Origin of the sequence: Paenibacillus sp. YN15, assembly GCF_003285005.1 — a bacterium.
GTDB lineage: Bacteria > Bacillota > Bacilli > Paenibacillales > NBRC-103111 > Paenibacillus_AR.
In genome coordinates, this window is the sequence record NZ_QMFA01000014.1 from 1 (window position 1) to 56,826 (window position 56,826).

At 56.5% G+C, this 56,826-nt stretch carries 58 protein-coding genes (1 of these 58 only partly in view); 9 read left to right on the forward strand and 49 right to left on the reverse strand.

Annotated elements, in window-relative coordinates; all coding sequences use genetic code 11:
- The first annotated feature begins 562 nt into the window (after window positions 1–562).
- Window positions 563–868, forward strand: coding sequence for an alpha/beta-type small acid-soluble spore protein (locus DQG13_RS13050; RefSeq protein WP_113020213.1), 306 nt, complete (start codon window positions 563–565; stop codon window positions 866–868).
- Between the two features lie 94 nt (window positions 869–962).
- Here the strand turns inward: DQG13_RS13050 and lpdA (DQG13_RS13055) are convergent, their stop codons facing one another.
- From lpdA (DQG13_RS13055) to DQG13_RS13105, 11 genes are all read right to left on the reverse strand, one after another.
- A complete protein-coding gene (lpdA, locus tag DQG13_RS13055; protein ID WP_113020214.1) occupies window positions 963–2,375 on the reverse strand; it encodes a dihydrolipoyl dehydrogenase in 1,413 nt (470 codons plus the stop codon).
- Between the two features lie 5 nt (window positions 2,376–2,380).
- Window positions 2,381–3,718, reverse strand: a complete 1,338-nt coding sequence (locus DQG13_RS13060) for a dihydrolipoamide acetyltransferase family protein (protein WP_113020215.1) — start codon at window positions 3,716–3,718, stop codon at window positions 2,381–2,383.
- 16 nt (window positions 3,719–3,734) lie between these two features.
- A complete protein-coding gene (locus tag DQG13_RS13065; protein WP_113020216.1) occupies window positions 3,735–4,715 on the reverse strand; it encodes an alpha-ketoacid dehydrogenase subunit beta in 981 nt (326 codons plus the stop codon).
- A 46-nt stretch (window positions 4,716–4,761) separates the two neighbouring features.
- Window positions 4,762–5,838 (reverse strand): pyruvate dehydrogenase (acetyl-transferring) E1 component subunit alpha, encoded by a 1,077-nt coding sequence (pdhA, locus tag DQG13_RS13070; RefSeq protein WP_113020217.1) that lies wholly within the window; start codon window positions 5,836–5,838, stop codon window positions 4,762–4,764.
- Between the two features lie 143 nt (window positions 5,839–5,981).
- Window positions 5,982–6,785: a lipoate--protein ligase family protein gene (locus DQG13_RS13075; RefSeq protein WP_113020218.1), complete on the reverse strand. Its 804-nt coding sequence runs from the start codon at window positions 6,783–6,785 to the stop codon at window positions 5,982–5,984.
- Complete coding sequence (locus DQG13_RS13080; RefSeq protein WP_113020219.1) at window positions 6,782–8,116, reverse strand: pyrimidine-nucleoside phosphorylase; 1,335 nt, start codon at window positions 8,114–8,116, stop codon at window positions 6,782–6,784. The genes DQG13_RS13075 and DQG13_RS13080 overlap by 4 nt, the downstream gene beginning before the upstream one ends.
- A 99-nt stretch (window positions 8,117–8,215) precedes the next feature.
- Window positions 8,216–9,022, reverse strand: a complete 807-nt coding sequence (locus DQG13_RS13085) for a purine-nucleoside phosphorylase (RefSeq protein ID WP_397333968.1) — start codon at window positions 9,020–9,022, stop codon at window positions 8,216–8,218.
- 78 nt (window positions 9,023–9,100) lie between these two features.
- Window positions 9,101–9,928, reverse strand: a complete 828-nt coding sequence (locus DQG13_RS13090; protein ID WP_113020220.1) for a purine-nucleoside phosphorylase — start codon at window positions 9,926–9,928, stop codon at window positions 9,101–9,103.
- 27 nt (window positions 9,929–9,955) lie between these two features.
- Window positions 9,956–11,131, reverse strand: a complete 1,176-nt coding sequence (gene deoB, locus DQG13_RS13095; RefSeq protein ID WP_113020221.1) for a phosphopentomutase — start codon at window positions 11,129–11,131, stop codon at window positions 9,956–9,958.
- On the reverse strand, window positions 11,128–12,033 hold the full coding sequence (gene xerD, locus DQG13_RS13100) for a site-specific tyrosine recombinase XerD (protein ID WP_113020222.1): 906 nt from the start codon (window positions 12,031–12,033) through the stop codon (window positions 11,128–11,130). Before xerD ends, deoB begins: the two co-directional genes overlap by 4 nt.
- Before the next feature lie 83 nt (window positions 12,034–12,116).
- Window positions 12,117–12,350, reverse strand: coding sequence for a DUF4227 family protein (locus tag DQG13_RS13105; RefSeq protein ID WP_113020223.1), 234 nt, complete (start codon window positions 12,348–12,350; stop codon window positions 12,117–12,119).
- A 221-nt stretch (window positions 12,351–12,571) separates the two neighbouring features.
- On the opposite strand from DQG13_RS13105, the gene DQG13_RS13110 reads away from it, so the two are divergent.
- Window positions 12,572–13,741, forward strand: coding sequence for a S8 family peptidase (locus tag DQG13_RS13110; RefSeq protein ID WP_181592731.1), 1,170 nt, complete (start codon window positions 12,572–12,574; stop codon window positions 13,739–13,741).
- Between the two features lie 136 nt (window positions 13,742–13,877).
- On the opposite strand, the gene fur is transcribed toward DQG13_RS13110, so the two are convergent.
- The 5 genes from fur to DQG13_RS13135 all read right to left on the reverse strand — a co-directional run bounded on the left by fur (window position 13,878) and on the right by DQG13_RS13135 (window position 17,428).
- A complete protein-coding gene (gene fur, locus DQG13_RS13115; protein WP_113020225.1) occupies window positions 13,878–14,339 on the reverse strand; it encodes a ferric iron uptake transcriptional regulator in 462 nt (153 codons plus the stop codon).
- 125 nt (window positions 14,340–14,464) lie between these two features.
- Window positions 14,465–15,115: a stage II sporulation protein M gene (gene spoIIM / locus DQG13_RS13120; RefSeq protein ID WP_113020226.1), complete on the reverse strand. Its 651-nt coding sequence runs from the start codon at window positions 15,113–15,115 to the stop codon at window positions 14,465–14,467.
- Between the two features lie 70 nt (window positions 15,116–15,185).
- The gene (locus DQG13_RS13125; RefSeq protein WP_181592732.1) at window positions 15,186–15,698 is read right to left on the reverse strand and encodes a GNAT family N-acetyltransferase; all 513 of its coding nucleotides are present in this window, start codon (window positions 15,696–15,698) and stop codon (window positions 15,186–15,188) included.
- Entirely contained in the window at window positions 15,664–16,860 is a 1,197-nt protein-coding gene (locus DQG13_RS13130; protein ID WP_113020328.1) for an endonuclease Q family protein, read from the reverse strand. The genes DQG13_RS13125 and DQG13_RS13130 overlap by 35 nt, the downstream gene beginning before the upstream one ends.
- Window positions 16,861–16,867: 7 nt before the next feature.
- On the reverse strand, window positions 16,868–17,428 hold the full coding sequence (locus DQG13_RS13135; protein WP_113020228.1) for an NUDIX domain-containing protein: 561 nt from the start codon (window positions 17,426–17,428) through the stop codon (window positions 16,868–16,870).
- 145 nt (window positions 17,429–17,573) lie between these two features.
- On the opposite strand from DQG13_RS13135, the gene DQG13_RS13140 reads away from it, so the two are divergent.
- A complete protein-coding gene (locus tag DQG13_RS13140; protein ID WP_113020229.1) occupies window positions 17,574–17,789 on the forward strand; it encodes a hypothetical protein in 216 nt (71 codons plus the stop codon).
- 125 nt (window positions 17,790–17,914) lie between these two features.
- Window positions 17,915–19,006, forward strand: a complete 1,092-nt coding sequence (locus tag DQG13_RS13145) for a DNA alkylation repair protein (RefSeq protein ID WP_181592733.1) — start codon at window positions 17,915–17,917, stop codon at window positions 19,004–19,006.
- Between the two features lie 571 nt (window positions 19,007–19,577).
- Here the strand turns inward: DQG13_RS13145 and DQG13_RS13155 are convergent.
- Entirely contained in the window at window positions 19,578–21,887 is a 2,310-nt protein-coding gene (locus tag DQG13_RS13155; RefSeq protein WP_113020232.1) for a GH36-type glycosyl hydrolase domain-containing protein, read from the reverse strand.
- Window positions 21,888–21,950: 63 nt separating this feature from the next.
- Window positions 21,951–22,991, reverse strand: coding sequence for a LacI family DNA-binding transcriptional regulator (locus tag DQG13_RS13160; RefSeq protein WP_309472236.1), 1,041 nt, complete (start codon window positions 22,989–22,991; stop codon window positions 21,951–21,953).
- A gap of 238 nt (window positions 22,992–23,229) precedes the next feature.
- On the opposite strand from DQG13_RS13160, the gene DQG13_RS13165 reads away from it, so the two are divergent.
- Window positions 23,230–24,108, forward strand: a complete 879-nt coding sequence (locus tag DQG13_RS13165; RefSeq protein WP_113020234.1) for an RpnC/YadD family protein — start codon at window positions 23,230–23,232, stop codon at window positions 24,106–24,108.
- Between the two features lie 66 nt (window positions 24,109–24,174).
- On the opposite strand, the gene DQG13_RS13170 is transcribed toward DQG13_RS13165, so the two are convergent.
- Both DQG13_RS13170 and DQG13_RS13175 read right to left on the reverse strand, forming a co-directional pair.
- Window positions 24,175–24,777 (reverse strand): DUF2087 domain-containing protein, encoded by a 603-nt coding sequence (locus tag DQG13_RS13170; protein WP_113020235.1) that lies wholly within the window; start codon window positions 24,775–24,777, stop codon window positions 24,175–24,177.
- Window positions 24,778–25,115: 338 nt separating this feature from the next.
- Complete coding sequence (locus DQG13_RS13175; RefSeq protein WP_113020236.1) at window positions 25,116–26,249, reverse strand: M20/M25/M40 family metallo-hydrolase; 1,134 nt, start codon at window positions 26,247–26,249, stop codon at window positions 25,116–25,118.
- A 304-nt stretch (window positions 26,250–26,553) separates the two neighbouring features.
- On the opposite strand from DQG13_RS13175, the gene prli42 reads away from it, so the two are divergent.
- Entirely contained in the window at window positions 26,554–26,655 is a 102-nt protein-coding gene (gene prli42 / locus DQG13_RS30760; RefSeq protein WP_181592734.1) for a stressosome-associated protein Prli42, read from the forward strand.
- Between the two features lie 14 nt (window positions 26,656–26,669).
- On the opposite strand, the gene DQG13_RS13180 is transcribed toward prli42, so the two are convergent.
- The 4 genes from DQG13_RS13180 to lpdA (DQG13_RS13195) form a co-directional block, all read right to left on the reverse strand.
- Entirely contained in the window at window positions 26,670–28,028 is a 1,359-nt protein-coding gene (locus DQG13_RS13180; RefSeq protein WP_113020237.1) for a dihydrolipoamide acetyltransferase family protein, read from the reverse strand.
- A 119-nt stretch (window positions 28,029–28,147) separates the two neighbouring features.
- Window positions 28,148–29,128, reverse strand: coding sequence for an alpha-ketoacid dehydrogenase subunit beta (locus DQG13_RS13185; protein WP_113020238.1), 981 nt, complete (start codon window positions 29,126–29,128; stop codon window positions 28,148–28,150).
- The gene (locus tag DQG13_RS13190; protein ID WP_113020239.1) at window positions 29,119–30,147 is read right to left on the reverse strand and encodes a thiamine pyrophosphate-dependent dehydrogenase E1 component subunit alpha; all 1,029 of its coding nucleotides are present in this window, start codon (window positions 30,145–30,147) and stop codon (window positions 29,119–29,121) included. Before DQG13_RS13190 ends, DQG13_RS13185 begins: the two co-directional genes overlap by 10 nt.
- Window positions 30,148–30,271: 124 nt before the next feature.
- On the reverse strand, window positions 30,272–31,693 hold the full coding sequence (gene lpdA / locus DQG13_RS13195) for a dihydrolipoyl dehydrogenase (protein WP_113020240.1): 1,422 nt from the start codon (window positions 31,691–31,693) through the stop codon (window positions 30,272–30,274).
- A gap of 296 nt (window positions 31,694–31,989) precedes the next feature.
- On the opposite strand from lpdA (DQG13_RS13195), the gene DQG13_RS13200 reads away from it, so the two are divergent.
- From DQG13_RS13200 to DQG13_RS13210, 3 genes are all read left to right on the forward strand, one after another.
- Window positions 31,990–33,402 carry an aspartate ammonia-lyase gene (locus tag DQG13_RS13200; protein ID WP_113020241.1) on the forward strand — a complete coding sequence of 471 codons (1,413 nt, stop codon included), beginning with the start codon at window positions 31,990–31,992 and terminating at the stop codon, window positions 33,400–33,402.
- Window positions 33,403–33,418: 16 nt separating this feature from the next.
- The gene (hydF, locus tag DQG13_RS13205; RefSeq protein WP_113020242.1) at window positions 33,419–34,651 is read left to right on the forward strand and encodes a [FeFe] hydrogenase H-cluster maturation GTPase HydF; all 1,233 of its coding nucleotides are present in this window, start codon (window positions 33,419–33,421) and stop codon (window positions 34,649–34,651) included.
- 118 nt (window positions 34,652–34,769) lie between these two features.
- On the forward strand, window positions 34,770–35,054 hold the full coding sequence (locus DQG13_RS13210) for a hypothetical protein (RefSeq protein WP_113020243.1): 285 nt from the start codon (window positions 34,770–34,772) through the stop codon (window positions 35,052–35,054).
- Window positions 35,055–35,149: 95 nt separating this feature from the next.
- Here the strand turns inward: DQG13_RS13210 and DQG13_RS13215 are convergent, their stop codons facing one another.
- The 25 genes from DQG13_RS13215 to spoIIIAF all read right to left on the reverse strand — a co-directional run.
- Entirely contained in the window at window positions 35,150–35,803 is a 654-nt protein-coding gene (locus tag DQG13_RS13215) for a nitroreductase family protein (RefSeq protein ID WP_113020244.1), read from the reverse strand.
- 23 nt (window positions 35,804–35,826) lie between these two features.
- On the reverse strand, window positions 35,827–36,144 hold the full coding sequence (gene trxA, locus DQG13_RS13220; RefSeq protein ID WP_113020245.1) for a thioredoxin: 318 nt from the start codon (window positions 36,142–36,144) through the stop codon (window positions 35,827–35,829).
- Window positions 36,134–36,610, reverse strand: coding sequence for an RrF2 family transcriptional regulator (locus tag DQG13_RS13225; RefSeq protein WP_113020246.1), 477 nt, complete (start codon window positions 36,608–36,610; stop codon window positions 36,134–36,136). The genes trxA and DQG13_RS13225 overlap by 11 nt, the downstream gene beginning before the upstream one ends.
- A gap of 121 nt (window positions 36,611–36,731) precedes the next feature.
- Window positions 36,732–37,664 carry a methylenetetrahydrofolate reductase gene (locus tag DQG13_RS13230; RefSeq protein ID WP_258525663.1) on the reverse strand — a complete coding sequence of 311 codons (933 nt, stop codon included), beginning with the start codon at window positions 37,662–37,664 and terminating at the stop codon, window positions 36,732–36,734.
- Between the two features lie 222 nt (window positions 37,665–37,886).
- Entirely contained in the window at window positions 37,887–38,054 is a 168-nt protein-coding gene (locus DQG13_RS30765; RefSeq protein ID WP_181592735.1) for a hypothetical protein, read from the reverse strand.
- 219 nt (window positions 38,055–38,273) lie between these two features.
- Window positions 38,274–39,095: a sporulation transcription factor Spo0A gene (gene spo0A / locus DQG13_RS13235; protein WP_113020248.1), complete on the reverse strand. Its 822-nt coding sequence runs from the start codon at window positions 39,093–39,095 to the stop codon at window positions 38,274–38,276.
- Window positions 39,096–39,687: 592 nt separating this feature from the next.
- Window positions 39,688–41,013 (reverse strand): SpoIVB peptidase, encoded by a 1,326-nt coding sequence (spoIVB, locus tag DQG13_RS13240; RefSeq protein WP_113020249.1) that lies wholly within the window; start codon window positions 41,011–41,013, stop codon window positions 39,688–39,690.
- A gap of 119 nt (window positions 41,014–41,132) precedes the next feature.
- Window positions 41,133–42,878, reverse strand: coding sequence for a DNA repair protein RecN (gene recN, locus DQG13_RS13245; protein WP_113020250.1), 1,746 nt, complete (start codon window positions 42,876–42,878; stop codon window positions 41,133–41,135).
- A 127-nt stretch (window positions 42,879–43,005) separates the two neighbouring features.
- Complete coding sequence (gene ahrC / locus DQG13_RS13250; RefSeq protein ID WP_113020251.1) at window positions 43,006–43,455, reverse strand: transcriptional regulator AhrC/ArgR; 450 nt, start codon at window positions 43,453–43,455, stop codon at window positions 43,006–43,008.
- 45 nt (window positions 43,456–43,500) lie between these two features.
- Window positions 43,501–43,971 (reverse strand): hypothetical protein, encoded by a 471-nt coding sequence (locus tag DQG13_RS13255; RefSeq protein WP_113020252.1) that lies wholly within the window; start codon window positions 43,969–43,971, stop codon window positions 43,501–43,503.
- 101 nt (window positions 43,972–44,072) lie between these two features.
- Window positions 44,073–44,933: a TlyA family RNA methyltransferase gene (locus tag DQG13_RS13260; RefSeq protein WP_181592744.1), complete on the reverse strand. Its 861-nt coding sequence runs from the start codon at window positions 44,931–44,933 to the stop codon at window positions 44,073–44,075.
- Between the two features lie 156 nt (window positions 44,934–45,089).
- Window positions 45,090–46,973, reverse strand: coding sequence for a 1-deoxy-D-xylulose-5-phosphate synthase (gene dxs / locus DQG13_RS13265; RefSeq protein WP_113020254.1), 1,884 nt, complete (start codon window positions 46,971–46,973; stop codon window positions 45,090–45,092).
- Window positions 46,974–47,152: 179 nt separating this feature from the next.
- A complete protein-coding gene (locus DQG13_RS13270; protein ID WP_113020255.1) occupies window positions 47,153–48,073 on the reverse strand; it encodes a polyprenyl synthetase family protein in 921 nt (306 codons plus the stop codon).
- Window positions 48,074–48,078: 5 nt separating this feature from the next.
- Window positions 48,079–48,348: an exodeoxyribonuclease VII small subunit gene (gene xseB, locus DQG13_RS13275; RefSeq protein ID WP_113020256.1), complete on the reverse strand. Its 270-nt coding sequence runs from the start codon at window positions 48,346–48,348 to the stop codon at window positions 48,079–48,081.
- Window positions 48,341–49,705, reverse strand: coding sequence for an exodeoxyribonuclease VII large subunit (gene xseA / locus DQG13_RS13280; RefSeq protein WP_113020329.1), 1,365 nt, complete (start codon window positions 49,703–49,705; stop codon window positions 48,341–48,343). Before xseA ends, xseB begins: the two co-directional genes overlap by 8 nt.
- Window positions 49,706–49,713: 8 nt before the next feature.
- Complete coding sequence (gene folD / locus DQG13_RS13285) at window positions 49,714–50,571, reverse strand: bifunctional methylenetetrahydrofolate dehydrogenase/methenyltetrahydrofolate cyclohydrolase FolD (RefSeq protein ID WP_113020257.1); 858 nt, start codon at window positions 50,569–50,571, stop codon at window positions 49,714–49,716.
- A 351-nt stretch (window positions 50,572–50,922) separates the two neighbouring features.
- Window positions 50,923–51,372 carry a transcription antitermination factor NusB gene (gene nusB / locus DQG13_RS13290; RefSeq protein ID WP_113020258.1) on the reverse strand — a complete coding sequence of 150 codons (450 nt, stop codon included), beginning with the start codon at window positions 51,370–51,372 and terminating at the stop codon, window positions 50,923–50,925.
- 100 nt (window positions 51,373–51,472) lie between these two features.
- Entirely contained in the window at window positions 51,473–51,700 is a 228-nt protein-coding gene (locus DQG13_RS13295) for a DUF2273 domain-containing protein (RefSeq protein ID WP_113020259.1), read from the reverse strand.
- Window positions 51,701–51,714: 14 nt separating this feature from the next.
- On the reverse strand, window positions 51,715–52,275 hold the full coding sequence (gene amaP / locus DQG13_RS13300) for an alkaline shock response membrane anchor protein AmaP (protein WP_113020260.1): 561 nt from the start codon (window positions 52,273–52,275) through the stop codon (window positions 51,715–51,717).
- 93 nt (window positions 52,276–52,368) lie between these two features.
- On the reverse strand, window positions 52,369–52,782 hold the full coding sequence (locus tag DQG13_RS13305; protein ID WP_113020261.1) for an Asp23/Gls24 family envelope stress response protein: 414 nt from the start codon (window positions 52,780–52,782) through the stop codon (window positions 52,369–52,371).
- Window positions 52,783–52,861: 79 nt separating this feature from the next.
- Window positions 52,862–54,214: an acetyl-CoA carboxylase biotin carboxylase subunit gene (accC, locus tag DQG13_RS13310; RefSeq protein WP_113020262.1), complete on the reverse strand. Its 1,353-nt coding sequence runs from the start codon at window positions 54,212–54,214 to the stop codon at window positions 52,862–52,864.
- Between the two features lie 20 nt (window positions 54,215–54,234).
- Window positions 54,235–54,720 carry an acetyl-CoA carboxylase biotin carboxyl carrier protein gene (gene accB, locus DQG13_RS13315; protein WP_113020263.1) on the reverse strand — a complete coding sequence of 162 codons (486 nt, stop codon included), beginning with the start codon at window positions 54,718–54,720 and terminating at the stop codon, window positions 54,235–54,237.
- Window positions 54,721–55,099: 379 nt separating this feature from the next.
- Window positions 55,100–55,771 (reverse strand): SpoIIIAH-like family protein, encoded by a 672-nt coding sequence (locus DQG13_RS13320; protein ID WP_113020264.1) that lies wholly within the window; start codon window positions 55,769–55,771, stop codon window positions 55,100–55,102.
- 71 nt (window positions 55,772–55,842) lie between these two features.
- Entirely contained in the window at window positions 55,843–56,478 is a 636-nt protein-coding gene (gene spoIIIAG / locus DQG13_RS13325; protein WP_113020265.1) for a stage III sporulation protein AG, read from the reverse strand.
- A gap of 20 nt (window positions 56,479–56,498) precedes the next feature.
- A protein-coding gene (spoIIIAF, locus tag DQG13_RS13330; RefSeq protein ID WP_113020266.1) for a stage III sporulation protein AF crosses the window boundary here: on the reverse strand, window positions 56,499–56,826 show its 3' end. It continues 395 nt past the right edge of the window; the window shows 328 of its 723 coding nt (coding positions 396–723); its start codon lies beyond the right edge, outside the window; it ends in the stop codon at window positions 56,499–56,501.

Below are 56,826 nucleotides of genomic sequence, written 5' to 3' on the forward strand. Positions count from 1 at the left end.
TAGGCACGCCGCCAGCGTTCGTCCTGAGCCAGGATCAAACTCTCCATAAAAGTGGTCCCGAAAGACCCTTATGCTAGAGCTGACTAAAGCTCATAATCCCAATCTCTTGGGGTCCCCGTAAAGTACTTGACTAGGCTGCGAGAGCTTCGCTTCACTTTATGGGGCCGAAACGTTTGGCTTCATTGTTTTGCTGCTCGTTGTTCAGTTTTCAAGGAGCTAACTATTCGTTATCACCTTACTTCGTCGGCGTTTCAACCGCCGGAATAACAATATATCATGTTCGACATCTTTCGTCAAGTATCTTTTTTTATTGTTATTTTCACCGAAGAAGCGACAAGACATACCTTACCACATCCGGCTTATAAACCGCAACCCCTAAGCCGGAAGTTCCAATTTTCTAAATATTAAGTCCTGGAATTGCCGGGGATTGAGACCTATTGATATCAGGAATGTTCCAAGCCCTGCCTGCCGGTATGATCCGAAGCGGATAAACAAACACTAACGGCAACACCCATCACCCATCATCCCATTCCAGACTTCAATGAAAGCGGGGTAAACTGCCATGGGCAGACGCAAAAACAGACAATACGCATACCCTGTTCCACCAGCGGCCATCGATACCTTCAAGGCCGATGTGATGCAACGGGAGGGGTATAACGTCAATCGGCAGCAGCCGGATCAGGTGAAATTTGAGGTGGCCCAATCCATGGGCATCCCTCTCTCCCAAACCGACAACGGCCAGCTCAGGACAGAGGATGCCGGACGGATCGGGGGCAAAATCGGGGGCGCCATGGTCAAGGAAATGATCCGGATGGCTCAGGAGCATCTGGCCTCCCTGCCCTCCTCAGAGAAGCAAAGAACACCCTAATGACAAGGCGGCATAAACCGGCAAGGAGACAAACAAGACCTTTCTCCTGATCAAAAAGAGGAGAAAGGTCTTTGTTTGTATGAAGGTGTTTGGCTTACTTGTTGATTTGGTGGATAGCTTGCCCCAAGGCACCTTCGGCAGCTTCCATAACCATCTCCGCCAGTGTGGGGTGGGCATGGATGGTCAGAGCGATATCCTCCAGCGTAGCCCCCATCTCAATGGCCAGCCCCATTTCGGCAATCAAATTGGAGGCTTCCGGACCGACTACCTGGGCGCCCAGCACCAGACCGGTTTTCTTGTCGGCCACCACTTTGACGAAGCCCTCCGCACTGCCCAGGGACAGGGCCCGGCCGTTGGCGGCATACGGGAATTTGCCGATAGCCGTCTCATAGCCTTCCTTCTTGGCTTCCGTTTCGCTCAAGCCCACGCCGGCAATTTCCGGATCGGAGAAGACCACGGCAGGCAGCGCCTTATAATCCACCACGCTGGGATGTCCGGCGATGGCCTCCGCGGCTACCTTGCCTTCATAGGAAGCTTTATGGGCAAGAGCAGCTCCCGCGACAATATCGCCGATGGCATAAATATGGGGGACACTGGTTTGACCTTTTTCATCCACCTCTATATAGCCCCGGTCGGTAATCTTCATGTTCAGCTGCTCCAGCCCCAGCTCATCCGTATTCGGCCTGCGTCCTACAGTGACCAGCACGTATTCCGCCGTCGCCTGGCGCTCCTCGCCGCCTACCGCATAAGTAACCGTCACGGCCTTATCCGAAGCTTGGGCGGATTTGGCCATGGCGCCGGTTTCGATCACAGCGCCTGCTTTTTGCAGCTTTTTGGCCACCAGGGAGGAAAATTCCTTCTCGAAGCCCGGCAGAATGGCATCCGAACCCTCGAGAATGGTCAGCTTGGAGCCGAATTTGGAGAAGGTTTGGCCCAACTCGATGCCGATATACCCGCCTCCGATGACAATCAGGCTCTCGGGAATATGGTCCAGGCTCAAAGCGGCGGTGGAATCCAGGATTCTGTCTCCGAAGGGGAAAGTCTTCAGTTCAATAGGCCGGGACCCGGTAGCAATGATGCAATCCACAAAGCGGTAACGGGCGCTGTCATAGCCGCTGATCACCCGCACCTCATTGGAGCTGATAAACAGCACCTCGCCGGAGAGAATCTCCACCTTATTGCCCTTCAACAGCCCGCTTACGCCGCCGGTAAGCTTCTTCACAATGCCGCCTTTCCATTCCTGCACCTTGCCAAAATCCACGGAAACCCCTTCCGCCCGGATGCCCATGGTATCCCCATGCTGAACCGCCTCCAGATGATGGGCCGCGGAAATCAGCGCTTTGGAGGGAATACAGCCGCGGTTCAGGCAAACGCCTCCCACCTCGGCTTTATCCACAATCGTCACCTTTCGGCCCAACTGGGCGGCACGGATGGCCGCCACATAACCGCCGGGACCGGCGCCGATCACCAATACGTCAATATCTGTAGTAAATTCACCGACAACCATGAGCCTTACACCTCCATAACCAGCAGCTCCGGATCGGATAACAGCTGCTTGATGAGATTCATTGCGTGCTGCGCGGTAGCCCCGTCGATCAGCCGGTGGTCAAAGCTCAGGGACAAGGCCATTACTTGACCGATTGCCAAAGCGCCATCCCGCACCACAGGCTTCTCGGCAATCCGTCCTGTCCCCAGAATGGCAACCTCGGGCCAATTGATGACAGGGGTAAAAAATTGTCCTCCCGCCGAACCGATATTGGTAATGGAGAAGGTGCTGCCCTTCATTTCGTGGGGGGCAAGCTTGCCGTCTCTGGCTTTGCCGGCCAAGTCGCTGATTTCCGCGGCAATGGTCCACATGCTCTTCCGGTCCGCGTTGGCGACAACAGGCACAATCAATCCGTTGTCCGTATCCGTGGCAATGCCTACATGGTAGGCCTTCTTATATACAATCTCGCTCCGCTCGTCGTCGATGGAGGCGTTCAGAGCGGGATACTGCCTCAAAGCCGCTACCACAGCCTTCACTACAAAGGGCAAATAGGTCAGCTTAACGCCCTTCTTCTCGGCAATCGGCTTCAGCCGCTGGCGGAAGGCCACAAGCTTGGACACGTCCACCTCGTCCATTACAGTTACATGGGGAGCGGTGTACACCGACTTGGCCATCGCTTGGGCGATAATCTTGCGGACACCCTTCAAAGGCACCCGCTCCTCCGCCGCGTCTGCCGTTGCCGGGGCCGTAGAAGCGGTCGCTGCTGCCGTTTGGGCGGCAGGCGCCGCCTCTACAGGAGCGGCTTGCTCTTGGGCGGAAACGGGAGCCGCCGCTTGGACGCCGCCGGAAGCGGCAGCAGTCACATCCTCCCGGGTGATTCTGCCGTTTTTGCCCGAGCCCTGCAGACGGGCCAGATCCACACCCTGCTCCCGGGCGAACTTGCGCACCCCGGGAGTAGCCAGCACCTGGCGCCGGTCCTGCGCCGGAGCCGTTGCCGCCGCAGCGGCGGATGCAGCCGCAGGAGGCACAGCGCCGCCTTGGCCGTCTGCCGCAGGCACGGGAGCAGCTGCCGGAGGCGCAGGCTCTGCAGCCGCGTCACCCGAAGCAGAAGCCACCGCTTCCCCCTCAACCTCGAATACAGCCACCACATCGCCTACATGGGCAACCGTTCCTTCCGCCACCTTAACCTCAACCACCTTCCCCGAAACCGGGGCAGGCACCTCAACTACAGCTTTATCGTTCTGGACCTCCATCATTACCTGGTCCTCTTCCAGCTTGTCTCCGGCCTTGATATGCCATTTTACAATTTCACCCTCGTGAAGACCTTCCCCCAACTCCGGGAACCGGTAATCAAACAGCGCCATCGTTATGCCCTCCTTCCTAAAAATCGAGAACCGTATTGATGCCCGCCAGCACTCTGGCAGGGTCCGGCAGCCACTTATCCTCAATCTGGCCAAAAGCGAATACCGTATCCGGAGCGGTTACCCGAATCACCGGAGCCTCCAGGTGAAGAATCGCTTTTTCATTGATCCGGGCAATAATCTCCGCCGCGGCTCCGGCAGAGCGTTGGGCCTCCTGCACCACCACAACCCGGCCGGTTTTATTGACCGATGCAAGGATCGTATCGGTATCCAAAGGAACCAGCGAGCGCAAATCGATAACCTCCGCCTTGGCTCCTCTGGTCTTTTCCAATTCCTCCGCCGCCTTCAACGCCGTATGCACCATAGCGCCGTAGGCCAGCACCGTCACATCGCTGCCTTCCCGGACCACATTGGCTTTGCCGATGGGAACGGTGTATTCCCCTTCGGGAACCTCCGCCCGGAAGCCGCGGTACAGCTTCAAATGCTCCATGAAAAATACCGGATCATTATCGCGGATGGCGCTGATGAGCAGCCCCTTGGCATCATAAGGATTGGACGGCACAACCACCTTCAAGCCCGGGGTCTGCATAAACAGCCCCTCCAGACTGTCCGTGTGCAGCTCAGGGGCTTTTACCCCGCCGCCAAAAGGAGTACGGAACACAATCGGCGCCTGATAGCGCCCGCCGGAGCGGTACCGCAGACGGGCTGCCTGTCCGCTGATGGAGTCCATCACCTCAAATACAAACCCGATAAACTGAATCTCCGCAACCGGCCGGAAGCCCTGGACACTAAGCCCTACCGCCAGACCGCCGATGCCCGATTCCGCCAATGGCGTATCGAACACGCGCTCTTCGCCGAATTCCTTCTGCAGCCCCTCCGTCGCCCGGAAAACGCCGCCTACCCGGCCCACATCCTCGCCAAACACCAGCACATTGGAATCTCGCGCCAATTCAACCCGCATGGCGTCCGTTATCGCTTGAATCATTGTCATCTGCGCCATATTGTTTCTCCCATCCTTTCCCTTCCCGCCGATTAGTCGGTCTGTATCAGACAAGCCCTTTGAAATATTCCTTCTGCTCCTCCAGGTATGCGGGCGTATGCTCAAACATACTGTCGATCAGCCCCTCCACCGTCATGGGCTCCGCACCCTCCGCCTGCTTGATGGCCGCGGCAACCTCCGCCTTGGCCTCCTCCACAATCTTCATTTCCTGCTCCTCGCTCCACAAGCCCTTCTTCTCCAGGAAGCGGCGGAAACGGACCAGCGGGTCCTTCACTTCCCACTCGCCCTGCTCATCCTTGGTCCGGTATTTGGTGGGGTCATCGCCGGACATGGAGTGGGGACCGAAACGGTAGGTCAGAGTTTCAATAAGGGTAGGGCCTTCGCCCCTCCGGGCCCGCTCCACCGCTTCGGAAGCAGCCTTGTAAACGGCCAGAACATCCATCCCGTCCACCTGAACCCCGGTGATGCCTGCCGCAACCGCTTTTTGCGCAATGGTTCCGGCAGCCGTTTGCTTGGACCGCGGTGTGGAAATGGCATAATGATTATTCTGAACGACGAACACCACCGGAAGCTTATACACACCGGCGAAATTCATCCCTTCGTAAAAATCTCCCTGTGAGGAACCGCCGTCGCCTGTATACACCATAGCCACATTGGAGGTTCCGCGTTTTTTCAGACCCATGGCGACGCCTGCCGCTTGGACAACCTGGGCGCCGATAATAATTTGCGGCAGCAGGACATTAACCCCCTGCGGAATCCGCCCGCCTTCCTGGTGCCCGCGGGAATATAAGAAGGCATTGGCCATAGGCAGGCCGTGCCAGTACAGCTGGGGCATATCACGGTAGCCGGGGCAGACAAAATCCTCCTTGGCCAGAGGAAAGCCGGTTCCCACAATGCTGGCCTCCTGGCCCGATACGGGAGCATAAAAGCCCAGCCGCCCTTGGCGGTTCAAGCTTACGGCGCGCTGGTCCCAGGTACGGGTAAACACCATGCGGCGCATCAGCTCCAGCAGCTGCTCATTCTCCAGCGCCGGCGCTTCCTGGCCTGCAACGATCCCCCCGTCAAGGGATAGAACGGATAGCGGCTCTATCTCTTTCAGTATGGCTTCATAGCGGTTTTCCATCCTTTTTCCACTCCTTCTCTGATATCTGTAATGATAATCATTTTCAATAAGACCGCCTTTACCTCATTCTAAGCCATCCCGGGCGGAAAAACGAATTTTTCGAGGTTTTAATCGAAAAAAGACAAAAATATATAACTTTTTAATCAATCATGGTCGTATCTTCGTTTCAATTCATTTCTCATGCTTAATATTTCTGAAAATTCAATCCCGGAAAAAGCGGCAGCCTCCGTCTTTCCAGTATCTCCCCGGCCATCCAGAAGCTCCCGCAGACTCCCCAAAAAGGCCTCTGCGGAGGGCACTCCCGCCAGCTCCTGGAGACTGGCCATACTGGCCGGCACTACCATGGGATCATCGGCGTGGGAAACACCCCCGGTGGCTTCCCTGTAAAACCGCTGCGCCACCTGGCCTCTCTCCTCCCCGCTGCCCTCCACGATAACAAAAGCGGAGACGACGCAGGCCCGCAGTTGACGCCGTTGGGCGATGCCGCAGAATTTGCGTCCGGACAAGGCCAAATCGTATTCGCCGGGGCAGAAGGAGCCGCGGATTTCTCCCCAACGGACCTCCTTGCTCCACGGCTTAACCGCATCGGCAATCAGATTGGCCATGAGACGAAACTCCCGGTGAAAATCCATCCGCGTCCCTTGCTCATACGGCAGGATCAGGGAGAGGTTCACCACTCCCGAATCCAGCGGCACCGCAGCCCCTCCGGAATTCCGCACCCCAACGGAGAAGCCGTCGCCGCGAAGCTTCTCCATGGCTGTTCCGGCATAAGGCAGCCGCCGGTCCCGCAAACCCAGCACTATCGCTCTGGGATGACGCCATATCCGCGCCAGAGCGGGAAATTCCCCCTTCCCCGTCTTGCGGCAGGCCACCTCATCCCAGGCAAACGCATCTGTCACATCCGCCGACAGCTCTGCCAGCGGCTCTTCAATCAGAACTTTTCTCATGGATAGCTTACCCCATTTTTGCTTACCACAGCATAAACCAGTTTCCGGTGCCCGGGTGCCTCGTCCTGAAGCCTGTAGGCCTCCTGAACCCGTCCGGCGATGCGTTCCAGCTCCCCTTGAGCCTGCCCTTCTTTGGCATACAGCACCGCCAACCCGTCACCCTCTTGAACAGCATCCCCCGTTTTGCGCAAAAGCTGCACCCCAACAGACAAATCAATAAGAGATTCCTTGGTCTCCCGTCCCGCCCCCAGCTCCATGGCAGCCAATCCGATTTCCTCCGCGGTGATATGACCCACGTAACCGGCCCGCGGCGCAGAAACCGTCAATTGCCGTCCGGATACCCGAAGAAGCGCAGGATCATCCCCAACTGCCGGGTCTCCCCCTTGGGCTGCAACAAATTCCTTGAATTTGGCAAGCGCCTCCCCGGAGGCCAGCTTATTCCGCAGAATGTCCTTGGCGGCCTCCGCATTGTCGGCTTTGCCGCCCAGCACCAGCATGTGGGACCCCAGGGTCAGGCAGGTTTCAACCAAATCCGCCGGTCCCCTGCCCTGCAAGGTTTCCACCGCCAGCCGCACCTCCAGGGCATTCCCCACAGCCGTCCCCAACGGCTCCTCCATATCCGTAATCACCGCTACCGTTTCCCGTCCCGTTTCTGTGCCGATGCTGACCATAGCCTCCGCCAGACGGATGGAATCCTCCAAGGTTTTCATAAAAGCGCCGCTGCCGGTTTTTACATCCAGCACAATGGCATCTGCTCCGGCGGCAATTTTTTTGCTCATAATGGAGCTGGCAATCAAGGGAATGGAGTTCACCGTTCCCGTCACATCCCGCAGGCTGTACAGCTTCTTGTCCGCAGGGGTAATATTGCCGGACTGGCCGATCACCGCCACCCCGTGGGTGTTCACCTGCCTGATGAAAGCCTCCGGCGGCATTTCCGTGGAAAAACCGGGTATGGACTCCAGCTTGTCAATTGTGCCCCCGGTATGGCCCAAGCCCCGCCCGGACATTTTGGCCACCGGCACTCCTGCCGATGCGGCCAGAGGAGCCAGCACCAAGGTGACCGTATCCCCTACGCCCCCGGTGGAATGTTTGTCCGTTTTGATCCCGTGGATGGGACTTAAATCCAGCATATCGCCGGAGGCGGCCATAGCCAGCGTCAGGTCCGCCGTTTCCCGCGGGCTCATGCCCTGAAAAAACACGGCCATAGCCCATGCAGCCATCTGGTAATCGGGGATTTCACTTTTGGTGTAGCCGCCAATCAGAAATTCGATTTCTTCCCGGGTCAGCTCGCGGCCATCCCTTTTTTTCTGAATGATATCCACAGTACGCATGAACAGCGCCCCTCCCATAAAAAGTGAAAGAAAGACTACTCTTCCCGATGATCATTCCGGTGCCGAGTAGTCTTTTCAATGAATTTGTAAACGTAACCCTTATTCCCCTACCTGCCGCACAAACGCCTTCACCAGCGCCTGGAACTTGGGTTTGGTGCGGTTGGCCACTTCCATCACCTGCTCATGGGTCAAAGGCTCCAGCTCCTCGCCGATGGCCATGTCGGTAATGCAGGAGATGCCCAGCACCTTCAAGCCCGCATGGCTGGCGGCGATAACCTCGCCTACAGTGGACATGCCTACCGCGTCTCCGCCTACCCGGGCCAGCATCATCAATTCAGCCGGCGTCATGTAAGCCGGGCCGCTGATGCCGCAATAGACTCCCTCCTGGAGCACCAGGGGCTGTCCGGAATCATCCCGCACCTCTGCCGCCAGCTTTTTGGCCAGGGCGCGGTACTCCCGGTTGTACGCCTGGGACATATCGGGGAAGCGCACGCCCAGCTCGGGATCGTTCGGCCCGATGAGGGGATTGGCTCCCGTCATATTGATATGGTCGGAGATCAGCATCAGATCCCCGGCGCGGAAATTCCGGTTCATCCCCCCGGCGGCATTGGTAATTACCAGAGACTGTACGCCCAGCTCCCGCATGACATACACGGGGAATACAACCTTCTTCATGCTGTAGCCTTCATAGAAGTGGAACCGGCCCTGCATGGCAATGACGGTGCGCCCCTCCAGCTCGCCGACCACAAATCTGCCGGCATGTCCTTCCACCGTGGATACGGGGAAATGGGGAACCTCGCTGTAATCGATTATCACCGGATTTTGGATCTGTTCGGCCAAGTCTCCCAAACCTGAACCCAGAATCAGGCCGATGACGGGCAGGGCCTTGCCCAGCTTGCCGCGGATGGCCTCGCAGGCCTCCCGGACTTGAGCAAAAGTACCAACATTTGCGGATATGGACACGTGATAACCTCCCGGATCTCTTTACATTTGAGGAATAAGCCGGATGACGAACTTCAGGAACTGCTGCTTGACCCGGTCTGTGGTCTCCATGACCTCCTCATGGGACAAAGGCTGATCGAGAATCCCCGCCGCCATGTTGCTGATGCAGGAAATACCCAGCACCTCAATGCCCGAATGGCGGGCAATGATCACCTCGGAGACAGTGGACATGCCAACGGCGTCGGCGCCCAATACCCGCAGCATGCGGATTTCCGCCGGGGTTTCATAGGACGGGCCCAAGAGGCCCGCATAAACGCCCTCCTGCAGCTTCAGTCCTTGGGAAGCGGCGATTTCCTTGGCGACGGCGCGCAGCCGTTTGCTGTACGCCTCCGACATATCCGGGAAGCGCACGCCCAGCTCCTTGTGGTTCGGCCCGATCAGCGGGTTATTCCCGGTCATATTCAGATGGTCGGCGATAAGCATCAGATCCCCCGGCTCATAGGAGGTGTTCACGCCCCCCGCCGCATTGGTGACCAGAAGGCCGCCGATGCCCAATGCCTTCATCACCCGGATGGGGAAGGTTACCGTCTCCCCCTGATACCCCTCATACATGTGGAAGCGGCCTTTCATCAAAAGCACCGGACGGCCGCCGATTTTGCCAAGCAGCAGCTCTCCCGCATGTCCCTCCACAGTGGAAACCGGAAAATGGGGGATGTCGCTGTAATCCACTATAACGGCTTCCTCCATGGAATCGGCCAATACGCCCAGCCCGGAGCCCAGAATCAGTCCGATTTCCGGACGGATGGGCGAGCGGGAGGCGATATAGCTTGCCGCCTCTTCAATGCGCTCCAATACATGCTTCTCTGCCATCTATGTACCTCCCTGAATGATATTGCTCTATATCAGCTTGTCCAAAAAGCTGGTTCCCTGCTCCATGGCAGGCAGGCCGAAATTATCCGCCACCAGCGCTCCCAGATCGGCGAAGGTTTCGCGGATTCCCGTGCTGCCGGGCTGGGTCAAGGCCGGGTTGTACAGCAGAATCGGCACGTATTCGCGGGTATGGTCGGTGCCCGCATGGATGGGGTCATTGCCATGATCGGCTGTCAGAATCAGCAAATCCTCCTGGCCGATCTGCGCCATAATCTCCGGCAGGCGGGCATCAAACTCCATCAGCGCCCCGGCATATCCCTCCACATCCCGGCGGTGGCCGAACAGGGAGTCAAAGTCCACCAGGTTGGTAAACACCATGCCGCGGAAATCGCTTTTCAGCACCTCAATGGTCCGGTCGATGCCGTCCTCGTTGCTCTTGGTGGGATAGGAGCGGGTTACACCCTCCCCGGAATAAATATCATTGATCTTGCCCACGGCGATGCAGTCCAGTCCGGCGTCCGCCAGCCGGTTCATCACGGTGGGGGCAGGCGGCTTGACGGCGTAGTCATGCCGGTTGGGGGTCCGCTTGAAGGCTCCCGGCTGCCCCACAAATGGGCGGGCAATGACGCGGCCCACGGCAAATTCGGGACGCAGGGTCAGCTCCCGGGCGATTTTGCAGGCCTGGTAAAGCTCCTCCAGGGGAATGATCTCCTCATGGGCGGCAATCTGGAACACGCTGTCCGCCGAGGTGTAGACAATCCAGGAGCCGGTCTTCATCTGCTCCTCGCCCAGCTCGTCCAGAATTTCCGTGCCGGAGGCCGGTTTGTTGCCGAGAATGCCGCGGCCTGTACGTTGGCTGAATTCCTGAAGCAATTCCGGCGGAAAACCCTCCGGATACGTATTGAAAGGAGTAGTGATGCGGAGGCCCATAATTTCCCAATGGCCGGTCATCGTATCCTTGCCTACGGATTGCTCCGCCATTTTGCCGTAATAGGCCTTGGGCTTGTCCGCTGGCGGGACGGTGCGGAGGGGGGCAATATTGCCCAGCCCCAGCTCCTGCAGATGCGGCACCCGGAAGCTCTTGGCGCGCTCCGCGATGTGGCCCAGAGTATGGGCGCCTGCATCGCCAAAGGACGGGGCATCCGGCAGCTCGCCGATGCCGACGCTGTCCAGTACGATCAGTGCTATGCGTTTGAATGTCATGCTTTCACAAAACCTCCCTCGGGGCTCATCATCCCTGTCCGGGGATGGGCCCGGTTATAAACATCCTTCATTCTGGCCGGGTTGGATTTCACATACATAATGGTGGAGGAAAGGTCGGCATGGCCCAGCATCTCCTGCAAGGCCTTCAAATCCGCCCCGTTTTCCAACAGGTGCACCGCAAAGGAGTGGCGCAGGGTATGGGGGGTGATTTCTCCTATTATCCCCGAATCCGCCGCATGTTTTTTGATGATCTTCCAGAAGCCCTGGCGGGAGAGCCTGCCGCCCAGATGATTGGCAAACAGAGCGGCGCCCTGACCGCCGGGGGTTGCTTCCAGATGCCGCCGCAGCCACAGGGCCGCTTGGGGATGGATGGGAATCATCCGCTCCTTCTCACCTTTGCCGGGGCAGCGGATGAAGCCCATATCCAGATAAACATGCTCCCGGTCCAGGGAAACCAGCTCGGTAACCCGGATTCCCGTGGCATACAGAAGCTCCAGCATAGCCTTATCCCGCAGCCCGTGGGGAGTATCCGCGCGCGGGGCTTCCAGCAGCCTGCCCACTTCCTCAACGGTGAGCACGGAGGGCATTTTCCGCTCCAGCCTGGGGGCTTCCAGTCCGGCAGCGGGGTCATGCTCCAGCACATGCTCTGCGACAAGATATTGGTAAAAGGAGCGGATGGACACCAGACAGCGGTTGATGGTTGCCGATGCCCGTCCCAATTTTTTGAGATGGAGAAAATAGCCCTGTATATGGACGCGCGAGGAATCCTCCAGCCGGATGGATTTCTCCGTCAGGTACCCCAGGTATTGAGCCAGGTCCCGCCGGTAGGACTGAAGCGTATTGAAGGCCAGGCCCCGCTCTTCCCCCAGCAGCTCCAGATAGCGTTGCAAGTGGAGATTCATTGCCTCTCTGCTCCTTATCATACGTTCTTTCGTATTACAAGTTCAACAAAGAGGCTGTTTTTTCCTGCTCCCCTATCGCGGATTCATTCTCCCAACCAATAATACAGCCTTAGACGGTCGGCCATATTGTCCGTTTCCAAGGTGCCGGACTCGTGGCGGAAAACCTTGACTGCGCTGCCCTCCGGCGTCCGGTGGGGGTGGGCGGGCTGCAGCCATTGCCCCACAACCGCCATCATATGATACAGCAAAATCACCAAAACAAAAAACAATGCGATAAATTTCATACGCTCGATCCATTTGCGCATATGTACGATCATCACGGCTCACCTCTTACCGTTAACGTATGATAGAGAGGCAATGACTATGCCTTGTCCCCCGGCTGTCTGGCCGCATGCTTATTATTCCCTTCTGTGCCGGAAAAACACAGTCCAAATCTCTGAACGGGATAATGTTACTTTGGCAATGTTATATTTGCCCATGCCAAACGCCCCCTTCCTCCATACAATGCATCAGGAACCCAAGGGAGATGGTTATGGATATGAGCAGTATGCGGGAGATTCTGGCCGGAATCATGCAAGCGCCCGGCAGGAGCAGCATTAAGAGCAGGAAAAAAAGCGCCGGGCAGGTTCGCAAAATGGTAGTGCTGAAAAACAGCCACTGCTATCATCATTGCCTTGCCCAGCTTCAGGCGCTGGGCATCAAGCCGGTGAAAAAGGTGGCCGGAGCCCATGCGGTGGTATGCCGCTTTCCGGCCAAGGCGAGTTTAAAGGCATTATCGGCGCACAGCATGGTCAAACGGGTGGAGCATGACGCCAAGGTAAGGCTGCACCGCAGGAAGCCTGCGCGCAGCGTGCGGATTTCCGCACCCTGCGCCTCCGTCAATGCCCCCCAGGTGATTCCCTGGGGCGTAAAGCGGGTGGGCGCTCCCGGCGTTTGGCGTTCGCACCAGGGGAGCGGGGTGAAGATCGGCATCATCGACACCGGGATCAGTCCCCACCCCGATCTGCGCATCCGGGGAAGGTTCAATGCCATTGCCGGAGCGCCCGACACGGATGAAAACGGGCATGGCACCCATGTGTCCGGGACCGCAAGCGCCCTGAACAACAGCTTCGGTGTAGTCGGCGTGGCCCCCAAGGCCCGCTTGTATTCGGTCAAAGCCTTTGACGCCAGCGGAAGCGCATATGTGTCGGACATTGTGGAGGCGCTGGAATGGTGCATCAGCCATGGCATGCAGGTCATCAATATGAGCTTCGGCATCAGCGGCGGAAGCGATACGGTGAAGGAGCAAATTGAACGCGCATACCGCAAGGGCATTGTAATGATCGCCTCCGCCGGCAATGACGGTCCCAATACCGAGCAAATCGATTTTCCCGCCCGGCTGCCCCAGGTTATTGCAGTAGCGGCAAGCAACAGCAGCAACAAGGTGGCCAGCTTCAGCAACAGGGGCAAGGGCATCGCCGTCACCGCTCCCGGCGTGGATATTTGCTCCACCCTGCCCAACAGAAGCTACGGCCTGATGAGCGGCACCTCCATGGCCGCCCCTCACGTAACCGGAGCCGCCGCGCTGCTTCTATCGAAGAACCGCAGGCTCAGTCCGGCACGCATCCGCCAGGTGCTGCGGGCCACCGCCAAGCGGCTGAGCGGATATTCCTCCCTGGCTCAGGGAGCAGGACTCGTCCAGGTCGACAAGGCCATCCGCCAGGTGTAATAATCCCCCAAAAGTGACGAGATGCTCCGAAGCGGAATCCGACTACTTTTGGGGGAGCCCCCGAATGAAGATGTGTATTTATGCAGAAAAAAACCCTTTGCCGGGAAGCGCTCCCGCTGAAGGGTTTTTGTGATCGCTATTTATTTCCCTTGGCCTTGGCCTTCTCCCGGCATCTGTGGCAGATGCCCTGAAAATCCAGCCTATGGTCCACCACCGTGAACTGGAATTCCCGGTCCAGCCGCTCCTCCAGAGGGGCCAGCCAGTCCTCCAGAATCTCATCCACCGACCCGCATTGCACACAGATCAGATGGTGATGATGATGATGCGTGCTGTCGTTGCGCAAATCATAGCGGGCTACGCCGTCTCCAAAATTCATTTTCTCCAGAACATGCAGCTCCGACAACAGCTCCAGGGTACGGTACACTGTCGCCAGGCCAATCTCGGGAAATTTATCCTTAACCAGCATGAACACTTCTTCGGCGCTCAGATGGTCTTCTTCGTTCTCCAGCAGGACTCGCACCGTCGCTTCACGTTGGGGTGTCAGCTTGAAAGCCTGCGCCTGCAGCTGTTGTTTGATTTTTTCAATGCGCGCTTCCATCGTTGCCCTCCCTAGGGTTTTCCGGAGGAAAACCGGCGTCGTAAGCATCATGAAGCCAATTCAAGCCCCATCCACCGACACTCTTCCTTCATTATAGGGTGACACGGGAAATAAAGTCAACTTATTCATAGAATCGAGAATACGGACAAGAGCCGCGGCGCCACTTGCTTCATCAACTCCGGGGACAGATACCCCTCATACAGGGCTGCTCCCGCCAGCGCAACCACCATCAAAAGCGCAGTGGCCGTATACCGCCAGAAGGCGCCTGCCAAGGAACCCTCCCGCTCCACCACTCTGGCTTTCACCAGATGAATGGCAAACAGGGTTGCGCCGACACTGACGATGATGAACGCGGGAATGATCACCAGATTCTGGGGAAGGACGGACACAAAAGCAAACAGCACACCGTCCCAGGAATACACGCTGACCATATACCCGACCGTAAAGCCCACCAGCACCCCTTTAAGAAAATCCAGAGCAAACACAAGCGGGAGCCCGATCACGGACAGCCCCAATACCCAGATCAAGCCCAGCCACTTCAGATGCAGGATGACGGATTGCTGGAAGGAAGCTGTGGAATCAAACCCGCCGCCCTGATCTATCGTCGCCGCAAAGGCGGACAAGTGCCGGGCCATTTCCTCTCTCTGCTCCAGGGTCAGGGCCCCTACCAGCACTGCGCCGAAGACAATGCCCGTGGCGAAAAGGACGAAAATAAACAGGAAAAAGGGAAAGTGCTCCTTCATATAACTCCGCAACGGATGCCCGGATGAATTCATGGTTTCATAGCCTCCTTGTCCAAGCCGCATAGTACAGAATATGAGGCTTGACCAAAAACTATGATGCCAACTAAAGAGATAAGTTCATCAGGAGGGCGTCATAATAGCCGCCGGCGATTTTGAAGAAGCGCTCATACGTTCCGCAGGCTTTGAAGCCAAGGCTTTCATATAGACGGATAGCACGCCGGTTGTCCGATCTCACCTTCAGGTCGATAGCCTCAATGGCATTCTCTCTGCCGAACCGGATCAGAGCCTCCATCATGCTGCGCCCGATGCCCTGCCCCCAGCAATCCCGGGAGACCACCAATGATATTTCCGCCCGGTGGGCAATCCGCTCCCGGTTCGATCCCGCCAGGGAACCTATGGCGACGATTTCGCCGTTCCGTTTGGCGGTGAGGGTAACGGAATGAGGGAGACTGCCTTGGCTTCTGATCCACTCCCGCTCCTGCTCAACAGTCAACCGCATCTCATCCGCCCCGAACAGCAGGTTGTCGCTCTCCCCGCCCACCCGGTTGAGAAACCTTAAGATATCCTCCGCATCCTCCGGGTCAGCCCTTGCGATCGTCCACTCTGACTCTGCCATATGTCCCTCCGCCTCCTGCATCCACTTGAAGGGCGCCGCCGCGGGCCGCGCCGATCATACCGGCAATGCTCGCTCCCGCGGTTTCCGCAATTTCCTCCAATGGCGCTCTGTGCAAAATGTTCATTTCCGTCCCGAACCGGGCCAGCAGCTTGTCCAGCAGCTTGGGCCCCAGTCCGGGCAAAAACTCCAGCGGCACCTGATAATGATAAGACGGCCGATGGGCTCCCACTATAGGGGCCTGGCGGTCTGCAATATCCTTAATCCGGTCCATAACACCGCGGACAATCTTGGTGCTGCCGCAATAGAAGCAGCGCTCTGTGGACAGCTCCGCCTCATCCACAATGGAGCCGCATGCGGCGCAGTAGGTGCGGTGGTATTTGCCCAGCCTGGGATTCAGGCCATAATTGCCAGTCACACCGCGGCCGTCCCGATTCCGCAGGGCAAGCACAAATTCCTTGTAGGTAGGCTCGGCCATCCGAATCCGGTTGTACTCCCGGCCAATCTTGGAGAGGGAATGGGCGTCCGAATCCGTCAGAAAGGTCAATCCGTCCAGCTCGGGAAGGTAAGAAGCCATTTCCGTGTCGGCGCTAAGCCCCAGCTCCACAGCCAGGAGCCGTTCTACATCCAGAAGCTCGGACATCCGCTCCGCCGCGCTGCCGTAGACACTCTTATATGGGGTAAAAATATGGGCGGGAATCAGAATGCCTCCCCTTGACTCCGCCTCCTGCTGCAGCTTCCGGGTGCTGACATAGATGCGCTGGGAGCTGAGCTGGACATTCTTCATCACTCCGGACAGCCAAACCGTGAAGGCCTTCATGGACCGCAGGTCAGGCAGGAACACCAGGAAGTGTGCCGGTCCCCGGCCAGGCTCCTTTACCTCCAGCTCCGAACCCAGCAGGATGGTGGTGTTGTGGTAGCGGATGCCTCCGCCCTCCAACTCCTCCATTTCCCCCTTCTCCAGATAGCTGTCGATTTCCGCTTGTACGCCGGGGGAATGGCAATCGATAATGCCCACCACATCAATGCCTTTCCGCTGGGAGGCCTCGCGGGCGATGTTGTGGAAGGTCAGATTGGCTGCGCCGCTGATCTTGACGGGCAGCCCCGACTCGGTGCGCCCGATGTGGATGTGCATGTCCGCGTAAAACTCCTGCAGCTCCTTCATCTCCATCTTATATCTTCCCTGTCAGCCGGTAGAGCTTCCAGGCGTATACCGCCATGATGGTTTTCGCATCCCCGATGCGCCCTTCCGCGATATACCGCTCCGCTTCCTCCAGAGTAATGGCATTGCAGTCAAGGAACTCATCCTCGTCCAGATGGGCTTCACCTCTGGTCAGCTTTTCCGCAACAAAAAGATGGATAATCTCGTTTGCAAATCCCGGAGAGGTGTAAAAAGAATGTATAAGGCGAATCTCTCCGGCAGCATAACCCGTTTCCTCCTCCAGCTCGCGGATTGCCGCCGCCAGAGGCTCCTCGCCGTGATCCAGCTTGCCTGCCGGGATTTCCACCAGGTTCTTCTCGAAGGGCTTGCGGTATTGCTCCACCACCAGCATTTTATCCTCCACCAGAGCAATGACCGCCACGGCTCCCGGATGCTTGACAATTTCCCGGGTGGCCGTTTCGCCGTTGGGCAGCCGGACCGTATCGACTTGCAGAGAGATGATCCGCCCGTTAAAAATGGGTTCCGTACTAAGGGTGACTTCCTCAAATTTGCTGGATGTTTGTTCGTTCATGGTCTCTTTCTCCTTTTCTGTAAAAGACATGACTTTGACGCGCCGGTCATATGAATAGCATTATACCATGCTTGCCGGGAAATCACCTCGGGGTATTGCGCAATCGGCGTATGGTCGACTATGAAAAGAAAAGAGGGTGCCTCCCATGAAAACCCGCTGCAGCAACGCAAGTCTCCTGATGACCGGAAAAGCCCATGAAGTGCGCCGGATGCTGCGGCTGCTTCTGGACGAATCTCCCAATCCCCATATGCCGCTTGTGGAGCAGTTGAACTGGCGCGCAGGCTTGCACCCGAAGGCTTCCCTTGTAAGGCATGCCACCTTCCGCGCCTACCCGGCTCCATCCAAGGAACAAATCCTTTAAGACCGGAAGCGGTATCCGGAAAATAGCTTGCCCGCATTGTACAAGATTTCAGCCAAATGGTATACTGTTCCAGACAGGCGCACAGGTGTTTGCCTGCCGCTTATTTTCCAAGAAGGAGCAGTGCCATGGAGCCGTTAAAACATATGTACACGCGGGAGCTGCTGGAGGACTTCGCCCTCAAGGTGTCCGGAGTTTATCCTTCCTTTGACCGGCCCGGGTTTCTCGCGGCAGTCTTCGATAACGGATGGGAGGCCCGGGAGCTGAAGGACCGCTACCGCCATATCGCCCAGGTGCTGGGCGGATTCCTGCCGGCGGATTATGACCAGGCGATCCGGATTCTGGAGACGCTTACCGGTGAATGCACCGGCTTCCCCTATATCTTTTTTCCGGAGTTCGTCAGCCTATTCGGTTTGGAGCATTGGGACACCTCCCTCCGCGCCCTTTGCAGCTTCACTCCATCCAGCTCCTCTGAATTTGCCGTAAGGCCGTTTATTGAAGCGGACCAGGACCGGATGCTTGCGGCAATGCTGGCCTGGACCCAAGCTCCCAACGAGCATGTGCGGCGTCTGGCCAGCGAAGGCTGCCGTCCCCGTTTGCCCTGGGGCAAGCCCTTGCGGCGGCTGATCGCCGATCCGGAGCCGCTTTTTCCCATTCTGACGGCGCTCCTGCAGGATGAATCGGAATATGTGCGCCGGAGTGTGGCCAATAATCTCAACGATATTTCCAAGGACCACCCGGAGACGGTATTGAAGCTGGCCACCGCCCATCTGGGGTCAAGCCGGGAAACCGACCGGCTTCTGAAGCATGCCTGCCGCACGCTGCTAAAAAAAGGGAACCCCGAGGCGCTCCGCCTCTTTGGGTTTGGCGGCGGCGACATTCAGGCCCACGTGGAAATCGGCGAGCTGCGGGTAGAGCCGGAGACAATCCGGCTGGGAGAGGAGCTCCGCTTTTCGTTTCGGCTTGCCGCAAGCCAGCCAGTATCGGTACGGCTCCAATATGCCATTGACTATGTCAAGGCCAACGGCAAAACCGCCCCCAAGCGCTTCCACCTTCCCGAGCGGAAGGAATTTTGCGGCGATGAGGCGATATCCTGGGGCGTGACCGTCAAGGATTTTACCACCCGCAAGCATTATCCCGGGTATCACCGGGTCTCCATTCTGGTGAACGGAGAGGAGCGCGCCTCCGCCGGGTTTATGCTGGAGACATCCGGCGATTAACAAGGGGCGGCACGCAGCCTGCAATTGCCCAGTTATTTAAATGAGAAAAACGCCTGCGGCGTCCTTTGGGGCTGGAGCTGCGCGTTTATCAAGACGTTTGAGTTTGACGGACTGCGGTTCCGTTATTTCGCTAAAATCCGCCTTTTTTTCTCCTCCGCGGACTCACGATCCGTTAAATCTGAAAAAATGGGGGATTCCAGGCTTCTGGAGCAAAATAGCGGAACGTCTGTCCGTGTAAATCTGAAAACGGATCACATTCGGAAAATAACGGATTCTCTGTCCGCCCAACTGTGACGAGGATAATGCGTCAGAAGGACAAAACCCTCCAGAATGTCCATTGAAAAGTGGACATCGCAGCTACAGAGGTCGCTCTGGGATACATGTCTATATAGCGTTCGTTTCCGTATAAGGAACAAAACCACAGCACAACCGCATTAGAAACGCATAGGGGCATGACTTTCTGTGACTTTGAGAAAAACTCTCCTTCCTCCGAATACTTTTCTGATATGTTGCAAAAAAAGCCGGCTCTCCCCCTTGGGAAAGAACCGGCTTCTTATATTTCAGTCAAGCGTCAGCCCAGCACCACTTCAATTTGATGCACAGCGCCGTCACCCTGGACAGGGATCACATTGCCCTCCACTTCCTTGCCGTTAAGCCGAATGCCGGCCACTCCGGATTGCACACCTTTTGGGTTCACAATGCGGATATCGTACACATCTCCCCGGAAGCTGCGTCTGATCCGGCATTCCTCCCAATGGGCCGGAATGACCGGCTCCAGCCGGAAGGAAGTGTAGCCGGGATGGAAGCCCAGCATATATTGGGTGGCGGAGCGGAAGATCCAGCCTGCCGTTCCCGTTACCCAGGCGAACATGGTTTGGCCTGCGCGGGGATTATCCGGACCGAAATACATATTGGTCAGGGCATAAGGCTCGCAGCCGGAATAATCCGAGGGATTGCTTTCACTGTCCGGCATAATTTTGAGCATGGTGCGGTACGCTTCATTGCCCCGGCCCAAGCAGCAGTCGGACACAATCTTGAAGGTGCCGCCGTGGCAATAGGGGGCGCCGTTCTCCCAGATGCCGCCTACAAAGCCGGTCAACCGCCCGATTTCCGGTCTGTAATGGGTGTATGTGGGGGAAAGGGTTAACGGCCCGTAGGGGGAATCCAACCGCTCATCCACCGCCTTCAGACATTGGGCCACCCGCTCCCCTTCAGCGACTCCGGACATCAAAGCCCAGGTTTGACTGTTCAGATAGATGCTGCCCTCTTCCTCCGTATGGGTACCCACCCTGTCCCCGGCGTCATTGTAGCCGGCCAAATACCATTCTCCGTCCCAGCCCTTGTCATTGACTGCCTCCTTAATCCGGACGGCCCGCTCCTTCATCTCTTCCGCCACCGCTTCATCCTTGCGCACAAAGGAGGCCATTTCCGCCGTATGGTTCAAAGCGAAATACAAGGCGATGGAGGTCCATACACTTTCGCCCTTGCCGCCTACGCCGATGCCGTTCAGAGAGTCGTTCCAGTCTCCGTCATGGGCCAGCACCAGATTCCGTTCGCCCAAATCCTCCGAGGAATAACGGGCGGCAGTGAGCATATGCTCCCACACGGTAGCCTCCCCTTCGTCCAGATAGGGCACCACAATATCCAAAAAGCCGTAGTCGCCGGTTTCCTTCAAGTAAGCATTGACGGTAGGCGCAATCCAAACCGGACCATCGGAATAGATGTGAGTATCCAGCGGCAGCCATCCCCTTACACAGCGGCCGTCCCGGTATTGGTAGCGCAGGGTTTCCAGAATTTTTTCCTTGGCCAGCTCAGGGTTAAAGGAAGCGATAGCCCAAGCGTCCTGAAGCTGATCCCGGAAGCCTTTCCCCGTATCCCGTCCGGCCTCGGCGCAAAGCTGCACCTGCTGCTTGATCCAGTTGTTCACCAGCGTATTCACTTTTCCGTCCGGGGTTTCAATCCGGATGGTTTCCTTCATCCGTTCACGGGAAGCCAGCAGCTCGGCAAAATCCGCCTCAATCCGGCCGGGGGCAAACAGCTTCTCCGCCACGCCGCAGGCCCGTTCACGGGTATCCGTTGCCCCGATAAGGATGTGGAAGCTGCGGGACTCGCCGGGCTGGAGGGTCACCCCATTCTCCAGCACCCCTACCATATCCTCGTTGGAGGCCAGGCTGCCGGTGCAGCCTCCCGCCGCCACAGCATCGGGACATTGCAGGTTGCCGTAGGTGCCCACAAAGGCTTTGCGGGAGCTGTCGTAACCGCTTACAGGCTCACTGCAGGCAATAAATCCGTTAAACCAGCCATGTGTTCTGTCCTGGGTGGTGTTGTACGCCATAAGAAGCTGGTGATCGCTGTCAAATTCGGCGAATAGATTGGAATAATAATTGCTGTAAATTTTGTAGCCGGTAAGGGAAAATTCCACGAAGGAAAACAGCTTCATCTTCCTTGCCCGGTCAGACTGGTTGGACAGGGTGACGGTCCAGATTTCAACAGGGTCCTCGCCGTTGATGAATACACGGGCTTCCGCCTCGATTCCGTTTAAGGCACCGCTGAGGCGGGAGTAACCCAGACCGTGGACACAGCTGTATTCATCCAGCTCGGTGCGGGAGGGGAACCAGCCGGGATTCCAGCAAGCTCCTGTTTCCTCATCATGGAGATAAAAATAACGGTTGCCGTTTTTGATAATGACAGCTCTCCCCTTGCCCTCCGGGTCAATATATGCCGCCGCCCGGTCACCGTATGCGCCTGTGCCGCCGCCAAGCTGGTTCACGCCGGACAGCAAAAGCGGGTTCCACAGATAGTTCAACATGGGCCGCGGAGTACGCGGGGTGGTAAAAACAAACTCTGACCCCTCATTGGAAAAATGGCCGAAACTGCTCATTTACATTCTCCTCCTTTAGGTTTGGGGAACGTTCCCCATTTTGTGCAAAGAAAGGTGCAGCCTTTACTGGCGCTGCACTCGGGCACATGTATGTCCTTCCTTCAACTCGGGGGTAAACAGCCGGAACCGGCTTATCCCCTCTTCGACCGCCGCCGCTGCGGCCACAATCTCCACCGCCGCCTCCGCTACTGCGGACAAGGGCTGGGCAATGGAGGTCAGGTCATGAAGACCGGGCTTGAAGCTGAGCACGCCTGCCAAATGGTCAAAACCCACAATGGAGATATCCTCCGGAATCCTGTATCCAGCTTGATGCAGCGTGTCCATCATCTCGTAGGCAATCAGGTCGTTAAAAGCAAAAACGGCAGTGGGCTTTTTGTTCATGCCCATAAGCTGCTGCGCAGCCCCGACGCCGCAGCCGTTGGAGCCGTCGGTGGAAATGAAGGCATCGGAACCCGTATCCAAGCCCAATGCTTCCATAGCCTCGCGGAATCCGGCTTGTCTGTCCATGGCTACCCGGTGCTCCATATTTCCCGTGACGTGGACAATGCTCCTGTGGCCCAAACGGTGCAGATAATGGACTGCCTGCCGGGCTCCGGCCTGGTTATCCACCAGCACATTGGGGATTTCCAGCTCTTCAAAATGGTTCTCGATCACCACAAAGGGGAATTGGAGTGCCATGAGCCGCTGGATCACCGGCAGGTCATCCTTGGCGCTGCCAAAGATAATCACCCCGTCCGCCGCTCCCCCCATGAAATACTGGATGTAATGCTGCTTGGCCTCCTGTCTTGCATTGCAGCTGCAGAACACCAGATGGTAGCCCTTTTCGGCGGCGAAATGCTCCAATTTCCCGGCCAGCTCCATGTAAATGGGAGAAGAGAAGGAATCATATACCACGCCGATTACCCCGGTTTTGCTGGTCACCAGCGTCCTGGCCGCAATATTGGGAGTATAATGCAGCTCGGCGGCCGCCTCCCAAACCTTTTTTCGGGTATCCTCATGTACGCCGTATTGATGGTTGAGCACCTTGGACACGGTGGTTTTGGACACACCTGCCAATTTGGCAATATCCAGTATGCTTGGAATGGGAATCCCTCCCCGTAAAATTCTTTAGGGAACGTTCCCTATCCCCATACTAACACATTATTAGGCTGGATGAAAAGATACTTTTAGCGCCGCAGGCAATTTCATTTTTGTCTTGTCATAGGGAGATTCCATATGCTATGCTGCTTATAACATATAGTTACCGGGTGAAGCACACCTGTCGATTTCCCATGAAGGGAATTGGCGGGTGTGTTTTTGCTTTCCCTGGTGAACAAGCTATTGCCAAGGGGATGATCCGTCTTTGACTGACCATGATGCGCTGTATAAGGAATTGCTGCGAACCTTCTTCCAGGATTTTATGGAGCTTTTTTTCCCGGAAACCGCCCTGCTTATGGATTTTACGGAAGTGGAATTTCTTTCGGAGGAGGTTGTGGTGGATATTGCCGGCGGCAAAAAAAGCCGGTTGGATGTGCTTGTCAAGACCCGTTTGAAGCATGAGCAAACCTTCATCCTGGTGCATCAGGAGCCGCAGGCCTATTACCAGGAGGAGTTTCCGGAACGGATGTTTATTTATGCCGCGAGATTGTACGAAAAGTACCGGCTGCGGGTGCTGCCCATCGCCATTATCAGCCACAGCCGGCAGGCTGCGGAGCCGGAGGGCTTCGGCTGGGAGGTGCCCGGCCTTGAGGTGCTGCGGTTCCGGTATCACCGGCTGCAGCTGCGCAAGCTGAACTGGCGAAATTATGTCCATTCGGTTAATCCGGTAGCTGCTGCATTGCTCAGCAGTATGGGTTATAATGAGGAAGAAAAGCTGCGATTGAAGCTGGAGTTTATCCGGATGATGGCCCAGCTTCAGCTTGATCCTGCCAGAATGGAGCTGCTGGCTGTTTTCTTTGACACCTACCTGCCGCTGACCAAGGAAGAGGAGCAGCAGGTGTGGCAAGAGGTGAAGCAAATTTATGGCGTAGGAGGGACAGAAGTGATGGAATGGAAAACGCATTTCGAACGGTATGCCAAGGAAGAGGGTAAGGAAGAAGGACTCAGGGAAGGCATTGAGCAGGGCATTGAAAAAGGCAAGCTTCAGGTAGCCCGGCATATGCTGGCAGAGCGTCTGGACCCGGCCCTCATCGCCAAGGTCACCGGCTTCTCCCTGGATGAAATCAACCGGATGCAGCAATAAACCACTCGCAGATGCAGAAAAACCGCCCTTTTCTCATAAAAGAGGCGGTTTTTGACATGGTCAATTTTATTTCAATTCCTGCCATTTCGTCCACAGCTCCGGCGGGTTCAGCACATATACATTGTTCTCCCGATACATGTACTGATGAATAATGAACTCTCTCCGGAGAGTGGCGAAATCCTCATGGTACCGTTTAATAAACGCATTCAACTCCTTTTCGGGATAGGACTTCCCGTATTCCAGTTGACGGACCAGCTCCTCCAGCACGATCAGCTTCTTCTTCAATTGAACGGGAATTTGCTTCAACGCCCCATCGGCCCCAAAGAAATTCCGCAAAACCGAATGCCTGAATTTCTCCAGTTCTTCATTCATTGGACTCACCTCCTGTTGGTTCATTTGCCGGCTGACCAACTGCTCCGCTCCACGGGAGAAGCTTTGGAACACCCCCATGTTCAGGGAAAAATAAACCGTATTCTTATCCCGCCGCTCCGAAATCAGCCCCGCCTGCCGCAATTTGGACGAGTGGTGGGTAATGGTAGCCGGCGTCACCCCCAGCTTCTCCGCCAAATAAAGCCCGTTATGCTCTCCGCTTGCCAACAGAATCACCATTTTGATGCGGGTAGGATCGGCCAGAGCTTTATGAAAATTAACCACCTTCTCCAGTTGCAACTGGATTTCACTCCCCTTGGATATGTAATTTAATGAACATCTAATTAGATAACCGTTAAATAACATATTACAAATGCCGCTCACTTTTGTCAATGCACATCATAAAAAAGCTGCCAGTGACATGCTCCTGACAGCCAGTTCTCCAATTATGCTTTTTGAAAGGTAATACGGATTTCCAACTCATCTCCATGCAAAAACGCGGCCGCCCGCCCTCCCATTTGCTCCACAAGCGCCTCAAGGGTTAGACGTTGCCCTCCTTCAGACAAAAACTGCGCCTCCAGCAAGAGACGCAGTGTGTCATTGGTCTTATTCGGACACTCCCGCCGCGGCAACGGCGTTTATGAGTGCTGCCCCGCTTTGCGGGAAATCTCCACCACCAGCTCCGCCACCTTCACCAGATCGGCCACGGCGATATGCTCATTGACGGTGTGGATGGCCTGGTAGCCAACGGACAGGTTCACCGTGGGGATACCTTGGCCGTTAAACAGATTGGCGTCGCTGCCGCCGCCGGAATGGAACAGGTTGGGGGTTAAGCCTATGGTTTTTGCCGCATCCATGGCCAGCTTCACATGCGGCGCAGTTTCGTCGAATTTATAGCCCGGATACATCAGCTCATATCGGAAATCGCAGGCTGCTCCCATTTCTGCGCAGGCGGCTTCGCAGGCGGCTTTCATGGCATCCAGCTGCTTCAGCAGCTTTTCCTTCACCAGACTGCGGGCCTCCCCGATCAGTTCCACCTTTTCAGTCACAATATTGGTTTCGCCGGAAGCGAAGAAGGTGCCGAAGTTGGCGGTGGTTTCCTTGTCGATCCGGCCCAAGGGCATGCGGGATACCGCCTTGGCGGCGACAGTAATGGCGCTGATGCCATTTTCCGGATTGACCCCGGCGTGGGCGGTTCTGCCCTTGATGGTAATGTAGACCTTGGATTGGAAAGGCGCCGCAACGGCAATGCCGCCTACCTCACCGTTGGAGTCGATGGCGTAGCCGAAGTCCGCCTTTACCCAGCCGGGCTCCATATTGCGGGACCCAAGCAGAGTGGATTCCTCGCCTGCCGTAATGACAAACCGGATGGTTCCATGGGGGATCTTGTCCTCCTGCAAAACACGGATCAGCTCCAGCATGGCGGCGATCCCCGCCTTGTCGTCGCTGCCCAGCACGGTGGTGCCGTCGCTGCGGATGATCCCGTCCGCCCCCAGTTGGGGCTTCACGCCTTTGCCCGGGACCACGGTGTCCATGTGGCAGGTAAAATAAATCGTCGGCGCATCGCTTGCGCCGGCAGTGGCCTGCAGGGTGAAGCAAAGATTATTGCCTTCACAGCCCGACTTGGCCGAGGAATTATCCTCCTCCACCTGCAGGCCCAAGGCCCCAAACCGCTCCTTCAGCACCTTGGCGATTTCCGCCTCATGTTTCGTTTCACTGTCCACTTGGACCAATCCGATAAATTCCTCCACCAGTCTTTGCTGGTTCACCATACCCGTTTCCCCCCGGATTCATTTTGCGTTACAATAGGAAGATGGGCAAGCATATCCGGCACAGTCCGGACGCAATCCTTTCTTCCTTTTTTCATGCTGCTAGGGCCTGTCTTCAAACCCGCTTGAGGGCATCTTTCACCGCCTTTTCGCCCCATGCTTCGTTACTTCCGCTTGACGTACCCCCGGTACGCCTTCACGAAAGTGCCTTGCCTGGAACGAAAATTCTGCAAAATCTGCTCCCCTCGGAGTTTGGAGACAGCCCCTAATCCGCCCTTATACTATCTCCTTGAAGGAGCTGATTGACTTGATCAACAAAAGAGTGATGCGTGTGGTCGTGTGGCTGATGATTGCCGCCATGCTGTTTTCAACCGTTATGTATCTGGTTGCGGCATTCACCGGGCTGTAAGCCGGAATAACCTTCTAGTACAGCTTGGTATCGAGATTGTAGCCCTCCAGGTTTTCCTTGACCCGCTGCAGAAAGCGTCCGCAGATGACGCCGTCGAGAATCCGGTGGTCCAGCGACAGGCACAGGTTCACCATGGACCTGACCGCAATCATGTCGTTGATGACAACCGGTTTTTTGACGATGGATTCGAAGGTCAGAATCGCCGCCTGGGGATAGTTCACGATGGGGTACGACAGGATGGAGCCGAAGGAGCCGGTATTATTGACGGTAAAAGTACCGCCTACCATATCATCCGGCGTCAGCTTGCCGGCACGGGCTTTTTTGCCAAGCTGATCCATTTCCTGCGCCAGACCGGCAATATTCTTCTGATCCGCCTTCTTGATGACCGGCGTCAGCACCGAATCCTCCGTGCCTACCGCCAGGGAGACGTTGATGTCCCGCTTGACAATGATTTTGTCTACCGCCCAGACAGAATTCAGGATCGGGTAATCCTTGATGGCATTGACCACCGCCTTGATCAAAAACGGCAGATACGTCAGGTTGATGCCCTCCCGCCGGGCAAACTCATCCTTCAGCTTGCTGCGCAGCACCACCAGATTGGTGACATCCACCTCGATCATGGTCCAGGCGTGGGGAATTTCCGAGACGCTTTGGCGCATGTTTCGGGCAATGGCGTTGCGGATGGGGGTGACATCAATATAGTATTCCCGCTGGTTGCCAGCCTCGGCTACCACCTGGGGCAGCAAAGGTGTAGGCGGGTTCTGGGACAAATGAATGCCCGAGGAGCGCACATCCTGGAATGCCGCCGGAACAGCCGCTATCGCCGGTTGAGCGGCAGGCGCCGCGACAGCAGGTTTCGCTTCCTGGCGGCCAACAGCAGGCGCAGCGGGCCGCTGCTTGCCGCTTGCCACATAGGCCAGCACATCCTTGCGGGTAATCCGCCCGCCCAGGCCTGTGCCGTCCACCTCCGACAGCTCCACCCCGTGCTCCGCCGCCAGCGTCAATACCGCAGGCGAGAAGCGGGAGCGAAGGCTGTTGTCTCTGCCGTCCGCAGCGCCAGCCGCCTCGGACTGGTCAACTGCGCCACTTGCAGTTCCTGGAGGGGCTGCCGCCGCCGAACCCGGCTCAGCAATGAGGCAGATGGCCTCTCCCACCGCCGCGGTGCGGCCCTCCTCCACCAACAGCTCCAGAATGGTGCCTTCCACAGGTGAGGGCATCTCCACATTTACTTTTTCCGTAATCAGCTCGCAAATCACATCATATTGCTGCACATAGTCGCCGGGCTTCTTCAGCCATTTCCCGACTGTCGCCGATACCAGACTCTCCGCCAGATGCGGCACCGGCACTGGTGTGCCTTTGTTCAATTGGGTCATTGCCCCGTACCTCCCAAAGCATATTTTTCTGTGAACAGCATCATGTGCATGTTCATTCGGGGGCTCCCCCAAAGCAGTCTCTTAACCGCGAAGCTTCACTTCACTTTTGGGGGATTATTTTAGATTTCCGCCAGCTGCAGCATGGCTTCCTTGACCTTGTCCGGATTCAGCAGGAAGAACTTCTCGATGGTAGGCGCCATGCCTACAGCCGGGATATCCGCTCCGCACAGGCGCATAATCGGGGCGTCCAGCTCATAGAACATCTCTTCCGAAATGATGGCGGACACCTCCGCCCCCACTCCGCCGGTTTTATTGTCCTCATGAATGATGAGCACCTTGCCGGTTTTGCGGGCGGCTTCCAGAATCCCTTCCTTGTCCAAGGGCTGCAGGGTCCGCAGATCCAGCACATGGGCGCTGACCCCCGATGCCGCCAGCTCTTCAGCCGCCTTCAGGGCATAATGGACCGTCAGGCCGTAGGAGATAATGGTAATGTCCTCCCCTTCCCGAACCACCTTGGATTTGCCGATGGGCACAATGTAATCCTCATCGGGAACATCGCCGCTGATGGACAGATAGCATTTTTTATGCTCAAAAAACAGCACCGGGTCCTCATCGCGAATGGCAGCCTTCATCAGTCCCTTGGCATCGTACGGATTGGAGGGGGCGACGATTTTCAGGCCCGGCGTGCCAAAAAAGATGGATTCGGGGCATTGGGAATGGTACAGGGCGCCGCCTCCGGTTGCTCCGTAAGGAGCCCGGATCACTACAGGGCAATTCCAGTCGCCGTTGGAGCGGTAGCGGATTTTCGCCGCCTCGCTGATAATCTGATTGGTAGCCGGCAGAATGAAATCGGCAAACTGCATCTCCGCCACCGGCCTCATGCCGTACATGGCCGCACCGATAGCGACCCCGGCGATGGCCGACTCGGCAAGAGGCGTGTCCAGCACCCGGTCGGCGCCGTACAGGTCGCGCAATCCTTTAGTGGCGTTCAGCACGCCGCCTTTGCCCACATCCTCGCCCAGCACAAACACCGAGCTGTCCCGGCGCATTTCCTCCTGCATGGCGGAGCGGATGCCTTCCAGATAGGTGATTACTGCCATTGTCCGCCCTCCCTCCTTGCCTGTTCGTGGTATACATGCTTCAGCGCATCCTCGGGCAACGCGTAGGGAGCCTGATCCGCATATTGCGTGGCGTCGTTGATTTCCGCCATAATATCCTTTTGCAGCGCCGCTTCCTTCCCGTCATCCCACAATCCGCATTCCGTCAAATACTGCCTGAAGCGGGGAAGCCCGTCCTTGGCCCGGTTTTCCTCCACTTCCTCCTTGGTCCGGTACAGCATGTCATCATCCGAGGTGGAGTGGGGCGACAGCCGGTACATCATGGCTTCGATCAAGGTCGGCCCTTCGCCCTGCATTGCGCGGCTGCGCGCCTCGCTTACAACCCGGTACACCTCCAGCACGTCGTTGCCGTCCACCCGAACGCCCTCCATGCCGTAGCCCTTGGCCCGGTCCACCACCCGGCCGCCCAGTTGGCGGGATGTCGGCACCGAAATGGCATACTGGTTGTTTTGGCACATGAGGATCATGGGCAGCTTATGCACTCCGGCAAAATTGGAGCCCTCATGGAAGTCCCCCTGGTTGCTGGAGCCTTCCCCGAAGGTAACCCAGGAAACCCCCGGCTCGCCGCGCATTTTTTTGGTCAGGGCAATGCCTGCCGCATGGGGCACCTGAGTAGTAACCGGACTGGAGCCTGTCACGATATTCAGGCGCTTGCAGCCGAAGTGGCCGGGCATCTGGCGGCCGCCGCTGTTGGGGTCCTCCGCCTTGGCAAACACGGACAGCATCAGCTCCCGCATGGTCATCCCAACCGTCAGCACAAACCCGTAATCCCGGTAATACGGCAAAAATACATCCTCATCTGTATGAAGGGCGGTTGCCGCCGCCACCTGCGCGGCCTCCTGCCCGATTCCCGACACGTGAAAAGCAATCTTGCCCGAGCGCTGCAGCAGTACGGAACGCTCGTCGAACTTCCTGGCCCGCATCATATTGCGGTATATGCCCAGGACGGCGTCATCCGTCAGGCCCAACGCCCGGTGCTTGAAGATTTGTCCGATTGACATCAGGAGAACTCCTCCTCACAAAATAGGCTCTGATCCAAGCCTGTTGTCGTTTGACCCATTTTTAATACCTGGTACTAAGACTTGGGCTTATGGTTATTATAGCTTTTTTTTAGGAGGATTACAATTAGGCGTTAATCATTCTCCCGTCCACGGCCAGCATGGCTTCCGCCAAGGCCTCGGACAGAGTGGGATGGGGGTGGATCACCGAACCCACCTCCCATGGAGTGGCGTTCAGCAGCTGCGCCAGCGCCGCCTCCGAGATCAGGTCCGTCACCTGGGCGCCGATCATATGCACCCCGAGAATATCTCCCGTCTCCTTATCCGCCACCACCTTGACAAAGCCGTCCGCATCCCCGTGGACCAGCGCTTTGCCCAAGGCCTTGAAGCTGAACTTGCCGGTTTTCAGCGTATACCCTTTCTCCGCCGCCTGGGCCTCCGTCCAGCCCACGCTGGCAATCTCCGGACGGCCGTATACGCAGCGGGGAATCAGATGATCGGCATAGCCCGCAGGCTTCATCCCGGCAAAATGCTCCACCGCCAAAATCCCTTCATGACTGGCCGCATGGGCCAACTGCATGCCGCCGATCACATCGCCGATGGCGTAGATATGGGATTCTCCCGTCTGCAGCCATTCGTTGACGCGGATGACGCCACGCTCCACCTTCACATCCGTATTTTCCAAACCCAACCCTTCCACATTGGCCTGACGGCCCACACTGACCAGCACCCGCTGGCAGTTCAGCTCCAGAAGCTCTCCGTTGCGCTCGGCCTTCAGGGTTACCCCCCGCTCATCCTTGACGACGGTTTCCGCCATCACCTGGGCGCCGGTAATAACCTTGATGCCGCGCTTTTTGAACAGGCGCTCCAGCTCCTTGGAAGTCTCCGCATCCTCATAGGGAACCAGCCGCGGGCCGTATTCCGCAATGGTAACCTCCACGCCGAAATCATGGAGCAGAGAGGCCCACTCCACGCCGATGACGCCGCCCCCGATAATCAGGATGGAGCGGGGCAGGGTTTCCATTTGCAGGGCATGATCGCTGTTCAGGATCAGCTCCCCATCCGTTTCCAGACCGGGAAGCTGGCGCGGCCGGGACCCGGTAGCCAGAATCAGCTGGGCCGGAACCAGGTTCTCTGTCTCCCCGTCAGGCAGCTCCACCGCCACCGCCCCGCTGCGCGGCGAAAAAATCGAAGGCCCGATCACCCTGCCATTGCCGGTGTAGACGTCGATCTTGTTTTTTTTCATGAGGAACTGGACGCCCTTGTGCAGTTGGTCCACAATCTGCTGCTTGCGCTCCAGCACCTTGGGAAAATGAACGGTTACCGCTCCGACGGTAATGCCAAAGCTTTCGGACTCCCGCATGGCATGGGCCAGCTCCGCACTCCTTAAGAGCGCTTTGGTGGGAATACAGCCGCGGTGCAAGCAGGTGCCGCCCAGCTTGTCCCGCTCCACAATGGCTACGGACTTGCCCAACTGGGCCGCCCGGATGGCCGCCACATATCCGCCGGTGCCTCCTCCCAGCACCACTACATCATATTGTTTTGTCATACGCGGTCCCTCCTTATGTATATGTAACATGGCATATCTGCATTTTTGTAAAAAATTAACCATCCTCTAAGGATACACTATTGGGAATTGTAAGCAAACTCCGCCTCATTTTAAACTTTTTTTCAAGCGGAATTCTGTTGTAAAATAAGTTTTATCGAAGCAATTCGGGGAAGCGGGTTCGTCTGAGCTTTCGGCAATAGCCGAAGCAAACCATTCTTTCCGCACTTCCCGCCCCCGATGTCTGGTATGATAGAAACAATCCATCATTCATTTTTTTATGCGATAGGAGTGGTCCTATGCTGGCCGCCAACCTGGAAACCCGCACCGAAACGGACCTCCTGGGTTCATTAACCCTTCCGGCGGATGCTTTATACGGCATCCATACCCGCCGGGCCATGGACAACTTCCCCGTCAGCGGCAGGCCGGTGAATCCCCGCCTGATTGCCGCCGTCGTCCTGGTCAAACAGGCGGCAGCCATGGCCAACAAACGGCTGGGCCTTTTGCCGGGGGATGTAGCCGACGCTATCATCCATGCCTGCGGCCAGATCATGGCCGATGACTACACAAGCGCTTTCCCGGTAGACGCCCTGCAGGGCGGAGCGGGAACCTCCACCAACATGAATGCCAACGAGGTTATTGCCAACCTGGCCATTCTCAAGCTGGGCGGAAAGCCGGGGGACTATGACCGGGTGCATCCCCTGGATCATGTCAATCTCGGCCAATCCACCAATGATGTTTATCCTACGGCCCTGCGCATTGCCGCTATCCGGCTGCTCCGCCCATTGGCTAAAGCCTTTGCCTCCCTTCAGGAAGCACTGCAGGAAAAAGAAGAAGCCTTCGCCAATGTGCTGAGGCTGGGGCGGACCCAACTGATGGATGCCCTGCCCATGACGGCCGGACAAGGCTTCGGCGCCTATGCCAAGGCCATTGCCCGGGACCGCTGGCGGCTCTACAAGGTGGAGGAGCGGCTGCGGGAAATCAACATCGGCGGCACCGCCATTGGCACCGGCCTCAATGCACCTCTGAAATACACCTTTACCGTTACCGAACTGCTCCAGGAGCTGACCGGACTGGGATTGGCCCGCAGCGAGTTCCCCATGGACCCCACCCAGAACATGGATGTGTTCGTAGAGGTGTCCGGGCTGCTGAAGGCCGCCGCCGTCAATCTTCTGAAGATTTCCGGCGATCTGCGCCTGCTTGCCTCAGGACCTGCCGGAGGCCTCGGTGAGCTGAGGCTGCCCGCCGTACAGGCCGGCTCCTCCATTATGCCCGGCAAGGTAAATCCGGTCATGGCCGAGATGACCGGCCAAACCGCCATGCGGATCATTGCCAACGATACGGCCATCACACTGGCTGCCATGAACGGGCAATTGGAGCTGAACGCTTTCTCCCCGCTGATTGCGGAATCGCTTTTGGAATCGCTGGAAATGCTTACAAAAGCAGTCACGCTTTTCGAGGAAAAATGTATCCGCGGCCTGAGGGCGGACACAGCCAAATCGGCGGAGCGGGTGGAAATGTCCTCCGCCTTGGCAACGGCGCTGGTAGACTATATCGGCTACGAAGCCGCGGCACGCCTCGCCAAACAAGCGCAGGCGGAAGGCCAGTCCGTGCGCGAAGTGCTGCTCCGCGAAGGCTTGATGACCGCACAGGAGGCAGAGCGCATCTTAAGCCCGCGCCAAATTACCAAACCCGGAATTCCGGGCAAATGAAAGGGGAAGCCGGATCATGAGCATGAACTCTACCCCCCGGTCCAACCGCATCCACATCGCCCTATTCGGCAAGCGGAATGCGGGAAAATCCAGTTTAATCAACGCCATCACCAAGCAGGAAACCGCCGTTGTCTCCCCCGTCAAGGGAACAACCACGGACCCGGTTTATAAATCCATGGAGCTGCTGCCGCTGGGACCGGTGGTCTTTATTGACACGGCAGGTCTTGATGACGAAGGAGAGCTTGGAGAACTGCGGAAGCGCAAGACTTTGGAAGTGGTGGAAAAAACGGATTTGGCGCTCCTGGTGATAGACGCGGAGGAAGGCCTGAGCGATTTTGATCTATCCTTGGCCGCTTATTTGCGTCAAAAGAAGATTCCCGCCTTGGGCGTGCTGAACAAAATCGATCTGGAAGCCGGAACCGAATCCTTGCTGAAGGAGATGCGGGAAAAGCTGGAGCTGCCAGTCTACGCTGTCTCGGCATCCAGCGGAAAAGGCGTCAACGAGCTGCGCAAAGCCATGAGCGAAGCGGTGCCCGACGATGAGGACAAGTTCAAGATTGTGGGCGATCTGGTGCACACCGGGGATTTTGTGGTGCTGGTGACCCCCATCGATAAGGCGGCTCCCAAAGGAAGGCTGATTCTCCCCCAGCAGCAGACCATCCGGGACATTCTGGAGGCCGACGCCATTGCAGTGGTCACCAAGGAATACGAATTGAAGGAAACCCTGGAGCGGCTGGGAACCAAACCTGCGCTGGTCATTACCGATTCCCAGGCGTTTCTGAAGGTTGCAGCGGACACGCCCAAGGATGTGCCGCTTACGTCCTTCTCCATCCTTTTTGCCAGGCATAAGGGGGATTTGACCGAGCTGGTCCGCGGCGCGCGCGCTCTTGAAAAGCTCCAGGACGGGGATAAAATTCTGATCGCGGAGGCCTGCACCCACCATCAGCAGTCAGACGATATCGGCCGGGTCAAAATCCCCCGCTGGATACGGCAAAATACCGGCAAGGAGCTGCACTTCGAATATGCCAGCGGCTACACCTTTCCGGGCAATATTACCGATTATTCCCTCATTGTCCATTGCGGCTCCTGCATGCTGAACCGCCGGTCCATGCTGCACCGGATCGCCCAGGCGGTGGATGCGGGGGTGCCTATCGTCAACTACGGGGTGCTGATTGCGTATGTACAAGGGATTTTCCCGCGGGCGATTGAAATGTTCCCTCTGGCAAAGCTGGAATGGGAGGAAGCCTAAGCGCCGGATTGAATTGTCGGTGATTGCTATTCCACGGAGGAATGGCGCAGCAGCGGATTCGGCATCATAAAAGCGAACGCCATGTTCCCGCATTCGCCCACAAGGAGGAGAATAATCCATGACTGAATATCTCCAGCACCAGCAGCGTCTTGAGCATGTGCTCACAAGTGTCAACGAAGCCATCCATGAGCTGAATCAAGCCAGGGAGGAAGCAGCCAAAGCCCAGGCATCCGCCGATCCGGAAGACCGCCAACACGCATGGGCAAAGCTGGAGCAAGCGGAGCGCCGGGCAGCCGAGGCCAAAACCCAGCTGCTGTCCGAGCCAAATCATTCCCAGGAGCAGCAGATTCTCCAGAATCTGCAGGAGTTGGAGGATGCCATTTCCAGCTCCCGCCAATATTAAGCAGGCCTGTTACGGCGGCGGGTTAAACACTCACCGCACAACAAAGCGGCGGCACGCCAGAGCGCGACCGCCGCTTATCTTATATCCGCCCCCGGTTATTCCAGGGAGGTTGAAATCGGGTAAAGCAGCTCCTCCAACGGCAGCCGGGGAGACTGATGAGGCGGCTCATCGGAAATGCCGATGGAAATCAGCATGGCCGGAATGTACCGGGAATCAATGTTGAAGGCCTGGGAGAAGGCCGCCGCGTCAAAACCGGTCATCGGCACGGAATCATAGCCCAAGGCTTTGGCTGCCAGCATCAGCTGCATGGAGATCAAGCCGGCATTCAGCATGGCATGATCCCGGCCGAATTGCTGGCCCTTGGTATCATACACATGATTGATATTGGCGATCTGCCGGGTTGCCAGCTCGTTGGACATTCCCCCTGCCGCAGCAAGCTGGGTATAGACTGCTTTGGCGTTCCGGTTGGCCTGAAGATCCCCCAGCACCGCGACGGTAACCGCGCTGTCCAGGATTTGCTTTTGGCTGTTGGCAATGGGGAAAAGCGTTTCCTTATCCGCCTGCTCCTTAATTACCGCCAATCTCCAATGCTGCAAATTCCATGCCGAAGGCGCATGGCGGGCTACATCCAGAATCTGCCGAAGCTCCGCATCGGGAATGACGGCGCCCTTCTTGTAGCGGCGCACCGAATGGCGGTCCAGGATCATCTGGGTAAAAGCAGCTCCTGCCTCTTGCTGCAATTGGGTCATATAAAATGCCCCTTTCTCCTCAATTAAACGTGTCTCTCAATCAGCGCTTCCAGGGAAGAGAGCGACTGCACTCCCACTACCTTGTCAACGGGTGTCCCATTCTTAAACAGAATCAGGGTAGGAATGCTCATAACTCCGTATTTGCCTGCTGTTTCAGGATTTTCATCCACGTTGGTCTTGGCTACAGTGGCTTTCACCGCAGGATTAGCTGCCAATTCATCCAGAACAGGCGCGATCATCCGGCAGGGTCCGCACCAGGGAGCCCAAAAATCCACCAGCACCAAGCCGTCTTGCGAAATCTCCGATTGGAACGTTGCATCTGTAATATGTTTAACCGCCATGTTCAAACACTCCTTTTTCAAATTGGGGTATGCCGTCACTTTTTCCTTCATGCAGCAAACAAATCTGTCTAAGCACCTCCGCGATGGTCCACCGTTTCCAATATTGCTCCAGATGTTCCTCCGCCTCGTGAAACAGGCCATCCATCACAAATTGGACATTGGACGCGATCATACAACCGTTGTCCGGATCGCCGGAGCACCAGCCGGGCTTCAGGGTTCCCGCGCAAACAACCGTATAGATCTGTCCCAGATGGGTGGTTTCCGGGGTGCAATCCAGCATATAGCCGCCGCCGGTTCCTTCCTTGGTCGCCACAAAACCGTGGTTCCGCAGAAGGCTCATGACCTTGCGCACCCGCGCCGGATTGGTGCAGACATTGTTTGCAATCATTTCGCTGGTGGCCATATGATCGGTTCGGTGGGCCAGCAAAACCAGGCTGTGTACGGCAATGGAGAAATCGCTGTTCATGTCAGGACACCTCCGATGTACTGTAATTATATTATTTACAGTTTCGCGTGTCAAATGATTCAGCTGCCTTTAGCTTCCCCTGCCGTTTGCGAATTCATCCGCCCCCGGCGTTGAACATCCATCATACGCAGCCGAGCTTCTTGTCCATATCTCCGCGGATATCCCACAGCAGCTGCAAGGACGCCTCTATCTCCACCTTCCGGGTAGACACACTTTCCACACTGCAGCCTACAGGAATTCCCTTTTCCAGCGCAAAATCCATCAGCTCATCCATGATCTTGCGAACCAGGGTAATGGACTTGTCCAGAATGTCATGGGAATGGATTAAATCCTGCTCCAGCCAGCGGGGAAGGCTGATGCCCAGCCATTTGATGAATTCCAGCGTCTTTAAGGAGCCGCACGGAGCAAAATTAAACAGAATCGGCACCATCTCCAGCTCCTGCTCCTGGCAGGCATAATAATAGTCCGACAGAAAATCCTTAGAAGCCTCCACATTATAGATGGCCTGGGACACGAAAAAGCGGCAGCCGCTTTCCATCTTGCGGATCACCCGCATATGCTCGTCCCGGGTATTCATATGCCGCTCCGGAATCATCACCCCGCCCATTAAAAGCTGGGGATACCTGCGGCCAATCTCAAAGGCGTGAGGCAAAGTTGTCTTTACAGGCTGAGCGCTGGAGGATGCGCCCACAAACACGGCACAGGCTCCTTGGGGCTGCCGCGCTGCCCATGCTTCCAATTCGTCGGGCCGATACTTTCCCACGCTCCTGTACAGAATAGAAGGGGTCTGCAGCCCGCCCAAATATGTGCTCCTGTAAAAACCCGGGTCCAAGGCTTCCAGATAAGGAAAGGGCCGATCCCCTTCCCGGCTGTCCTCCTCTTGCACATCATACAGAATCAGTCCATCTATGGGGAGGGACGCAATCCGCTGATGCTGGGTGCCAGCTATAGTGATCAGCTTTTCTTCCGGTGTGCCCAATTTGGGCGGGGTCATGCCATAGGTCAGTATGCCGGTCCGGCGGTTCATAATCTGTTCCGCAAGCTTATGGGACATTGAGGGTTGCTCCTTGTTTTTATTCATGATCAGATACAGAAAACCGCCCGTTCACGGGTTAACAGACAACCCAATAAACAAGCGGTTTTAGGCTATGTCCGATCAGGCGGCCGATACTGCCGGCTTCACCGTATTGTATCATAAAGCCAAAAAGAGGGATAGCCGAAATACAAAGACTGCCTAATACAACAAAGGAGCTCCACATTGGAAGCTTCCTTGGCATTATTTCTTCAACACAAGTATTTCCCGCTCCGATAATCCGGTTGCTCTGGCTATAGTGGCAATATCCATATTCAGTGCCAGCATGTTCTTGGCGACTTCCCTGATTCCCGCCAATCTGGCTCCTTCGAGCATCGAGGCCTCATCATGCAAGTATGCTATGGGTACCATTTTTTGGTCATTCTAAATGGATGCCATTGATGTACAGACAAAAAAATACCACTTATTTACTGGTTTTAGACCAATAAATAAGTGGTATTTGTTGTCCAGGCGATTTGAAGTTTATTGGCATTGTTAAACGGATTTTAGATATTTATAGCCATAATTACCATGGCAATAATAACTCTAAAAAGTCCGTTATCCCTTGCTATACCCCTATTCTTCCCCCTTTCACGACACCTTATGCTCGATCCGCAGCTTGTCGGCGACCATGGCAATGAATTCGCTATTGGTGGGCTTGGCTTTGGAAATATTGACGGTGTAGCCGAACAGGTGGCTGATGCTGTCGATGTTGCCGCGGGTCCAGGCGACTTCGATGGCGTGGCGGATGGCCCGCTCTACACGGCTTGGGGTGGTCTTGAAGCGTTCCGCAATGGCGGGATACAGGGTCTTGGTAATGGCGCCAAGGATCTCGATGTTGTTGTATACCATGGTGATGGCTTCCCGCAGGTACTGATAGCCTTTAATATGGGCGGGAACGCCGATCTCATGAATGATGCTGGTAATATTGGCATCCAGGTTCCGGGATTTGTTCATGGGAACCACATTGGCCTTGTGCTGAATAACAGAAGAGGATACTCCGCCTCCCAGCATGGAATTGGCCGTAATCGGATTGGGGGAGATGAGCTGGCGGATACGGTTAGTCAGAACTTCCATATCGAAAGGCTTCAGGATATAATAAGATGCCCCCAACTGGACTGCCTTCTGGGTTATGCTCTCCTGGCCGAATGCAGTGAGCATAATGATTTTGGGCTGCGGGTTGATGTTCATTTCCCGAAGCTTCTCCAGAACGCCCAGACCGTCAAGATGAGGCATAATAATATCAAGAATCAGCACATCAGGGACCCGTCCCTCTTCAATCAGACGCAGCACGTCATTGCCGTTGTAAGCAATTCCGGATACATTCATATCTTGCTGGTCATTGATAAATTCCGATAATAACGCTGTAAACTCCCGATTGTCATCTGCCAACAATACCTCGATTTTTTGCACTCGACTAATCCTCCAATCCAAAGATGCGTACTTTTTGTTTTTCCTGACTATTCTAATTCGACACATGGGATTAAATTCCTTCTGTCGAAATTTATTTTTCTTTATTTTTTTTATGGTTTTTTATATAATATATATTTTGTCTTATCATCCAACATTCTTCGACACATTTACCGAATTATTACAACTTCATTACCCTTTCCGGCATATGCCGATGATCCACCGGGAAATAGTCTGGCCGCACCTGCTCTCTGCATTCGGAAGAGGTAGCGGAACTGAGCGACTCTTATAGCGGCTTTTGCCGCTGAGTTCCGCCTGGACGGAACTGAGGAGCGCTTATTCCCCGCCGCAGCTTGATTTCCGCCCCATTTTCACCGCATCAGGGTCGTAACGGTTTCTAAGTTCCGCTAATCCTCCATATTCCCGCTTTCCCCACCATAAGAGCCGCTGAGTTCCGCAACAGAAAGTACCTGACTGGCCACCAAAGAAAAAAAGGAAGACGTGCTTGCAAACCGGATCAGATAATAATGTACCAAAGCGCGGCGGGGCAAGATGAGAAAGAACTCCCCTTCTGATTATGCCAAAAAGACAGGCCTCAGCCTGCCTTCAGCTCCTCCATAGTCTGCTTGTCCAATACCCCTGCATCCTGAAGCATCCATTCGATGAAGCAGCCATACCCGCTGGTTGGATCGTTAACAAAGACGTGGGTGACGGCTCCGATCAGCTTGCCGTTTTGAATAATGGGGCTGCCGCTCATGCCCTGCACAATGCCTCCGGTCTTTTCGATCAGGCGGGGATCGGTAATTTTGATAACCATTCCCTTGGTGGCGGGATAATCCTGTTTGGAGACGTGGGTAATGCTAATAGAGAATTTCTCCACCTTCTGTCCGTTTACCACCGTATAAATTTCGGCCGGTCCTTCCACTACATCCTCGGCAAAGGCCACTGGCAAAGCTTCTTTGGTATAACCGTGATCAGGAAGGGCAGACATTCTGCCAAAAATACCGAAGGGCGTATTTTTTTCAATATTGCCCAAAACTTTGTTCTCGGAGCTGAATTGGGCCCGTTTTTCTCCCGGCTCCCCTGTCAGGCTTTTGGCAATGGACGTGACGTTGGAATGCACAATTTCGCCGCTGCCCACCTCTATGGGCGTCTGAGTGTCCATATCCGTAATAACGTGGCCTAATGCGCCATAAGCGTTCTGATCGGGGGAATAGAAGGTCAGAGTGCCTACACCCGCCGCGGAATCGCGAATGTATATGCCCAGCCTGTAGGCTTTGTCATTCTGGTCAAAGGAAGGAGCCAACTTGATGTGGAGCTTTTCCTTATTGCGTTTGATTTCCAGATCCAATTCGGTCTTTTCTCTTCCCGCCTGAGCCACCAGCTCCGCCATTTGATTCACGTCCTGAATCTTCCGGCCGTTAATACTTTGAATCAGATCGCCCACCTGAATTTTGGCGTCCTCTCCGGGGGAAATCTTCCGGTCGTTATCCACTGTGACCATATGATGGCCAACCACCATGACACCTGCTGATTTCAGCTTAACGCCGATGGTTTGCCCTCCTGGGACCACCCGCAAATCAGGGAGCACCTTCACCTTGACCGATTTAATCGGAATATTGCCCCACTTGACCTGCATTTCCGTCTGGCCGGCTAAGGCCGTGTGAATATGGATGGGCTCCTTCAGATTGGCCTGGAAGGTCGGCTCCGAAGAACCGTTGACGCTCATAATCCCCGGATCTCTGATGCTGATGTTGCCGGTAACGGGCATCGCCAGATGGAGCGCCTTGTCCTGGCCGGTAAAAATGCGCAGCTCATCGGGAAAGCTGGCAAAGCACTGGAACGGGGCGGAAAAGCTCAGCAAGCAAATGAAAAAAGCGATGATAAGACCTATCAATCGTTTGCGGTTGACGGAACTCAATCCCAATCACGCTCCTTTTCTCCTCCTCGCCATGAAAGAAGGCGCATGTGTCATTTGCGTACCTATAAGTTACCCCGCCCCATCCGATTTATGACTCGAAAAAGCTGCACAAGAGGCCATTATCTGCTTAAATTCCTTGTCAAAGGCCTTTTTTGGGTCTCTGCCATGGCCAGCATCTCCAAAGCATGGGATAGCGTCGTTTCCGTGATCTCTACGCCGCCAAGCATCCGGGCAAGCTCCTCCGCACGCTCTGCCGTATCCAAATCCTTGACCCGGGTGAAGGTGCGGCCGTCCTCCACCGCTTTGCTGATATAATAGTGGGCATCCGCCATGCAAGCCACCTGGGGCAAATGGGTGATGGAGAATACCTGGCAATCCGCCGACAGTCGCGCCATCCGTTCCGCAATGGCTTGCGCCGCGCGGCCGCTGACTCCCGTATCCACCTCATCGAAGACCAGTACGGGAATACGGTCCACCTTGGCAAAAATCGATTTCAGCGCCAGCATCATCCGGGAAAGCTCGCCGCCTGAGGCGATTTTGCCGAGCCCCCGCAGCGGTTCGCCCGGATTGGGAGCGATCAGGAATTCCACCTGGTCGATTCCCGACCGGGTTAACCGGACCGTCGAACCGTCCACGGTCACTCCTCTGGGGTCCTCCTGCCGCCCGATCTGGACATGGAACACGGTCCGCTCCATATGCAGCTCCTTCAGCTCCGCCTCAATGGCTGCCGAGAGCCTTAAACCCGCAGACGCCCGTTGTCCGGACAGCTTCAGCGCAAGGCGGACGCACTCCTTCTCCTGACGGGCCAGCCGGCCTTCCAGCTCCTGCTGCCGTTCCTCTTTATGATCCAAAACCGCCAGCTCCTGACGCACCTTCTCCAGATAACGGAGAATCTCTTCCACATTCTCCCCGTATTTCCGCCGGAAGGAGGAGATCAGGTTGAGGCGGTCTTCAATTTCATTCAACCGCTCCGGGTTAAACTCTACACTGTCCCGATAATCCCGGAGCTGGAACGCTGCATCCTCCAATTGGTAAAAAGAGCTCTGCATCTGCTCCAGAACGGGCCCCAGCCGGCCCGCATCGAATTGGACAATATCCTGGAGCTTAAGCACCGCCCGGCGCACCAAATCCAGTGCTTTGCCGCCAGCGTTCAGCGCTTCGTAGGAATCGTTCACGTTCTGGTACAATTTTTCTGCATTTCCTAGTTTGCTCTTTTCCTCCGCCAAACATTCATCCTCGCCGGATTTCAATTGGGCTTCGGCAATTTCCTCCACCTGGAAGCGGTACAGGTCCTGCATTTGCAGAGCCTGCTTTTCCGCTTCACGCAGAGCCGCAAGCTCCTTATGTATGCGGATATATTCACCGTATGCAGCGCTGTAGGCGGAGCGGGTCTCCTCGATCTCCTGCCCGCCAAACAAATCCAGCCAGCGGATATGCTCCTCCGCCTTCAAGAGGGACTGATGCTCATGCTGCCCGTGGATATTGATCAGCCGCTCGCCCGCTTCCCGCAGTGTGGACAGATTCACCAGCTGCCCGTTGATCCGGCTCACGCTCTTGCCCTGGACACTCAGCTCCCGCCGGATGATCAGATGCTCATCCGCGGCGGCGGTCAAGCCGATCCCTCCCAGCACCTCCCACACCGGATGGTCGGCAGGGACATCGAACAATGCCTCAATCTCCGCCTTATCCTGCCCGAACCGGACCAGATCGCTTGCGCCCCGGCCTCCGGCAATCAAGCCCAAAGCATCTATAATAATGGATTTCCCGGCGCCTGTTTCGCCTGTGAGAACATGGAATCCGTTGTGAAAGGACAGACGGACAGATTCAATCACCGCCAGATTGCGGATGGACAGCTCCTGCAGCATTGGGCAACTCCCCTTTTTTCGTTGAAATGCGCGTACAAAACTTGTCCTCCCTATTATAACAGCATTCCGCGAAAAAAGGGAACACCTATTCGTATCCCGTCCGCAAAAAAAAGCCGCCCTGAACAGATCAGGACAGCATAGCGGTAATCCGGTGTACAATTTCCTGGCTTTGCTCGCGGCTGCGGCAGATCATGAGAACAGTGTCGTCGCCGCAGATAGTGCCCATCAATTCGGGCCACTCCAGACTGTCCAGCAAAGCCCCGATGGCGTTGGCCGTACCCGGCATACTTTTCATCACGATTAAATTCTCCGTAAAATCAATGCCGACAAAATGCTCCGACAGAACGCGCTTCAGCCGGGACAAAGGGTTCACCCGCTGCTCGCTGGGAAGCGCATACTTGTAATGGCCGCTGCTTAAGGGGGTTTTGATCAGATGAAGCTCTTTGATATCCCGCGATACCGTAGCCTGGGTCACATTGTAGCCGGCGGTGCGAAGCGCTTCCACCAGCTCGTCCTGGGTCTCAATGTCCTGGGACGCCAGAATCTCCCTAATTTTGAGATGACGTTGGCCTTTCATATTGTCCTCCTTACGATTTGACGGTACTGCCAAGCAAGCGCATCCTTACGAGGTGCGGCTTTCCTCCGCAGGAACATCGAAGCGGATTTTCTCGATGCTCCTTTGCCGGGGGTCCACGTACAGAATCCCTTCCGCCTCCGGATACAGAAGCTGGTACACCAGCAGCTGGTCCCGGAGCCCGCTGCCTGTCCAGTCCAAGGGCTTGCGGTCGCGGGCCACCTTGACCACGTACAGCTTGTCCTCTTCCGCGGCGAAATGATCGATGAACAGCCTGCTCTCCAGCATCTCTCTGTCATTCACCTGAATCTGGATGGGTATCCGGCGTTTGCCGGTCAACACCTCATAACCCGAAAATTCCAACAGCTCCACTGCCGCCGTAGCCGGCACCTCCGGGTCCGGGTCAATGGCGGACTTGCCTTTAGGCGGAGCCAACAGCCAATGCCGGAACCGGTAGAGCAGCCATCCGATGATGAAGATACTGAGAAGAAAGAGAATCAGGCTGTCGCCTCTGTACATTCCGCATCCCCCCGAATACTATTCTTGTTCTAGGAGACCCGGGAAAAATCCTGCAAGCGCGAGGACACAACCGCCTGTCGGCGTCCCTTGGCTTGGAGAAATCATCCCGGCGAAGAACGGAAGGTGTGATGGGCTTGATGTACGGTCTCCCGGATGAGGCCTGCATAGTCAGGCTTGTCCCGGTCCCCTTGTTCAGAAGAGGCGTCCCCAGGGGCCGCGCCCTTGTAAGTCCAGTATGCCAAAAACTCCACATTGCCTTCCCCGCCGGTAATCGGAGAATAGGTTAGCCCCTCCAGCACAAATCCCAGCTGCCAGGCGAATTCCAGCACCGTTTCCAGCACACTCTCATGGACCTTGGCATCCCGGACCACGCCGGATTTGCCCACCTGCTCCCGCCCGGCCTCAAACTGCGGCTTGATCAAGGCGACAATCCGTCCCCCGCCGGGCAGCAGCTTGGCCAGGGCGGGCAGGATCAGGCGCAAGGAGATGAAGGAAACATCAATGGAGGCAAAGTCAGGCACAAATTCCTCCAGATGCTCAGGCTCCATATAGCGGAAATTGGTCCGTTCCATCACATGCACCCGCGGGTCATTGCGGAGAGAATAGTCCAGCTGGTTGTAGCCCACATCAATGGCATATACCCTTGCCGCCCCGTGCTGCAGCGCGCAATCCGTAAATCCGCCGGTGGAGGCCCCGATATCCAGCATACGGGCATCCTCCAGCTTCAAGCCGAAGGCGGTAATTGCCTTTTCCAGCTTCAGGCCGCCGCGGCTGACATAAGGATGGGGGGCGCCTTTGACGGTCAGCGGGAGGTCCCGGGCTATTTTCATGCCGGGCTTCTCCAGCCGCTCCGTTCCGGTAAAAACCAGTCCAGCCATTACCGCGGCCTTGGCCTTTTCCCTGCTTTCATAATAGCCCTGCTCCACCAGCAGGACGTCAATCCGTTCCTTCTCTTTTGCCACACTGTCCTCCCCGGCGCTATACTGGTAGTCTGTCCGACGAAGTTGCTTAAGCGAATCAATATTCATCCGATTTCATTCCTTTCCCTCCCAGTCATTCCATCATGAATATTGATTCGCTTTTCCTTTCGTCGGACAGACTCCTGCCAACGCCTCGCCTTAGGCATGCTGCCGTTTCTTCTGGATGAAGGCGGCCAGTTGTCCGGCCACGCTTTCTGCGGTTAGCCCGACCTCCGCCCGCTGCTCCTTGATGCTTCCGTGCTCTACAAAATAATCGGGAATGGCCAGGTTTTTCACCGGCAGCCCGTAAATGTCATGATCGGCATAAAACTCCAGCACCGCCGAGCCGAAGCCGCCCATACGGACCCCTTCCTCGATGGTAATTACCGGCAGGTGTTCCGCCGCCAAAGCAAGCAGCATCGCCTGATCCATGGGTTTGATGAAGCGGGCGTTGACCACCCGGAGAGAAATGCCATGGGCCGCCAGTCTATGGGCAGCCTCCTCGGCCACCTCCACCATCGGCCCCACAGCCAGCACAACCCCGTCGCTGCCGCCCCGCACCACTTCCCAGCTGCCGATGGGAATAAGCGACATAGGCGCAAGCTCCACCCCTCTGCCGCTAATCCGGGGATACCGGAGGGCAATGGGGCCGTCATCGTACTGGAGGGCCGTGTACAGCATGGAGCGCAGCTCCTGCTCATCCTTGGGCATCATCACCGTAAGATTGGGGATGCTGCGCATAAAGGCCATGTCATAAATCCCCTGATGGGTCTCTCCGTCAGGCCCCACAAAACCGGCCCGGTCAATGGCAAAGACCACATTGAGATTCTGGCGGGCAATATCATGGACAATCTGGTCATAAGCCCGCTGCATGAAGGTGGAGTAAACCGCATAAACCGGCTTCATGCCTTCCATGGCCAATCCGGCGCAGAAGGTGGCGGCATGCTGCTCGGCAATGCCCACATCGATCATGCGATCCGGAAAACGCTCCTGAAACCTCAACAGCCCCGAGCCCCCGGGCATGGCCGGAGTGACCGCGACGATCCGGCTGTCCGCCTCCGCCAGCTCGATCAGGGCATTGCCGAAAACCTCCGTATACATGGGCGGCCCGGAGGCTTTCATCACCTGGCCGGATTCGATCTTGTACGGGCTGATGCCGTGCCAGGTATGGGAATCCGCCTCCGCCGGGGAGTAGCCCTTGCCCTTTAAGGTCAGCACATGGATCAGCACCGGCCCATCCAGATTATCCGCCTGGCGCAGCGTTTCCAGCAGCTGGGGCAAATTATGGCCGTCCACCGGGCCCATATACTGAAAGCCCAGCTCCTCAAACAGCACCCCGTTCACCAGCAGATACTTGAGGGAGTCCTTCAGCTTCTCCACGGTTTTGGCCACCTTGCCGCCGATGGCCGGGATTTTCTTAAGAAGGTATTCCACATCATCCTTGGCCTTCAGGTAATGCCGGTCCGAACGGATTTTGCTTAAATAATTATGCATGGCTCCCACGTTGGGGGCGATGGACATTTCGTTGTCATTCAAAATGACTACAAGATTCTTCCCCTCGTGGCCGATATGGTTCATAGCCTCGAAGGCCATGCCGCCGGTCATGGCGCCGTCGCCGATCACCGCCACCACTTTATTGGACTTGTGCTGCAAGTCCCGGGCGCTGGCAAAGCCCATGGCCGCAGACAGAGAGGTGCTGCTGTGGCCGGCCTCCCAAACATCATGCTCGCTTTCGCTGCGCTTGACAAAGCCGCACAGCCCCTTATACTTGCGCAGAGTATCGAAATTCCCTTTGCGCCCGGTAAGGATCTTGTGCACATACGATTGGTGTCCGACATCGAATATGATCTTGTCCCGGGGGGACTGGTAATAGTAATGCAGGGCCAAGGTCAATTCCACAACGCCCAGATTAGGCGCCAGATGTCCTCCCGTCGACGAGAGTTTTTCGATCAGAAACCTCCGTATCTCTCCCGCCAAAGCCTCCAATTGCTCCATATTCAGCTTTTTCAGGTCTTCCGGCTGGTTGATTTGATCGAGCACTATTGTAGCCCCGCTTTCGTGTTTAAATATGCATCATTATATCACAGTCCGGAAAACCGCCACAACGCGAAACCTGGCGACGAAAAAAACTCCTATCGGAGTCCTTTCGGAGAAACGGGCTTGTCCCCAGAGGCAATTTTTATTGCCAATCAGAACATCCTGCCCGGCGGCCCCTTACAGCCTCAAAATTCCCGATGCACCAGATAATCCGCCAGCTCCAGAAGCCTGCGGGGGGCGGCAAATTGCGCTTCGAGAACAGCCTGCTTTCCGGCATCCGTCAGCTCCCTCACCTTCCGGCGGGACTCCTCCAAGCCGTACAGATACGGGTAGGTCACCTTCTGGGAGGCCTCGTCGCTGTGCACCGGCTTGCCCAGTTTGGCTTCATCCCCAGTAATGTCCAGTATATCATCCTGAATCTGGAAGGCCAGGCCAATGCTGTAGCCGTACACCTCCAACGCCTTCAGCTGCTCCGGGCTGGCTCCTGCCGTCCGGCCTCCCGCCTTGAGGGAAAAAACAATCAGATCCCCTGTTTTGTGGGTGTGGATAAACTCCAGCTCCGCCTTGCCGGTGGCCCCCTGCTCGCCCAGAATATCCGCTGCCTGGCCGCCTACCATGCCTTTGGCCCCCGCATAAACCGACAGCTCCTCCATCATGTCCAGCACAGTCTCCGCCGGCACGCCGCCGGCCCTGCCCGCCTGGGTAATGGAATAAAAAGCATGGGTCAGCAGCGCGTCTCCCGCCAAAATCGCCATGGCGTCGCCGAACACCTTATGGTTGGTGGGTTTGCCGCGGCGGAAATCATCATTGTCCATTGCCGGCAAATCATCATGGATCAGCGAGTAGGTGTGGATCATCTCGATGGCGTCCGCCGCATACCGCGCCGCCTTCGGACTGCCTCCCGCCGCTTCGGCGGCGGCATAGACAAGAACAGGCCGCAGGCGCTTGCCTCCGGCCATCAGCGAATAATGCATGGACTCCCGCAGCTTCCCCGGCACCTGCCACTCGGCCGGCAGACAGGAGGCAAGCTGCTCTTCCGTCACAGCCTGCCAATGCCCGATGTAATCCTTGATGTCAGCCTGCTTCAGCGCGTCAAAAGATTTCATATCCCTCACCCTTCATCCGCACCGGCGGCAAAAGGCTTCTTGGCGAGAGAGCCGTTTTCTTCCACCAGAATTTCGATTTTGCGCTCCACCTGCTCCAGCTTCTTGCCGCACAGATGGGACAGCTTCATTCCCTGCTGAAACAGCTCGATGGCCTGCTCCAGGGGAACATCCCCATTCTCCAGCCGGCCCACAATGATCTCCAGGCGCTCCATTGCCGCTTCAAAGCTAAGCTCCGATTCACCGGCCCAGCCGGCAGAAATGATTTCCTTATCCATCCGCATTCTCCTCCATGGCCCATACATGGCAGTCCAGACGGCCGTCGGCGAGACGGACCCTGACCAGATCTCCCGGCTGTATTTGATGAATTGATTTTATAAGTGCGGTTTCCTTTTCGTTATAAACCAGACTGTAGCCGCGCTGCATGACCTTGAGCGGACTCAGGGCGTCCAGTTGCCTAAGCGCCGCGTCAAAGCCCGCCTGCTTGTCCTTCATCAAGGCCTGCATGGCGGCGGCCAGCCGGCGGCCGAGGGCATCGCTTTGGCGCCGGGCGTAAATCACCTGCTCGCCGGGATCATGCCGGGCCAGCCGGTGGGTCAGGCTCATCCGGGCCTCCCGCGCATTGGCCAAACGCCTGTTGATCCGGTAGCCCAGCTGCTCCGTCAGCCGGTCCAGCCGTTCCACCGGCTCCAGCAGCTGCTTCCGCGGATTCAGCAAATAAGGCGAGCGCCGGACCAGGAAAAGACGCTCCCGGCCCTCCTGCAGCCTGCGCTGAAGAGCCTTGCGCATCCGCTCCTGCTCCACCGCAAGCTGCTGCCGCAGCTCCATGTGGTGGGGGACCGCCAGCTCGGCGGCGGCGGTGGGGGTAGCCGCCCGCAGATCCGCCACAAAGTCGGCGATGGTAAAGTCCGTTTCATGCCCAACGGCGGAGATGACCGGGATCTGCGAGGCATAGATGGCCCGGGCCACCGCCTCCTCGTTAAACGCCCACAGCTCCTCCAGGCTGCCGCCGCCTCTGCCCACAATGAGCAAATCCACCTCTCCCGCCTCATTGAGGCGGCGGATGGCCTTGACAATGGAAGGCGCCGCCTGCGTCCCTTGGACCAGCACCGGATAGAGCTGGACGGGAATAGCGGGAAAGCGCCGCTGCAGGGTAATGATAATATCCCGGACGGCCGCTCCCGTGGGGGAGGTGACCACCCCGATGGCCCGGGGAAACCGGGGGATGGCCCGCTTGCGGTGGACGGCGAAGAGTCCTTCCGCCTCCAGGCGCTGCTTCAGCTGCTCGTAGGCCAGATAAAGGCTGCCTACGCCGTCCGGCTGCATCTGGGTCACATACATCTGATATTGGCCGTCCCGCTCATAGACGGAGATGCCGCCCTTGGCCAGCACCTTGGTGCCGTCCTTGGGAATAAACGGCAGGCGCTGGTTGTAGGAGGCGAACATAATCGCCTTCACCCGGCTGTCCGCATCCTTCAGGGTAAAATACATATGGCCGCTGGAATGGCGGGTAAAGTTGGAAATCTCTCCGCGGACCCACACATCGGACAGGCGCTGGTCCTGCTCCAGCCGGGCCTTGATGTAGCGGGTCAGCTCTTTGACGGTGATGGCCTGCTCCGGCCCCTTCTCGGGCATCATGGCCGTTACTCCAGCCCGGCTGCCCGCTTGGCCGAAACGATGGTGTTGGCCAGCAGCATGGAAATGGTCATGGGCCCGACGCAGCCGGGAACCGGGGTAATCATCCCCGCCGTCTCCAGCACATCGTCAAAATCCACATCCCCCACCAGCTTGCCGTCGGGAAGACGGTTAATTCCCACATCGATGACAACGGCCCCCGGCTTGATATGCTTGGCCTTGATCATTTGCGGCCGCCCTACGGCCGCTACCAGAATATCCGCCTGGGAGGTGATCTTCTCCATATCCGGCGTCCGGGAATGGCAGACGGTTACAGTGGCATGCTCCCGCAGCAGCAGCATCGCCATGGGTTTGCCCACAATATTGCTGCGGCCGACCACCACGGCATGTTTGCCGGCAATGTCCACGTTCATCCGCTTCAGCACCTCAATGACACCGGCGGGGGTACATGGCAAAAACCCGGGTTTGCCGATCATCAGATTGCCCACATTCACGGGATGGAAGCAGTCCACATCCTTGTCCGGATGGATGGCGTCAATCACCTTGTCTTCATTGATATGACGGGGAAGCGGAAGCTGGACGAGAATGCCGTTGATCCGCTTGTCGCCGTTCAGGCGCTCCACCAGAGCCAGCAGCTCAGTTTCGCCGGTATCCTCAGGCAGACGGTGAACCTCGGAATAGATGCCGGCTGTTTCACAGGCCTTGGCTTTGTTGCGCACATAGACGGCGGAAGCCGGGTCGTTGCCGACCAACACCACCGCCAGTCCGGGCTGAACCTGCTTTTGGGCCAGCTCCTCCACCTCAAGCCTGAAGTGCTCGCGGACAGCTTGGACCAATTCCTTGCCGTTAATCACTTGCGCCGACATGTAACTCCCCCCAGATTTTCTTTATTGACGGATCAGGGCATAAGGCCTGTCCGGTATTGCGTTTGAGATTCTAACGGCGGTAGGCGCTCTTATTTTGCCAAAAAAAGAGGTTCTGAAATTTTAACGGCAGCCACAGACGTTATTAGAGCCAAAACGACTCCTAACAGCTCCCAATCGGCTGCATAACGGCGCTGGCCGCCGTTAGTTTTTTGCAAAGGCATATTTTCAGCAAATAGAGGCTTTTACCGCCGTTAGAATCGCCTATGGCCCCAGCAGCCAGCAACAAGAACGAAAATGGCGGTTACAGGCACAGACGCATCATGTTCCTATAAATGCACACGGGAACCGTCCCTACAGCTTGTCCTTGATGCCTTCCAGCTGAGTGATCATTTTGCCCAGCACGCCGTTGACGAACTTGCCCGATTCCTCGGTGCCGAAGTGCTTGGACATTTCGATGGCTTCGTTGACCACAACCTTGGGCGGCACATCCTCGCGGAAGACCATTTCGTACACGCCCAGGCGCAGAATTTCCCGGTCCACCTTGGACAGGCGGTCCATGGACCAGCCCTTCAGGTAGTCGGTGAGCAGGTTGTCAATGGCGGCCAGGTACTCTTCCGTTCCTGCCACCAGTTCCTTGACATCACCGGGCACAATATCCTCATTCTTCTGGCGCAGCTCGGCCTCGTTCTCCTGCAGCGCTTCTTCAATAACCATCCGGATGGCGTGATCCACATCCACTTCATTCATTCGCAATTGATACAGGCTCTGTACGGCGAGCTCTCTGGCTAATCTGCGTCTCATCGGACGACTTCAACCCCCTATTCGATACAAAACAAAACCCCATGAAAGGGCACTCCAGCGTGAGACGGTGCCGTTCCACAGGATTTATATGGTAACTCTCCTACCTGAACATCTTCCATCTTTCGGAAAGCCAGCGCCATAGGTGGTCCAGTTGAAACAGCCGCTCCCCTTGATCCAGCTTTTTCCCAATATAATAACCGATAAAAACAATGAAAGCAAAAATAAGCATGTCCCAAAAGCCTGCGAACAAATAAAGGAAGCCCAGAAAGAAGCCGAATGCCGCTCCCAGCAGCTTGCCCCGGTGTTGCTCCCACAGGTCTTTCCACATATCCGGCTTCACCCCTATTCAACCCGGCTTTTGAAGGTGGGCGCAGATTGGACGATATTGGCGATAAATACGGAAACGCCGGCCACCGGAATGCCGGTGATTTCCTCGATATGCTGCTTGACGGCGGATTGCATCTCCTCGGTCAAAGCAGGAATGGAGCTTTCCCCGTCCACCATACTGCGGATGGTCACTTCAATCCCGGCGCTGCCTACCCGGATGCGGGCGCGCAAATCCTTGACGCCGCGGGAGCGGGAGGCGGCCTTCAGCGCCAGATTTTCCACCGTTTCAATGGAAATGCGGATATCTCCCCATTCATTGCGCTGGTCGATGGAGGGCGCTTGCTCTCTGGAGCTTCGGACAGAAATGTAAAACAGGCGCAGAGCAATCAGCAGCAGCACGGCGCAGACAGAGATGAAGGCGATTGCCGGTCCCGTCTCGGTATAAACCCGCTCGGCAAAAGCCTGGGTTTCCTCCAGCGGAATCCAATTGAACGCCCCGGCCAACATGGCGCAGGCAGCTACCATGACGGCAAGGCTGAAAATAAACAAAAGAAGGCGGTCGATAATCTTGGCCATTTACAGCTTGTCCCCTTCCATGTTAGGCCTCCCTGACGGGTCCCCTTTCGTGAAGCAAGCCCCCTATAGCTAGGGGGCATAAGTGCAAAGCCGTTATTTCAGTTTAATAACGGAGGTCGCATCCTCTTCGATAACCTTCTCCGGAGTCTTGAACTGAACGCCGTGGATATGGACATTCACCTCAATCACATCCAGGCCGGTCATGGATTCGATGGCCTGCTTCACATTGCGCTGAATGTCGGAAGCCACTGCCGGAATCCGCTGCCCGTATTCAATGATAATGGAGACATCGATGGCCGCTTCCTTCTGCCCAACCTCCACCTTCACGCCCTTGGAAAGGTTCTTGCGTCCCAGAAGCTCGGCCACGCCGCTGGCGAAGCCTCCGCTCATGCCTGCTACCCCTTCCACCTCGATGGTAGCCAGACCGGCGATAATCTCAATGACTTCAGGGGCAATCTGGATGTTGCCCATGTCCGTCTTCTCATAATCTGGAGCTATGGTGCTCATATATACACCTCCCGAGCATTGTTGGACGTCCTAATACATTACTATACCATTTGGACCGAAAGTTGACAAACCCTAAGATTTACGAGTTGAGAACGTCTACCTCTTCCAGGAATTTGATATCGAAGTCCCCCTTCAGGAAGGTGGGATGCCGCATCAGCTTCATGTGAAAAGGAATGGTCGTCTGCACGCCGTCTACGGCAAATTCGGACAAGGCTCTGTTCATCCGGGCGATGGCGTCCTCCCGGGTATCTCCCCAGACAATCAGCTTGGCGATCATGGAATCGTAAAAAGGAGAGATGACATAGCCCGGATAAGCGGAGCTGTCCACCCGCACGCCCAGTCCGCCCGGGGGCAGATAGAAGGAAATCTGGCCCGGCGAAGGCATGAAATTCCGCTCCGGGTCCTCGGCATTGATCCGGCATTCGATGGCCCAGCCCTTGATCCGGACGTCCTCCTGCCGGAAGGACAGGGGATGGCCCTCGGCCACACGGATCATTTCCTTGATCAGATCCACGCCTGTCACCATTTCGGTGACGGGATGCTCCACCTGAATCCGGGTGTTCATTTCCATAAAGTAGAAATTGCCGTCCGGTCCCAAAAGGAATTCCAGCGTTCCCGCTCCGGAGTAGTTCACCGCCAGGGCGGCGCGAACGGCGGCTTCGCCCATTTTCTCCCGCACCTCGGGGGTGATGACGGAGCAGGGCGCCTCCTCCACCAGCTTCTGGCGGCGGCGCTGCACGGAGCAGTCCCGTTCCCCTAGATGGACGGCGTTGCCGTGTTTGTCGGCGATAATCTGAATCTCCACATGCTTCATGCCGGTCAGGAACTTCTCCAGATAGACCCCGGCATTGCCGAAGGCCTTCTGGGCCTCCTGCTGGGCGGTGGTAATCTGCTGGAGCAGGGATTCTTCATCGTGGGCAATCCGGATGCCCTTGCCGCCGCCTCCGGCGGTAGCCTTGATAATCACCGGATAGCCGATGTCCCTGGCAATCATCAGCGCTTCCTGCGGGTCCTCCACCAGCCCGTCGGAGCCGGGAATGACGGGGACGCCCGCTTTTTTCATCGTATCCTTGGCTACGGCCTTATCCCCCATCTTGCTGATGGCCTCGGGGGACGGCCCGATGAAGGTGATGTTGCAGCGCTCGCAGATTTCTGCGAAATCCGCATTCTCCGCCAGGAACCCGTAGCCGGGATGGATGGCGTCGGTCTCTGTCAGGGTTGCGACGCTCATCAGATTGGTAAAGTTCAGGTAGCTGTCCTTGGACAGGGTAGGACCGATGCAATAGGCTTCGTCCGCCAGCCGGACATGGAGGGAATCTCTGTCGGCTTCCGAATATACGGCGACCGTATAGATATTCATCTCCTTGCAGGCGCGGATGATCCGGACCGCAATCTCGCCCCGGTTGGCAATCAGTATTTTTTGAAACGCCATGATCTGAATGCTCCTCCCTATCAGACGCGGACCAGGAACAACGGCTGGCCGTATTCCACAAGCTGGCCGTTTTCCACCAGCACCTGCACGATCTCGCCCTTGACCTCCGCTTCAATCTCATTCATCAGCTTCATGGCTTCCACGATGCAGACCACCGTTTTCTCTGTTACCCGGTCTCCCGCTTTGACAAAAGGCGGAGCGTCCGGCGTGGGAGCGTAATAATATGTACCCACCATCGGCGAAACGATCCGGTGAAGCTGGCCTTCCTCCTCTTGCTTGGCTTGGGACTCCTTCTCCTGCGCCGGCTCGCTTCTGACGGCTTCAGCCGAAACGGCCGCAGGCGCCGGGGCAGCCTGATAGGCGGGGGTATGTGTTACCAACAGGGATTCGGTCACGCCGGGCTTTTTCAGATAGAGCTTATATCCTTCATTTTGAATCTCCAGTTCCTGCAGATTCGACTGGTCTACGAGGCGGATCAATTCCTTGATTTCGCTTAATTTGAACATGCGCCGTACCCACTCCTAAGCGTTTATTGGCCGGCTTAAACCGGCATGGACAAGCGTCTGCCGCATATGCGCCCATGGCGGTCAGCGGCTTTGGTTCATGCAGGTGCCACAAGGAAACGGAAATCAACAGCCTTGAAATTTTCGCGTCAGCGAAAACCGGCTCCGGAAGCATCGGCTTTCCGGATGCGTGCAACGAAAGTAATTATATCATACTCGCCCGCCACTACAAGACTGTTTTATAACCTAGTCCTAGAATCCCGTCACGATTTGTGCTGAACCGACAAATGTCCTGTCTTTTGGCTAGGATTTGGCGCCGCGCCGCAAAGCCCGGCTGCAGGGGAGAGCGCGCTTAGGGAGCCCTCCCTGCTTTGCCGCCGGTCTACTTGATGTACTGCACGGAGACGGCTTCCTTGGTAACGCCCAGCTCCTTGATCATCAGGTCAATAATGGTTTGCGCCTGCTTGGCATCCAGCTTGTTGGCCACCTGCACCACTGTCCTGAATTTGTCCCCTTCATCCAAAACAACGGCGTTGCTGTAGGTTTGGCCGAGAATGTCCTCCAGGCTTTCCACCTTGGCCTGCATGGTTTGAATCCGGTCGAAATCATCGCTGGCCTTGGCGATTTCATCGGCGGATTTTTTGGTGTCGGAGATGATGTTGGCCAGGTTCTCCACCCGCTTGCCGAGATCCTCATTGCGCTTGATCACCAGATCGGCGAAGTAATCGGAGCCGGATACCGCCTTGCTGGCCACCTTCTCCAGCACCTGGGCGTCGGTGGTTTGGGCGCTGTCGGCGGCTTTTGTCTTGTCGGCGGTTTGCGTTTGGGCGGATTTGGCGCTGTCCGCAGCAGAGCTGTCGGCTACGCCGCCAACCGCTTTATCCGCCTCCTGGGGCGTTTTTTCCTCCGTCGTAACCTTGATTTCCTGCTGCACCGCTTTCTCCGTAGCCGTGTTCAATTTGTCCACGTCCTCGGTAAACAGATAATACGCCGAAAGCACCACCATCAGACTCAGCATGGACACCAGCCAAATTGTTTGTCTTTTCGTATTCATATGTTGCAGCCTCCTTGGTTTTTGGTTTCGTCTATGTCATCCCCTTGCATAGAACGGCGCGGATGGCGCCGCTACTGCTTGCGGGGTACTACGGAAATCCGGTGGGCCGGCACTTCAAGGCCTCGTTCCACCGCTTCGGTGATCAGCCTCTTGACGGTGGCATTTTCCGCCCCCTTGGCAACGATGACCACACCTCTGATTTTGGGTTTGGTGGTTTTCACCACCAGCGGGTTATTCCCGCCGGACTGGTTCATGATGACGGCGTCGGCAGAGCGGCTGGTTTCGGAGATGAACCGGGTTTCGCCGTTCGCTCCTTTTTCATTGGTGGATTGCTGGGTTTCCTTGGTGTTCTTCTCCACCTGCAGCTCCTCGGTGGAATCGATGGTCACCATCACCTCCACCTCGCCCACTCCCGCGATCTTGGTCAGAATATCCCGCAGCTTGGATTCGTAGGCCTGCTCGTAATCCCGGAAGCTGGTTTCCATGCGGGCTCCCGATCCGAAGGCCGCCTGGCTCTCCTCGGGAGGGGCGCTTCCCGACTGGATGGGAATGACCTCTTTGATATGAAAGGAAGAAAAGGAATTGAGAATCATCAGGGCAATGCCGACCAGGCCGATGAGCAAAAGCCAGCGGAAGGTTTTCACCCGCTTTCCGCCTCCGGGTCCGCCGGACAGCATATCCTCCAGTTTTTTGAGCCATGATCCCATGCTTGTTCACCTCCTGATCGTTATGAGGCCCCGGCGAAGCTGATGGCCAGCCGTTCCCGCGGCACCTGCCATTCCTTCTCCATGTAGCGGATGCACTCGGCCCGGGCTTCATTGGCTTCGGCGGTTGTATCCGCCGCGGACTTGGGAGAGGCGGTTGGCGCTCCTGCGGCATTGTCCATGGAGACGGTCACAGGCTTCACCGCTTCCACAGTGACCGGCTTGACCTTGCTTTTGCTCTCCGCCTCCGACTGGGCGGCTTCCTCTTTATGTGATAGGACCACACGGACCGAGCCGATGACCGGCGATCCTGTTTTATCCATTTCCAGGGTGACCGCAAGCTCCCGGGCT

Coding starts and splice junctions, on each gene's coding strand:
- DQG13_RS13050 (WP_113020213.1), top strand. CDS start 563: ATGGGCAGACGCAAAAACAGACAATACGCATACCCTGTTCCACCAGCG.
- lpdA (WP_113020214.1), bottom strand. CDS start 2,375: ATGGTTGTCGGTGAATTTACTACAGATATTGACGTATTGGTGATCGGC.
- DQG13_RS13060 (WP_113020215.1), bottom strand. CDS start 3,718: ATGGCGCTGTTTGATTACCGGTTCCCGGAGTTGGGGGAAGGTCTTCAC.
- DQG13_RS13065 (WP_113020216.1), bottom strand. CDS start 4,715: ATGGCGCAGATGACAATGATTCAAGCGATAACGGACGCCATGCGGGTT.
- pdhA (WP_113020217.1), bottom strand. CDS start 5,838: ATGGAAAACCGCTATGAAGCCATACTGAAAGAGATAGAGCCGCTATCC.
- DQG13_RS13075 (WP_113020218.1), bottom strand. CDS start 6,785: ATGAGAAAAGTTCTGATTGAAGAGCCGCTGGCAGAGCTGTCGGCGGAT.
- DQG13_RS13080 (WP_113020219.1), bottom strand. CDS start 8,116: ATGCGTACTGTGGATATCATTCAGAAAAAAAGGGATGGCCGCGAGCTG.
- DQG13_RS13090 (WP_113020220.1), bottom strand. CDS start 9,928: ATGGCAGAGAAGCATGTATTGGAGCGCATTGAAGAGGCGGCAAGCTAT.
- deoB (WP_113020221.1), bottom strand. CDS start 11,131: ATGACATTCAAACGCATAGCACTGATCGTACTGGACAGCGTCGGCATC.
- xerD (WP_113020222.1), bottom strand. CDS start 12,033: ATGAATCTCCACTTGCAACGCTATCTGGAGCTGCTGGGGGAAGAGCGG.
- DQG13_RS13105 (WP_113020223.1), bottom strand. CDS start 12,350: ATGATCGTACATATGCGCAAATGGATCGAGCGTATGAAATTTATCGCA.
- DQG13_RS13110 (WP_181592731.1), top strand. CDS start 12,572: ATGAGCAGTATGCGGGAGATTCTGGCCGGAATCATGCAAGCGCCCGGC.
- fur (WP_113020225.1), bottom strand. CDS start 14,339: ATGGAAGCGCGCATTGAAAAAATCAAACAACAGCTGCAGGCGCAGGCT.
- spoIIM (WP_113020226.1), bottom strand. CDS start 15,115: ATGAATTCATCCGGGCATCCGTTGCGGAGTTATATGAAGGAGCACTTT.
- DQG13_RS13125 (WP_181592732.1), bottom strand. CDS start 15,698: ATGGCAGAGTCAGAGTGGACGATCGCAAGGGCTGACCCGGAGGATGCG.
- DQG13_RS13130 (WP_113020328.1), bottom strand. CDS start 16,860: ATGAAGGAGCTGCAGGAGTTTTACGCGGACATGCACATCCACATCGGG.
- DQG13_RS13135 (WP_113020228.1), bottom strand. CDS start 17,428: ATGAACGAACAAACATCCAGCAAATTTGAGGAAGTCACCCTTAGTACG.
- DQG13_RS13140 (WP_113020229.1), top strand. CDS start 17,574: ATGAAAACCCGCTGCAGCAACGCAAGTCTCCTGATGACCGGAAAAGCC.
- DQG13_RS13145 (WP_181592733.1), top strand. CDS start 17,915: ATGGAGCCGTTAAAACATATGTACACGCGGGAGCTGCTGGAGGACTTC.
- DQG13_RS13155 (WP_113020232.1), bottom strand. CDS start 21,887: ATGAGCAGTTTCGGCCATTTTTCCAATGAGGGGTCAGAGTTTGTTTTT.
- DQG13_RS13175 (WP_113020236.1), bottom strand. CDS start 26,249: ATGGTGAACCAGCAAAGACTGGTGGAGGAATTTATCGGATTGGTCCAA.
- DQG13_RS13180 (WP_113020237.1), bottom strand. CDS start 28,028: ATGACCCAATTGAACAAAGGCACACCAGTGCCGGTGCCGCATCTGGCG.
- DQG13_RS13185 (WP_113020238.1), bottom strand. CDS start 29,128: ATGGCAGTAATCACCTATCTGGAAGGCATCCGCTCCGCCATGCAGGAG.
- DQG13_RS13190 (WP_113020239.1), bottom strand. CDS start 30,147: ATGTCAATCGGACAAATCTTCAAGCACCGGGCGTTGGGCCTGACGGAT.
- lpdA (WP_113020240.1), bottom strand. CDS start 31,693: ATGACAAAACAATATGATGTAGTGGTGCTGGGAGGAGGCACCGGCGGA.
- DQG13_RS13200 (WP_113020241.1), top strand. CDS start 31,990: ATGCTGGCCGCCAACCTGGAAACCCGCACCGAAACGGACCTCCTGGGT.
- hydF (WP_113020242.1), top strand. CDS start 33,419: ATGAGCATGAACTCTACCCCCCGGTCCAACCGCATCCACATCGCCCTA.
- DQG13_RS13210 (WP_113020243.1), top strand. CDS start 34,770: ATGACTGAATATCTCCAGCACCAGCAGCGTCTTGAGCATGTGCTCACA.
- DQG13_RS13215 (WP_113020244.1), bottom strand. CDS start 35,803: ATGACCCAATTGCAGCAAGAGGCAGGAGCTGCTTTTACCCAGATGATC.
- trxA (WP_113020245.1), bottom strand. CDS start 36,144: ATGGCGGTTAAACATATTACAGATGCAACGTTCCAATCGGAGATTTCG.
- DQG13_RS13225 (WP_113020246.1), bottom strand. CDS start 36,610: ATGAACAGCGATTTCTCCATTGCCGTACACAGCCTGGTTTTGCTGGCC.
- DQG13_RS13230 (WP_258525663.1), bottom strand. CDS start 37,664: ATGTCCCATAAGCTTGCGGAACAGATTATGAACCGCCGGACCGGCATA.
- DQG13_RS30765 (WP_181592735.1), bottom strand. CDS start 38,054: ATGGTACCCATAGCATACTTGCATGATGAGGCCTCGATGCTCGAAGGA.
- recN (WP_113020250.1), bottom strand. CDS start 42,878: ATGCTGCAGGAGCTGTCCATCCGCAATCTGGCGGTGATTGAATCTGTC.
- ahrC (WP_113020251.1), bottom strand. CDS start 43,455: ATGAAAGGCCAACGTCATCTCAAAATTAGGGAGATTCTGGCGTCCCAG.
- DQG13_RS13255 (WP_113020252.1), bottom strand. CDS start 43,971: ATGTACAGAGGCGACAGCCTGATTCTCTTTCTTCTCAGTATCTTCATC.
- DQG13_RS13270 (WP_113020255.1), bottom strand. CDS start 48,073: ATGAAATCTTTTGACGCGCTGAAGCAGGCTGACATCAAGGATTACATC.
- xseB (WP_113020256.1), bottom strand. CDS start 48,348: ATGGATAAGGAAATCATTTCTGCCGGCTGGGCCGGTGAATCGGAGCTT.
- xseA (WP_113020329.1), bottom strand. CDS start 49,705: ATGCCCGAGAAGGGGCCGGAGCAGGCCATCACCGTCAAAGAGCTGACC.
- folD (WP_113020257.1), bottom strand. CDS start 50,571: ATGTCGGCGCAAGTGATTAACGGCAAGGAATTGGTCCAAGCTGTCCGC.
- nusB (WP_113020258.1), bottom strand. CDS start 51,372: ATGAGACGCAGATTAGCCAGAGAGCTCGCCGTACAGAGCCTGTATCAA.
- DQG13_RS13295 (WP_113020259.1), bottom strand. CDS start 51,700: ATGTGGAAAGACCTGTGGGAGCAACACCGGGGCAAGCTGCTGGGAGCG.
- amaP (WP_113020260.1), bottom strand. CDS start 52,275: ATGGCCAAGATTATCGACCGCCTTCTTTTGTTTATTTTCAGCCTTGCC.
- DQG13_RS13305 (WP_113020261.1), bottom strand. CDS start 52,782: ATGAGCACCATAGCTCCAGATTATGAGAAGACGGACATGGGCAACATC.
- accC (WP_113020262.1), bottom strand. CDS start 54,214: ATGGCGTTTCAAAAAATACTGATTGCCAACCGGGGCGAGATTGCGGTC.
- accB (WP_113020263.1), bottom strand. CDS start 54,720: ATGTTCAAATTAAGCGAAATCAAGGAATTGATCCGCCTCGTAGACCAG.
- DQG13_RS13320 (WP_113020264.1), bottom strand. CDS start 55,771: ATGAATACGAAAAGACAAACAATTTGGCTGGTGTCCATGCTGAGTCTG.
- spoIIIAG (WP_113020265.1), bottom strand. CDS start 56,478: ATGGGATCATGGCTCAAAAAACTGGAGGATATGCTGTCCGGCGGACCC.